Origin of the sequence: Dryocola clanedunensis, from assembly GCF_038405435.1 — a bacterium.
GTDB classification, from domain to species: Bacteria; Pseudomonadota; Gammaproteobacteria; order Enterobacterales; family Enterobacteriaceae; genus Dryocola; species Dryocola clanedunensis_A.
On record NZ_JBBYHZ010000006.1, the window covers coordinates 1 to 56,817 of the forward strand.

54 protein-coding genes, 1 tRNA gene and 2 pseudogenes (1 of these 57 only partly in view) are annotated in these 56,817 nt (G+C 56.5%); 33 read left to right on the top strand and 24 right to left on the bottom strand.

The window, feature by feature from the left end:
* Positions 1–200 precede the first annotated feature (200 nt).
* Together AAE045_RS14300 and AAE045_RS14305 are read right to left on the bottom strand one after the other, a co-directional pair.
* Positions 201–437, bottom strand: a complete 237-nt coding sequence (locus AAE045_RS14300; RefSeq protein ID WP_455548306.1) for a hypothetical protein — start codon at positions 435–437, stop codon at positions 201–203.
* Positions 438–935: 498 nt separating this feature from the next.
* Positions 936–1,418: a helix-turn-helix domain-containing protein gene (locus AAE045_RS14305; RefSeq protein WP_455548307.1), complete on the bottom strand. Its 483-nt coding sequence runs from the start codon at positions 1,416–1,418 to the stop codon at positions 936–938.
* A gap of 532 nt (positions 1,419–1,950) precedes the next feature.
* Between AAE045_RS14305 and AAE045_RS14310 the strand changes: the two genes are divergently transcribed.
* The 3 genes from AAE045_RS14310 to AAE045_RS14320 all read left to right on the top strand — a co-directional run bounded on the left by AAE045_RS14310 (position 1,951) and on the right by AAE045_RS14320 (position 4,271).
* Entirely contained in the window at positions 1,951–3,612 is a 1,662-nt protein-coding gene (locus AAE045_RS14310; RefSeq protein ID WP_455548308.1) for a fibronectin type III domain-containing protein, read from the top strand.
* Between the two features lie 99 nt (positions 3,613–3,711).
* Entirely contained in the window at positions 3,712–3,990 is a 279-nt protein-coding gene (locus AAE045_RS14315; protein ID WP_455548309.1) for a CopG family ribbon-helix-helix protein, read from the top strand.
* A 2-nt stretch (positions 3,991–3,992) separates the two neighbouring features.
* A complete protein-coding gene (locus AAE045_RS14320) occupies positions 3,993–4,271 on the top strand; it encodes a type II toxin-antitoxin system RelE/ParE family toxin (protein WP_455548310.1) in 279 nt (92 codons plus the stop codon).
* Positions 4,272–4,283: 12 nt separating this feature from the next.
* Here the strand turns inward: AAE045_RS14320 and AAE045_RS14325 are convergent, their stop codons facing one another.
* Positions 4,284–5,108 carry a helix-turn-helix domain-containing protein gene (locus tag AAE045_RS14325; protein WP_455548311.1) on the bottom strand — a complete coding sequence of 275 codons (825 nt, stop codon included), beginning with the start codon at positions 5,106–5,108 and terminating at the stop codon, positions 4,284–4,286.
* A gap of 241 nt (positions 5,109–5,349) precedes the next feature.
* Here AAE045_RS14325 and AAE045_RS14330 point away from each other — a divergent pair, with 241 nt between their 5' ends.
* The 4 genes from AAE045_RS14330 (at position 5,350) to ompA (ending at position 10,883) form a co-directional block, all read left to right on the top strand.
* Complete coding sequence (locus tag AAE045_RS14330; RefSeq protein WP_455548312.1) at positions 5,350–6,753, top strand: MFS transporter; 1,404 nt, start codon at positions 5,350–5,352, stop codon at positions 6,751–6,753.
* Between the two features lie 9 nt (positions 6,754–6,762).
* Entirely contained in the window at positions 6,763–8,730 is a 1,968-nt protein-coding gene (locus AAE045_RS14335) for a glycoside hydrolase family 127 protein (protein WP_455548313.1), read from the top strand.
* Positions 8,731–9,056: 326 nt separating this feature from the next.
* Positions 9,057–9,686, top strand: a complete 630-nt coding sequence (locus AAE045_RS14340) for a helix-turn-helix domain-containing protein (RefSeq protein ID WP_455548314.1) — start codon at positions 9,057–9,059, stop codon at positions 9,684–9,686.
* A gap of 159 nt (positions 9,687–9,845) precedes the next feature.
* On the top strand, positions 9,846–10,883 hold the full coding sequence (gene ompA / locus AAE045_RS14345; protein WP_455548315.1) for a porin OmpA: 1,038 nt from the start codon (positions 9,846–9,848) through the stop codon (positions 10,881–10,883).
* A 177-nt stretch (positions 10,884–11,060) separates the two neighbouring features.
* Here the strand turns inward: ompA and exaC are convergent, their stop codons facing one another.
* The gene (gene exaC / locus AAE045_RS14350) at positions 11,061–12,599 is read right to left on the bottom strand and encodes an acetaldehyde dehydrogenase ExaC (protein ID WP_455548316.1); all 1,539 of its coding nucleotides are present in this window, start codon (positions 12,597–12,599) and stop codon (positions 11,061–11,063) included.
* Between the two features lie 189 nt (positions 12,600–12,788).
* On the opposite strand from exaC, the gene AAE045_RS14355 reads away from it, so the two are divergent.
* On the top strand, positions 12,789–13,658 hold the full coding sequence (locus AAE045_RS14355) for an ROK family protein (RefSeq protein WP_202308316.1): 870 nt from the start codon (positions 12,789–12,791) through the stop codon (positions 13,656–13,658).
* 180 nt (positions 13,659–13,838) lie between these two features.
* Here AAE045_RS14355 and selB read toward each other — a convergent pair whose 3' ends face one another.
* The 3 genes from selB to AAE045_RS14370 form a co-directional block, all read right to left on the bottom strand.
* On the bottom strand, positions 13,839–15,665 hold the full coding sequence (gene selB, locus AAE045_RS14360) for a selenocysteine-specific translation elongation factor (RefSeq protein WP_455548317.1): 1,827 nt from the start codon (positions 15,663–15,665) through the stop codon (positions 13,839–13,841).
* Positions 15,662–17,053: an L-seryl-tRNA(Sec) selenium transferase gene (gene selA / locus AAE045_RS14365; RefSeq protein ID WP_455548318.1), complete on the bottom strand. Its 1,392-nt coding sequence runs from the start codon at positions 17,051–17,053 to the stop codon at positions 15,662–15,664. The genes selB and selA overlap by 4 nt, the downstream gene beginning before the upstream one ends.
* Positions 17,054–17,124: 71 nt before the next feature.
* On the bottom strand, positions 17,125–17,733 hold the full coding sequence (locus AAE045_RS14370; protein WP_202305183.1) for a glutathione S-transferase: 609 nt from the start codon (positions 17,731–17,733) through the stop codon (positions 17,125–17,127).
* Positions 17,734–18,304: 571 nt separating this feature from the next.
* Between AAE045_RS14370 and AAE045_RS14375 the strand changes: the two genes are divergently transcribed.
* The 6 genes from AAE045_RS14375 to AAE045_RS14400 all read left to right on the top strand — a co-directional run bounded on the left by AAE045_RS14375 (position 18,305) and on the right by AAE045_RS14400 (position 23,345).
* Positions 18,305–20,224: a PTS mannitol transporter subunit IICBA gene (locus AAE045_RS14375; RefSeq protein ID WP_455548319.1), complete on the top strand. Its 1,920-nt coding sequence runs from the start codon at positions 18,305–18,307 to the stop codon at positions 20,222–20,224.
* 164 nt (positions 20,225–20,388) lie between these two features.
* Complete coding sequence (gene mtlD, locus AAE045_RS14380) at positions 20,389–21,537, top strand: mannitol-1-phosphate 5-dehydrogenase (RefSeq protein ID WP_455548320.1); 1,149 nt, start codon at positions 20,389–20,391, stop codon at positions 21,535–21,537.
* Between the two features lie 45 nt (positions 21,538–21,582).
* A complete protein-coding gene (gene mtlR, locus AAE045_RS14385) occupies positions 21,583–22,125 on the top strand; it encodes a mannitol operon repressor MtlR (protein ID WP_202305173.1) in 543 nt (180 codons plus the stop codon).
* Positions 22,126–22,203: 78 nt separating this feature from the next.
* Positions 22,204–22,566 (top strand): YibL family ribosome-associated protein, encoded by a 363-nt coding sequence (locus AAE045_RS14390; protein WP_202305164.1) that lies wholly within the window; start codon positions 22,204–22,206, stop codon positions 22,564–22,566.
* Positions 22,567–22,782: 216 nt separating this feature from the next.
* A complete protein-coding gene (locus AAE045_RS14395) occupies positions 22,783–23,061 on the top strand; it encodes a type II toxin-antitoxin system RelE/ParE family toxin (RefSeq protein ID WP_455548321.1) in 279 nt (92 codons plus the stop codon).
* Positions 23,061–23,345: a HigA family addiction module antitoxin gene (locus AAE045_RS14400; protein ID WP_202305157.1), complete on the top strand. Its 285-nt coding sequence runs from the start codon at positions 23,061–23,063 to the stop codon at positions 23,343–23,345. The genes AAE045_RS14395 and AAE045_RS14400 overlap by 1 nt, the downstream gene beginning before the upstream one ends.
* Positions 23,346–23,358: 13 nt before the next feature.
* Here the strand turns inward: AAE045_RS14400 and AAE045_RS14405 are convergent.
* From AAE045_RS14405 to AAE045_RS14415, 3 genes and pseudogenes are all read right to left on the bottom strand, one after another.
* Positions 23,359–23,454 (bottom strand): annotated as a pseudogene (locus tag AAE045_RS14405) (hypothetical protein); the annotation flags it as partial.
* Between the two features lie 28 nt (positions 23,455–23,482).
* On the bottom strand, positions 23,483–24,403 hold the full coding sequence (locus AAE045_RS14410; RefSeq protein ID WP_455548322.1) for a DMT family transporter: 921 nt from the start codon (positions 24,401–24,403) through the stop codon (positions 23,483–23,485).
* 222 nt (positions 24,404–24,625) lie between these two features.
* Positions 24,626–24,760 (bottom strand): annotated as a pseudogene (locus AAE045_RS14415) (bifunctional glyoxylate/hydroxypyruvate reductase B); the annotation flags it as partial.
* A gap of 167 nt (positions 24,761–24,927) precedes the next feature.
* Between AAE045_RS14415 and AAE045_RS14420 the strand changes: the two are divergent.
* Positions 24,928–25,215, top strand: coding sequence for a type II toxin-antitoxin system RelE/ParE family toxin (locus AAE045_RS14420; protein WP_455548323.1), 288 nt, complete (start codon positions 24,928–24,930; stop codon positions 25,213–25,215).
* Positions 25,216–25,257: 42 nt separating this feature from the next.
* On the opposite strand, the gene ghrB is transcribed toward AAE045_RS14420, so the two are convergent.
* From ghrB to AAE045_RS14450, 6 genes are all read right to left on the bottom strand, one after another.
* On the bottom strand, positions 25,258–26,232 hold the full coding sequence (ghrB, locus tag AAE045_RS14425) for a glyoxylate/hydroxypyruvate reductase GhrB (protein ID WP_455548324.1): 975 nt from the start codon (positions 26,230–26,232) through the stop codon (positions 25,258–25,260).
* A 63-nt stretch (positions 26,233–26,295) separates the two neighbouring features.
* On the bottom strand, positions 26,296–27,579 hold the full coding sequence (locus tag AAE045_RS14430; RefSeq protein ID WP_455548325.1) for an MFS transporter: 1,284 nt from the start codon (positions 27,577–27,579) through the stop codon (positions 26,296–26,298).
* A 67-nt stretch (positions 27,580–27,646) separates the two neighbouring features.
* Positions 27,647–28,585 (bottom strand): sugar kinase, encoded by a 939-nt coding sequence (locus AAE045_RS14435; protein ID WP_455548326.1) that lies wholly within the window; start codon positions 28,583–28,585, stop codon positions 27,647–27,649.
* Between the two features lie 3 nt (positions 28,586–28,588).
* The gene (locus AAE045_RS14440; protein WP_455548327.1) at positions 28,589–29,338 is read right to left on the bottom strand and encodes a sugar phosphate isomerase/epimerase family protein; all 750 of its coding nucleotides are present in this window, start codon (positions 29,336–29,338) and stop codon (positions 28,589–28,591) included.
* A gap of 113 nt (positions 29,339–29,451) precedes the next feature.
* Entirely contained in the window at positions 29,452–30,471 is a 1,020-nt protein-coding gene (locus tag AAE045_RS14445) for a LacI family DNA-binding transcriptional regulator (protein ID WP_455548328.1), read from the bottom strand.
* A 136-nt stretch (positions 30,472–30,607) separates the two neighbouring features.
* Positions 30,608–31,267, bottom strand: a complete 660-nt coding sequence (locus AAE045_RS14450) for an OmpA family lipoprotein (protein WP_202305137.1) — start codon at positions 31,265–31,267, stop codon at positions 30,608–30,610.
* Positions 31,268–31,420: 153 nt separating this feature from the next.
* On the opposite strand from AAE045_RS14450, the gene AAE045_RS14455 reads away from it, so the two are divergent.
* Complete coding sequence (locus tag AAE045_RS14455; protein WP_455548329.1) at positions 31,421–33,751, top strand: molybdopterin guanine dinucleotide-containing S/N-oxide reductase; 2,331 nt, start codon at positions 31,421–31,423, stop codon at positions 33,749–33,751.
* Here AAE045_RS14455 and AAE045_RS14460 read toward each other — a convergent pair.
* Both AAE045_RS14460 and tag read right to left on the bottom strand, forming a co-directional pair.
* Positions 33,720–34,160, bottom strand: coding sequence for an N-acetyltransferase (locus AAE045_RS14460; protein ID WP_455548330.1), 441 nt, complete (start codon positions 34,158–34,160; stop codon positions 33,720–33,722). The genes AAE045_RS14455 and AAE045_RS14460 overlap by 32 nt on opposite strands.
* Positions 34,157–34,717 (bottom strand): DNA-3-methyladenine glycosylase I, encoded by a 561-nt coding sequence (tag, locus tag AAE045_RS14465; RefSeq protein ID WP_202305132.1) that lies wholly within the window; start codon positions 34,715–34,717, stop codon positions 34,157–34,159. The genes AAE045_RS14460 and tag overlap by 4 nt, the downstream gene beginning before the upstream one ends.
* A 140-nt stretch (positions 34,718–34,857) precedes the next feature.
* Here tag and AAE045_RS14470 point away from each other — a divergent pair, with 140 nt between their 5' ends.
* The gene (locus AAE045_RS14470; RefSeq protein WP_455548331.1) at positions 34,858–35,574 is read left to right on the top strand and encodes an autotransporter domain-containing protein; all 717 of its coding nucleotides are present in this window, start codon (positions 34,858–34,860) and stop codon (positions 35,572–35,574) included.
* 5 nt (positions 35,575–35,579) lie between these two features.
* On the opposite strand, the gene AAE045_RS14475 is transcribed toward AAE045_RS14470, so the two are convergent.
* Positions 35,580–35,861: a helix-turn-helix domain-containing protein gene (locus tag AAE045_RS14475; protein ID WP_455548493.1), complete on the bottom strand. Its 282-nt coding sequence runs from the start codon at positions 35,859–35,861 to the stop codon at positions 35,580–35,582.
* Position 35,862: 1 nt separating this feature from the next.
* The gene (locus AAE045_RS14480) at positions 35,863–36,180 is read right to left on the bottom strand and encodes a type II toxin-antitoxin system RelE/ParE family toxin (RefSeq protein WP_455548332.1); all 318 of its coding nucleotides are present in this window, start codon (positions 36,178–36,180) and stop codon (positions 35,863–35,865) included.
* 492 nt (positions 36,181–36,672) lie between these two features.
* Here AAE045_RS14480 and AAE045_RS14485 point away from each other — a divergent pair, with 492 nt between their 5' ends.
* Positions 36,673–37,887 carry an L-lactate MFS transporter gene (locus AAE045_RS14485; RefSeq protein WP_455548333.1) on the top strand — a complete coding sequence of 405 codons (1,215 nt, stop codon included), beginning with the start codon at positions 36,673–36,675 and terminating at the stop codon, positions 37,885–37,887.
* On the opposite strand, the gene AAE045_RS14490 is transcribed toward AAE045_RS14485, so the two are convergent.
* Entirely contained in the window at positions 37,878–38,462 is a 585-nt protein-coding gene (locus AAE045_RS14490) for an HD domain-containing protein (RefSeq protein ID WP_455548334.1), read from the bottom strand. The two genes, AAE045_RS14485 and AAE045_RS14490, sit on opposite strands and share 10 nt — an antisense overlap.
* Positions 38,463–38,734: 272 nt before the next feature.
* Between AAE045_RS14490 and eptB the strand changes: the two genes are divergently transcribed.
* The 12 genes from eptB to AAE045_RS14550 all read left to right on the top strand — a co-directional run bounded on the left by eptB (position 38,735) and on the right by AAE045_RS14550 (position 51,252).
* A complete protein-coding gene (gene eptB / locus AAE045_RS14495; RefSeq protein ID WP_455548335.1) occupies positions 38,735–40,417 on the top strand; it encodes a kdo(2)-lipid A phosphoethanolamine 7''-transferase in 1,683 nt (560 codons plus the stop codon).
* A gap of 100 nt (positions 40,418–40,517) precedes the next feature.
* Positions 40,518–40,594 (top strand) — tRNA-Pro (locus AAE045_RS14500).
* 650 nt (positions 40,595–41,244) lie between these two features.
* Positions 41,245–42,852 (top strand): dipeptide ABC transporter periplasmic-binding protein DppA, encoded by a 1,608-nt coding sequence (gene dppA / locus AAE045_RS14505; RefSeq protein WP_455548336.1) that lies wholly within the window; start codon positions 41,245–41,247, stop codon positions 42,850–42,852.
* Between the two features lie 168 nt (positions 42,853–43,020).
* On the top strand, positions 43,021–44,040 hold the full coding sequence (gene dppB / locus AAE045_RS14510; RefSeq protein ID WP_455426469.1) for a dipeptide ABC transporter permease DppB: 1,020 nt from the start codon (positions 43,021–43,023) through the stop codon (positions 44,038–44,040).
* Between the two features lie 8 nt (positions 44,041–44,048).
* Positions 44,049–44,951, top strand: coding sequence for a dipeptide ABC transporter permease DppC (dppC, locus tag AAE045_RS14515; RefSeq protein ID WP_455426470.1), 903 nt, complete (start codon positions 44,049–44,051; stop codon positions 44,949–44,951).
* Between the two features lie 10 nt (positions 44,952–44,961).
* Complete coding sequence (dppD, locus tag AAE045_RS14520) at positions 44,962–45,945, top strand: ABC transporter ATP-binding protein (protein WP_455426471.1); 984 nt, start codon at positions 44,962–44,964, stop codon at positions 45,943–45,945.
* A complete protein-coding gene (gene dppF / locus AAE045_RS14525) occupies positions 45,942–46,946 on the top strand; it encodes a dipeptide ABC transporter ATP-binding subunit DppF (protein ID WP_455548337.1) in 1,005 nt (334 codons plus the stop codon). Before dppD ends, dppF begins: the two co-directional genes overlap by 4 nt.
* A 370-nt stretch (positions 46,947–47,316) precedes the next feature.
* On the top strand, positions 47,317–48,501 hold the full coding sequence (locus AAE045_RS14530) for an MFS transporter (protein ID WP_455548338.1): 1,185 nt from the start codon (positions 47,317–47,319) through the stop codon (positions 48,499–48,501).
* Positions 48,502–48,558: 57 nt separating this feature from the next.
* A complete protein-coding gene (locus AAE045_RS14535; protein ID WP_455548339.1) occupies positions 48,559–49,455 on the top strand; it encodes a LysR family transcriptional regulator in 897 nt (298 codons plus the stop codon).
* A gap of 119 nt (positions 49,456–49,574) precedes the next feature.
* Positions 49,575–49,901, top strand: a complete 327-nt coding sequence (locus AAE045_RS14540) for a helix-turn-helix domain-containing protein (protein ID WP_455548340.1) — start codon at positions 49,575–49,577, stop codon at positions 49,899–49,901.
* A complete protein-coding gene (locus AAE045_RS14545) occupies positions 49,898–50,197 on the top strand; it encodes a HipA N-terminal domain-containing protein (RefSeq protein ID WP_455548341.1) in 300 nt (99 codons plus the stop codon). Before AAE045_RS14540 ends, AAE045_RS14545 begins: the two co-directional genes overlap by 4 nt.
* Complete coding sequence (locus tag AAE045_RS14550) at positions 50,197–51,252, top strand: type II toxin-antitoxin system HipA family toxin (protein WP_455548342.1); 1,056 nt, start codon at positions 50,197–50,199, stop codon at positions 51,250–51,252. Before AAE045_RS14545 ends, AAE045_RS14550 begins: the two co-directional genes overlap by 1 nt.
* A 61-nt stretch (positions 51,253–51,313) precedes the next feature.
* Here AAE045_RS14550 and bcsG read toward each other — a convergent pair whose 3' ends face one another.
* The 3 genes from bcsG to bcsE are packed head-to-tail and all read right to left on the bottom strand — an operon-like array spanning position 51,314 to position 54,742.
* Positions 51,314–52,993 carry a cellulose biosynthesis protein BcsG gene (bcsG, locus tag AAE045_RS14555; RefSeq protein ID WP_455548343.1) on the bottom strand — a complete coding sequence of 560 codons (1,680 nt, stop codon included), beginning with the start codon at positions 52,991–52,993 and terminating at the stop codon, positions 51,314–51,316.
* Positions 52,986–53,177 (bottom strand): cellulose biosynthesis protein BcsF, encoded by a 192-nt coding sequence (gene bcsF / locus AAE045_RS14560; protein ID WP_455548344.1) that lies wholly within the window; start codon positions 53,175–53,177, stop codon positions 52,986–52,988. The genes bcsG and bcsF overlap by 8 nt, the downstream gene beginning before the upstream one ends.
* 2 nt (positions 53,178–53,179) lie before the next feature.
* A complete protein-coding gene (bcsE, locus tag AAE045_RS14565; RefSeq protein ID WP_455548345.1) occupies positions 53,180–54,742 on the bottom strand; it encodes a cellulose biosynthesis protein BcsE in 1,563 nt (520 codons plus the stop codon).
* Positions 54,743–54,914: 172 nt separating this feature from the next.
* Between bcsE and bcsR the strand changes: the two genes are divergently transcribed.
* The 3 genes in view from bcsR to bcsA are tightly spaced (at most 12 nt apart) and all read left to right on the top strand, a layout consistent with a single transcriptional unit that may run on beyond the window.
* The gene (bcsR, locus tag AAE045_RS14570; protein WP_455426478.1) at positions 54,915–55,100 is read left to right on the top strand and encodes a cellulose biosynthesis BcsR family protein; all 186 of its coding nucleotides are present in this window, start codon (positions 54,915–54,917) and stop codon (positions 55,098–55,100) included.
* Between the two features lie 12 nt (positions 55,101–55,112).
* Positions 55,113–55,862, top strand: a complete 750-nt coding sequence (bcsQ, locus tag AAE045_RS14575) for a cellulose biosynthesis protein BcsQ (RefSeq protein WP_455548346.1) — start codon at positions 55,113–55,115, stop codon at positions 55,860–55,862.
* A protein-coding gene (bcsA, locus tag AAE045_RS14580; protein WP_455548347.1) for a UDP-forming cellulose synthase catalytic subunit crosses the window boundary here: on the top strand, positions 55,859–56,817 show its beginning. The gene runs 1,663 nt beyond the window's last position; the window shows 959 of its 2,622 coding nt (coding positions 1–959); it begins with the start codon at positions 55,859–55,861; its stop codon lies off the right edge, out of view. Before bcsQ ends, bcsA begins: the two co-directional genes overlap by 4 nt.

Here is a 56,817-nt window from a genome sequence, read left to right on the forward strand (position 1 = left end):
TCCGGTTACCTACTGCCATTTAACCGCCCGCAAGCCGTAATTCCCTCTGGGGCAACTCACAGCCAGAAGCGGATATTTTTAACAACACGTTGTGTTAATCAATGGGGAACAAGCCATGTGCTTACTTGGCTATTCAGGCGGGATACTAAAAAGCGGATAAACTGTGCACTTATCCGCCCTGCTACATTCAAAATATTCGCTTAGCCAACAATCTGATCGCCTTGCACTTCAATATTGTTCGCCAGATTCCAGCGGTTTGGCGAGGTTGCGATCACCACCTGGTGAATACGCTCAAACTGCTCAACAGTACCATCGCCTTTCACGTTAATCGTGTAGTTAATTTTGTCATAACCCGGTTTCACTTCGCTATCAAGCCCCATAAAACCGCGCAAATCTAAATTACCCGTGGTTCTAATTTCCAGTTTTTCCAGTGTCACGCCTTCTGCGGCGGCAGCGACGACATAACCAACTCCGCTTGTGCCGCCAACAACCAGAAGTTTTTACCTGCGAATACGTTGCTCATGGTTATCTTCAGAATAAATACTTTGTTAGTTAATACAGGGAAGAAGCTTGTCTCCCTGTCGACCCCTTTACCTTGTCTCTGATTTGCTGAGGGAAATAATCAAAAGATCCCAGATTAATATGTTCTGAGATTTATTAATTTATTCAACCGCAGTACCTGATGATTTACTTAGGTGGTAATGGAGAGTAAGCATGCGTATCCATACAGACACAGCGGCGAAACAGATATTGATGAATGATTTTTGAACTGTGCTTATCCGGCTTACAATAACATTCCAGAATATTTCTTTTCAGTGGCGGGAAGGTATTTGCAACGACCATATTCACCCCCGTGGGATCGGTGTTGTGTACGGGCGTACTCGTTCGCGTTGCAAAGGTTAAGCAGAACGCGGCCAGGACAAATACCAGAGCAGCTAGCTTGCCCCAGTGTTTATTGCTGATTTAAAGACGTTTATCGCGCTACTGAATACGGTCAAATCAGTTTGTTCGCTTTCTTCCCGCCGCGATTCCAGGGGCAAACCGTCTTCACTGTACCAGATCGCCGACGCCTCATCATTTGCTTGCTGAATATAATAAGAAGGACTAATGCTATAGCCGAGGCGTGGCTGCGTGGTCACAAAGGAGGTCAGCCCAATTTGATTGAGGTCTTTACGCAAAGAATAAACAGTTTGCAGCAGGCAACTATCGGTTGAAAAAAGCCCATGCTTTTCCCATATATCATAAAACAACGCTTTTTTTGTGGATATTTCATTATTATGGTGATGGCTTAGTAAGCACAGCATGCAGCGGCCCTTAGTGCCGGAGAGAGTGGCTATCTTTCCTTTATGTAACGCATAGAGGGTGAACTGCTCACTGTCAAAGAGCATATTATTATTAATTATAAACCCGTTAAGCATACGCTCCTCCTCAGAAAAGGGATTTTACGCGACCAGGAGTGCTAACCTTCGTAATCAATAAGATTTATTAAACTGAATTTTTATGTTGAATACCGTTGGGGCTGATAAAAGCTAATATATTGGCTTGCCCGGAATTTAGCTAATAAAATATGATCAAAAATCGTACAGCGCATTGAGTTTGAGCCAGCTGAACATCATACCGGTGGCCTGCTGATAGAAACTGATAGTTGTGTCATGAGAGCAGGATGGCGCTTTCCGCGAAAGATTCTGGCGCGGGTTAAGGTAAACCCGGCATAAACGCAACTTTTGTGGCAGTTACAATTATCATTTTTAAGATTTAATTCTTTTATTATCAGCCGGTTGTTAATAAAAAATCTCTTTTAGCTAACATCACTTCTTTTGATTATCCCCGCCTTTCTGAAGCCTGAATACTGCCTCTCCAGCGACGTACCTTTTAAAAAATACAAAGGGACGCGCTCAATCTACCCACTCGGGGAAGGCTCCCCGTAATGAAACGATAAGAGGCAATAAAATGGCGAACGCAGCTCAGAAATATATGGTGACCTGTAAATGGGGAAGCGAAGCGGACTGGTCCCGCACCTGCTACTTCGAAGTTTTCAACCTGACGGATGAAGACCTGGTGGGGGCGGAAATTGAGTTTTTAGCCGATGTAAACCAGACTTTCAGCGCGAATCAGGGCTTTAGAGTAGAAAAAAATACCACCCCGGTTAAGGGGAAAATGATCGATGGCGCAGCCGTCGTACCGGCGCAGGGCGTGATGCTCTTCGATATGAACGTCTCTGCCAATGGCTCAGGCAAATTCGTTAATCTGCCTCATAATTTCAAGGTTAACGGCGAGGCGGCAGATCTCATTCCTGATACCCAGCCACCTTCACAGCCCAAAAATCTCCACGCGGTGGCTAAAGGTTCCGTGACGCTTACCCTGGCCTGGGATGCCTCCACCGATGACGTTATGCTGAGCGGCTATGAGCTTGAGCTGTCACCGGCGAACGCTGAGGGCGAAACGACTTTCACCTCAATGACAACAAGCATCATTCTGCAACATCTGCAGGAGAGCACTGAATATCAGGTTAAGGTTCGTGCTTTTGACCTTTCCCAAAACTATTCCGCTTTCTCGCCTGCGCTGGTTGTTTCCACTACCGCAGCCCTGCCGGATGCCGGTGCATATAGCCTGATGCATGCGCCGTTTGTGGATTACACCGCATGGCCGACGCCACAGGTCAGCGTTTATGGTGCGGCTTCCGGTCTGAAAGGCTATACCCTTGGCTTCCTGGCCGCCGCTGATATGAATGAAGGGGTAGGTGAGCCTGACTACAAACCGTGCTGGGGCGGACAAACCAGTATCGCCGACGCCAATAATCCTGACGCCGGTTTTTATAATGCTGATGCAACCGTCAGCGATTATTGCAAAGGCGATATCGCCGCGTTCCGCGCTGCGGGCGGTGACGTTGCTATCTCCTTCGGCGGTGCCAACTCCAACTTCCTGGAGGAGTATATTACCGACATCAGCAAGCTTGCTGCCCTTTATCAGGGCGTTCTGGATAACTACCAGGTCAACCACATTGACTTCGATATTGAAGGTGGCGCAGTACCGAATACCGAAATGCTGCGCGTGCTGATTGCCGCCATGGTCGAAGTACAAAGAAACAATCCTGACCTGCAGATCTCCTTCACCTTGCCCGTTGATGGCCAGAAATCCGAGGGCACTCAGGGGCTGACCGGTGACGGCGTGGCTATTGTTCAGATGGTCCATGATGCTGGTCTGAATCCTTCCATGTTCAACGCCATGTCGATGGATTTCGGCGTGGAATATCCGGCAGATACCACGCTTGAAGCGGTGACCATCTCCGTTGAGGCCATGCATCAGCAAATTGCCGACATCTTTACCCACTGGACGAAAGAAATGGTCTGGCGCCGCCTGGGGATCACCCCAATGTTCGGCGTGAACGACACAGGCATCACCTTCTCGCTGGCCGATCAGCAGGCCGTTGTTGAGCTGGCTCGCAAATATAACGTGGGCATGCTGTCAGGCTGGGATGCTACTCGTGACTATAATCAGGGCACCGAGATGTGCTATCTGGATAAAGACCAGTCTAATCTGTTCCAGTGCACCTACGTGGGCGACGAGTCTTACCAGTACAGCAAGATCATTGCGACCTATGAGCGCAAATAAGTCGTAATGCTGAAGTACCTGCACCGGCGGCTCGCGCCGCCGTTGTTTTAATCATGTTGATTCACTATGATTAGATTCTAATCACTCAGGACGGACAATATGAAACCATCACCAACCCGTGTTATCACAGCCCACATTCCAGTTGAAATGGCTGAGAGAATTGACGAACTTGCTGCCAGCTACGATCGTTCACGCGGCTGGATTGTTAAACAAGCCCTGGCGGCCATTATTGAGCAGGAAGAAAGCCGTCACGCTATGACGCTGGAAGCTTTACAGGCCGTGGACGAAGGGCGGGTAGTCGATCATAACGACGTGCTGAAATGGGCGAACAGTCTTGGCAGCGATTCGCCTTTGCCGGTGCCAAAAGCTAAGGGGTAACGATGCGTTTTGTCTGGACGGAACCAGCCATTGAGGATTTAAACAGGGTTTATGAATTCCTGATTAGCGTTAACCAACCCGCAGCGGAGCGCGTGGTACAAACGTTAGTCAGTGCGCCTGTTAATCTGGTGACGAACCCGCAATCGGGAGCGTACTTATCTGAGTTCGAACCCCGGGAGGTTCGCCGGTTAATCCTTGGTAACTATGAACTTCGTTACGAACTTAAAGATGAAATCGTTCATATTCTGAGGGTATGGCACACCAGAGAAAACCGTGAATAACAATGCTCGCCGCTAATCCGAATTAATATGCTCCTTGCAGTATCTCCGCTTCCAGGCGGCGGGCGTCAGGCCCACTGCTTTGCGGAAGATTTGCCGGAAATAGCCCACGTCCTGAAATCCGCAGCGCTCCGCCACTTCACTTAGCGAACACGAATCCGTCAGCAGCAGCTTCTCCGCGCTTAATACCCGCTGGCGATGAATGGCTTCCGTAATCGTCAGGTGAAACGCCCGGCGGTAAACGCGGCCCAGGTAATCTGCGTTGCAGTGCAGCTGTGCGGCAAGCGCAGAGGTGGAGAGGCTCAAATGGTACTGGGTGCGAATAAGCTGCCGGGCTTTGTACGCCAGGGCAATTCCGCTGTTTTCCGTGATGGGCAGCTCGCCCGCGGCGACGGAAAGCTGCTGCATAATCAACAGTAAAATTAATTCCAGCGCCGCGCTTCGGCGCATCGCTTCCTGCTCGTTTAAAAACTGGCGAAATAACGAGATAACATATTGCGGGTCGCGTACTTTTCCATGCTGCGGTAAGGATAATAACGACGCGGGTAATTCGCCCGGCTGGCTGATTTGTGGATGCTTCTCGAAATGGAGCCAGTAAAATTTTAAATCTTCAGGAAAATTGCCCACCCCAACATGTTTACGGTAGGGCCAGAGTAATAAACTTTCCCCGGCACCGACGACGAACGTAGTTGTCTCCTCTTTGATCGTAAGCGTCCCTTTTTCCACGAATATCAGCTCCCACGAATCCAGCTCCCGTGCCGGATGGCTCCCCACGCCTCGCGATATAAACAGCCCGCCGTTTTGCACGCTTACCGGTAAAGAGATTTTTAAATCAAACATTTAGGTATTTTCTCATTACTTGTTTATCAGGCAGTGTAGATAAATTGTGCGGTGCTGGCAGGCCCTGGGGCCGGTTTGTCGATCTTCTTCACAGTTTTCCGCTCAGGTCGGAATCGTCACCTTTTTATACTTTTCCCTCGCCTTGTTGCCGGGGAAATAGCGTGCAGAATTAATCGCGTACTTTGCAAAAGACAAAATAACAATTCCAGGTTCTTTAATCCGATGATACGAGGCGTAAATCATGACCTCTACCCCTATTAATACTACTGATATTGCTCCATCGGCCGTAAACGACAAACTTTCGATTCGCGAGAAAATAGGCTACGGGCTGGGTGATGCGGGCGGCACGGTAATAACCTGCCTGATCATGAACTTCCTGACTTTTTTCTATACCGATGTGTTTGGTTTAACCCCGGCGATTGTCGGAACGTTATTTATCGCCCTGCGCGTTTTCGACGCGATTTCCGATCCGCTGATGGGGATTATTGCCGACCGTACCCAGAGCCGCTGGGGGCGTTTTCGCCCGTGGCAGCTGTGGGTGGCGGTGCCGATTGGCATCATTGGCGTGCTGACCTTCACCGTGCCCGATCTCAGCGCCAACATGAAAATCCTCTGGGCGTTCGGCACCTATCTTCTGCTCTCCGTGGGCTATACCGCGATTAACGTGCCGTACTGCGCGCTGATCAACACCATGACTACGCGTCACGATGAGGTCATCGCCTGTCAGTCCTGGCGCTTTGTGCTGTGCGGCGTGGCGGGCTTTTTAGTCTCCGTCGGCCTGCCGTGGCTGGTGGAGGTCATCGGCCAGGGCAACGCGGCGAAGGGCTACCAGGCGGGCGTTGGCATTCTTTGCGCCGTGGCGGTGGTGATGTTCCTCTGCTGCTTCTTCTGGGTCCGCGAGCGGGTGCCGCTGGCGCTGATGGGCAAGTTCACCCTGCGTGAGCACCTGGCGGGCCTGCGCAAAAACGACCAGCTGCTGCTGAGCCTGGTGATGTCGTTCCTGCTGATTAACGTCTTTAATCTCCGGGGCGGCGGCTACATGTACTTCATCACCTATGTCCTGCAGGGCAGCGCGACCTTTGCCTCGCTGTTTTTCACCATGGTGACCTTCGCCTCGATTCTGGGGGCCATTATCGTCAGCCCGCTCTCAAAGCGCTTTGATACGGTCAAACTCTATTACTACACCAACCTGGTGCTGGCGGCGCTGGCGGTCGGGATGTGGCTGCTGCCCGCCGGGCCTGCGCACCAGACCTTGTGGCTGGTGGTGATCCTTGGCAACGGCATTATTCTGGGCTTCACGCTGCCGCTGCACTTTTCCATCATGGCCTTTGCCGATGACTACGGCGAATGGAAAACCGGCGTGCGCTCGTCCGGCATGAACTTCGCCTTTAACCTGTTCTTCATCAAGCTCGCCTGGGCCGCCAGCGCGGGTATTCTCAGCCTGGTGTTTATTTTTGTCGCCTATAAGCCAGGGCTTGAGCACCAGACGGCCGCATCGCTTTCCGGCATTACCGCTCTGGAAAGCCTGCTACCGGCTGCCTTCCACCTGTCACTGGCGCTGGCGATTCGCCGCTGCCGACTGAATAACCCTATGATGGCGCGTATCAGCACCGATTTACGCCAGCGCCACGTCCAGAACGCCTGAGGAGTTGTTATGAACCAGCCAGATGTTTTACAGGAAGTTGACCTGCACCAGCTGAAAGTGACCGACGCATTTTTGGGAGAGTATCAGCGCCTGGTGCGCGACGTGGTGATCCCCTATCAGTGGGATGCGCTCAACGACCGGATAGAGGAGGCCGACCCGAGCCACGCCATCGAAAACTTCGAGATCGCGGCAGGGCGCAAAGACGGCGAGTTCTACGGCATGGTGTTCCAGGACAGCGACGTGGCCAAGTGGCTGGAAGCGGTGGCCTGGTCGCTGTGCCAGAAGCCGGATGCGGAGCTTGAGAAAACCGCCGACGAGGTCATCGAACTGGTGGAGGCCGCGCAGTGTGAGGATGGCTATCTCAACACATATTTCACCGTCAAAGAGCCGGAGCTGCGCTGGACGAACCTGGCCGAATGCCACGAGCTGTACTGCGCCGGGCATATGATTGAGGCGGGCGTGGCGTTCTTCCAGGCGACCGGCAAGCGCCGCCTGCTGGACGTAGTGTGCCGCTTTGCCGACCACATCGACAGTGTGTTTGGGCCTGGCGAAAACCAGATCCACGGCTATCCGGGCCACCCGGAAATCGAGCTGGCGCTGATGCGTCTGTACGAGGTGACGGAGAATCCGCGCTACCTGAATCTGGCGAACTACTTTGTTGAAGAGCGTGGCGCTGCGCCGCATTTCTACGACAGCGAATATGAAAAACGGGGGCGCACCTCGTACTGGAATATTCACGGCCCGGCGTGGATGGTGAAAGATAAGGCCTACAGCCAGGCGCACGAGCCGCTGGCGCTTCAGCAAACGGCCATCGGCCACGCGGTGCGCTTTGTCTACCTGATGGCGGGCGTGGCGCACCTGGCGCGGCTGCATAAGGATGAGGAGAAGCGTCAAACCTGTCTGCGCCTGTGGGACAACATGGTGCAGAAGCAGATGTACATCACCGGCGGCATTGGCTCCCAGAGCAGCGGCGAGGCGTTCAGCGCCGATTACGACCTGCCTAACGACACCGTGTACGCCGAAAGCTGCGCCTCCATTGGCCTGATGATGTTCGCTCGCCGCATGCTGCAAATGGAAGCGGACAGCCGCTTTGCCGACGTCATGGAACGGGCCTTATACAACACTGTGCTGGGAGGCATGGCGCTGGATGGCAAACACTTCTTCTACGTGAATCCCCTTGAAGTGCATCCTAAAACGCTGGCGTTTAACCATATCTACGATCACGTGAAGCCGGTGCGCCAGCGCTGGTTTGGCTGCGCCTGCTGCCCGCCGAACATCGCCCGCGTGCTGACCTCGCTGGGCCACTATATCTACACCCCGCAGCCGGATGCCCTGTATGTGCATCTCTACGTTGGCAACGAAATGGCTGTGCCGGTGGGCGACAAGACGCTGGGCCTGAAAATCAGCGGCAACTATCCGTGGCATGAGCAGGTGGACATAACCGTCACCTCACCGGAAAGCGTGCAGCATACTCTGGCGCTGCGTCTGCCGGACTGGTGCGCCAGCCCTCGCGTGATGCTTAACGGGGAGCCGTGCGAAGGCGAGATCCGTAAAGGCTACTTGCACATCAAACGTAGCTGGCAGGAAGGGGACCGCATTGCGCTGACGCTGCCAATGCCGGTGCGCCGGGTGTACGGCAATCCTCTGCTGCGCCACGTGGCTGGTAAAGTAGCCGTGCAGCGCGGGCCGCTGGTTTACTGCCTGGAAGAGGCGGATAACGGCACGGAACTGCACAACCTGGTGCTGCCGGACGACAACGAATTTACCCTTATTCAGGGGAAAGGGATCTTTGCCCATAAAGTATTAATTCAGGCCGAAGGGCTGCGGATGATGGCTGACGAGGCCGAAGAGCAGCCGCTTTATTATTACGACAAACCGCCGGTCAGCGCTGCGCCGCAGAAACTAATCTTTATTCCGTGGTTTAGCTGGGCGAACCGTGGGGAAGGGGAGATGCGGATCTGGGTCGACGCTCGTTAAAAAATTTTCTGCCGGGTTCCTTTATCGGGGGCCTGGCGGTAAAATCCCCCGCAGGCAATATAACTCCGCAGCCATGATAATTATTACCACTGTAGGTTATCCATCTTTTTTAATATTGTGCGTCGAATGTGGCGTCACCGGAATAGTCAAGTCCATTATGGTACTATCCGGTATGATAATTAATCTGCTAAATTCAAAATCCTCCTGATTCGTTTAGAAATAAACTTTTCTCCGCTGGTTTGCTTTGCAATAATAAGTAACCGATCGCTTTTTACATAGTCGGCTATAATTACCAGAAAATGTAACTAAATTTTTGAGGATTGCCTGTGACTGTTTCTGTACCTGTTCGACCGGATGATTCTATCGCTCGCCTGATCAACGTCCTGCTGCCGATTAGCACCGAGCTCAACGTGCCACCCCGTAAGCGCCTGCACTGGGATTACAAAGGGCAGCCGCAGTTTTATCTCTTCCTGGAAGGGGAGCTTTCCGTCCTGCGTCTGGAAGATGGCCTGGTCATTGGCACCGCCTACGACCCCCATATTTTTGGCATTGGCGAAGGCCTGCAACCGCTGCAATGGCAGCATCTGCGTGTCGAAACCGAGTCTAAAATATTCAGGGTGGACGCGCAGGAGGCGATGAAAATCATCACCGAGAAAAATCTGTGGCAGGATGTTGCCATCATGATGGCCTATTTCACCACCTATCTGCTTTATCGTGATGCGCTGGTGGTTCAGCAGCGAACCTATTCGGTCATTCGTAACCATCTCATGGAGATGATTCAGCTTCCTGAAGAGACCAGAATGCGCACGTCTATTCTCGAATACATTCAGGACCGAACTCACCTGTCTCGCAGCAGCGTATTAAATATGGTGTTCGCTCTTAAAGAAGCTAAATATATTGAAACAAAAAGAGGCGGCTATTTAATTAGCGTTAACGATCTGCCTGAAACATTTTAGTCATTCAATGCGATGTCTGATATGTCAAAAGCTTGTTGTTTAAAAATAAATTGATTAACGTTTCTTTTCCTGAGGTATTCACAATATTATTTACCGACAATACTTTGGCAAATAAGTTCTGAAGCGCCGCTTCAAAATGTGAAAAATTCAGGGAATAACATGAAAAAGACTCTTGTAGCATTACTGGTGGTAAACGCCTTCGCGGCTTCTAACGCTTTTGCAGCAGCAGACGCTAACACCTGGTACGGCGGTGCGAAAGTGGGCTGGTCCCATTACTTCGACGTGAGCGGTGACAACTTCAACGATCAGACTGGCAGCGCAACCGACTTTGATTTTGATAAAGACAACGTTAGCGGCGGCGTGTTCGGTGGCTATCAGATCACCGACTGGTTAGCGATTGAAGGTGGCTACGACTACCTGGGCAACATGGACATTCACGGCAACAACGACGTGCTGGGCTCCAAGCTTGAAACCCAGGGCCTGCAGCTTTCCCTGAAAGGCAGCTACGCGCTGACCGACGCATGGGATCTCTACCTGCGTGGCGGTGCAATGGGCTACCGTGCTGAAACCAACACCGCTGGTCACAGCAAAATGGAAGTTGGCGTTCGTCCGCTGGCAGCAGTGGGTACTGAATACGCGTTCACCAAAGCGTGGGCTGGCCGTCTGGAATACCAGTGGGTTGCTAACGTAGGTAACTCCAACCAGATCGGCGCAAGCGCAGACGTTAGCTCCGTATCCGCAGGTCTGGTCTACCGTTTCGGTCAGCACGATGACGTAGCACCAGTTGTTGCAGCGGCGCCTGCGGCACCAGAAGTGCAGACGTTCAACCTGAAGTCTGACGTGCTGTTCGGCTACAACTCAGCCACCCTGTCTCCGGAAGGCCAGGCTGCAATTACCCAGCTGTACAACAGCCCGGAAATGCAGGCTGCTAAGAACAACAACACCACCGTTGTGGGTTACACCGACCGTATCGGTTCCGAAAACTACAACCAGCAGCTGTCCGCAGACCGCGCTCAGTCCGTAGCGGATGCGCTGATTGCAGCAGGTATGCCAGCTCAGAACGTTTCTGTTGATGGCCGTGGTGAAAGTGAATCCGTCACCGGCAACAACTGTGACGACAACATGCCACACTCCCAGCTCGTCACCTGCCTGGCACCAGATCGCCGCGTAGTGGTAGAGATCTCCGGCCAGAAGTAAGAGCGAATACTGCCTCATTTGCTTGTACTAAAGTTCGTTGATGTAGCATTAAAAAAATAGCTTTATTATTGTCCGTTGCCCGATGTGCCTACATCGGGCTTTTTTGTTTTTGCGGTTCAGGAACAGAAGCGCCTGGGTTGTAGGTGGATAAGCGCCAGCGCCATCCACCCTGATTAATCAAAACAGCCCAAGCGGCTTATCGGAGTAGCTCACCAGCAGGCATTTTGTTTGCTGATAGTGCTCGAGCATCATTTTGTGGGTTTCACGGCCGATGCCCGACTGCTTGTAACCGCCGAACGCGGCGTGGGCCGGGTAGGCGTGGTAGCAGTTGGTCCAGACGCGTCCCGCCTGAATGCCGCGTCCCATTTTGTAGGCCACGTTGCCGTTGCGGCTCCAGACGCCCGCGCCCAGGCCATATTCCGTGTCGTTCGCCAGCTCCAGCGCCTCTTCCATGGTTTTGAAGGTGGTGACGGCGAGCACCGGCCCGAAAATCTCCTCCTGGAATACCCGCATGTTGTTTTTCCCAAACAGGATGGTCGGCTCCAGGTAATAGCCCGCTTGCAGATCGCCTTCCAGCGCTTTTCGGCGTCCGCCCGTCAGAACGTCCGCCCCCTCTTTCTTACCGATATCGATATAGTTGAGGATGGTTTCCATCTGGCCCTGGGAAACCTGCGCGCCCATCTGCGTGCGGGCATCCAGCGGGTTACCGCTGCGGATGGACTCCACGCGGCGGATCGCGCGCTCCATAAAGCGTTCGTAAATGGACTCCTGCACCAGCGCACGGCTCGGGCAGGTGCAGACTTCGCCCTGGTTGAAGGCAAACAGCGCGAAGCCCTCCAGCGCCTTGTCGAAGAAGGCATCCTCTTCATCCATCACGTCTTCAAAGAAGATGTTCGGGGATTTGCCGCCCAGCTCCAGCGTCACCGGAATAATATTCTGGGTCGCGTACTGCATGATTTGCTGGCCGACTTCGGTAGAGCCGGTGAACGCCACTTTGGCGATGCGTTTGGAGGTAGCCAGATATTCGCCGATTTCACCCCCCGCGCCGTTGACCACGTTGATGACGCCCGGCGGCAGCAGATCGCCCACCAGCTCCATCAGCAGCAGCACGGAAAGCGGGGTAAGGCGTGCCGGTTTGAGCACGATGCAGTTGCCCGCCGCCAGCGCCGGGGCCATCTTCCAGCTCGCCATCAGCAGCGGGAAGTTCCACGGGATGATCTGCGCGACGACGCCCAGCGGCTCGTGGAAGTGGTACGCCACGGTATCGCCGTCAACTTCGCTGATCCCGCCCTCTTGTGCGCGAATACAGGAGGCAAAATAGCGGAAATGGTCCACGGCGAGCGGCACGTCAGCGGCCGTCGTTTCGCGGATTGGCTTGCCGTTATCCCAGGTTTCGGCGGCGGCAAGCAGATCGATATTCTGCTCCATGCGGTCGGCGATTTTCAGCAGGATGTTGGCGCGCTCCTGAACCGACATAGCGCCCCAGCCCGCTTTCGCCTCGTGGGCAGCGTCGAGCGCGAGGTCGATATCGCCTTTGCCGGAGCTGGCGATTTCGCACAGCGGCTGGCCGGTGACCGGAGTGAGGTTTTCATAATATTCGCCCCCCACCGGAGCGACCCACTGGCCGCCGATAAAGTTGTCGTAACGCGGTTTTAACTTAAGCGGAAAGCCATACTCGCCGGGGATGATTCGGGTATCGGGAGGATTGTTGGTCATGGTGGTCTCCTGTGGTGGTTACTCCTTCAAGGGTAGACGGCGGTGGTGGTTTCTTCGCCACTGTTTGAAGGCTTTACGACACGGCTCACGGATAAAAATTTCCGTGATTCGGAGGATTCGACCAGCAACCTGAATGATTTGATACATACTTTAAGATTACCTTTTTACCGTTTCGCAAAAGGATTGTTCATGCGCCTGTTTATCAGTTTCGACGTAGGCGGTACCCATGTAAAACATGGTTTATTTACCGAAGAGGGGGAGGCGCTGATCACCGAGTCATACGATACCCACAACGAGCTCCAGCCGTTTCTGGAGGCCTGGCAGAGCGTGGTGGCGGGGTATCGGCAGCATAATGAAATCGCCGGTATCGCCATCAGTTTTCCCGGCTACATCAATCCCCATACCGGCAGCGTCCCCAAGGCCGGGGCGTTAACCTTCCTCGACGGCTGCAACCTGCTGGAGATTTTCGGCGAGCTGACCGATTTGCCGCTGACGATAGAGAATGACGCCAACTGCGCGGCGCTCGGCGAGATGTGGCTCGGGTCGGGGAATGAATATGATTCGATGGTGTGCATCACCATCGGCACCGGCATCGGCGGCGGGATTATCGTCAACCGCGAGCTGATGCGCGGCTCGCACTACCGGGCCGGGGAGTTTGGCGTGCTGCCGGTGGGGCAGTACGGTGAGGATATGCACCAGCTGGCCTCGGCCAAAGGGCTGATGGACGCCTGCCGCAGAGAGATGAATATTCCGGCAGACGAGAAAATCCACGGCCAGGATATTTTTGCCCGCGCCGAGACGGATTTACACATTCAGGGCGTGATTGATAACTGGGTGAAGTACCTGGCGCGCGGGATTTACAGCGTGGTGTCGCTCTTCGATCCGCAGGCAATTTTGCTCGGCGGCGGCGTGAGCACCCAGCAGATGCTCTATCCGATGCTGGAGCGCCACCTGGAAGGCTTTAAGTTCTGGGATGTGCTGAAGGTGCCGATTCGCCCGTGCAAGCTCGGCAACAAGGCGGGGATGCTGGGCGCGGTGTGGCTGGCGCGGCAGAAATAACGAGCTTTTGTCTGATGGCGCTTCGCTTATCCGACCTACGGAGCCGGATGGTTTTGCCGGATGGCGCTGCGCTTATCCTACCTACGGAACTGGGTGATTTTGCCGGATGGCGCTTCGCTTATCCGACCTACGTTTCTACGGATCGTGTAGGGTGGATAAGCGTTAGCGCCATCCACCGGTTCATTCCTCAAATAATGCACGATCCCGCAGCAGATGGTCGTTCCCGCGGCGGCGCGTAAACCCAATCCGGTCGAAATACTCGAGGATTTGCACCGCCAGCTTGCGGCCGATGCCCAGCTGGTCGCGGAAATCGGCGGCGCTGGTTGTGCCCTGGGTTTGATCCATTTCGCGGATCAGCCTGGCAAACGCCTGGATCCGATCGTTGCGGTAATACCGATCTTTTAAGATCGCCGTCACCAGGCCGAGCTGCGCCGCAAAGCGCATGAGCTGGCGGATCGTCTGCTCATCCTGCTTCGTCTGCGCGGCCAGGTCGCGAACCCACCACGGCTCATCGCCAAACAGGGCGTCGATTTGCTCCCACAGCGCCTGCTGCTCCGCTGAAAAGCCCGGATTGTGGTCCGGCAGATGCAGCCAGCCCTGACGGCTGACTACCGCCCCTTCACGACGCATTTTCTCGATAATCGCCAGCACCAGCGGCTCGTCTTCGCCGGGTAAGGCCATGCGGCGCAGGCGTTCGCGGCCCGGGCCCGGCTGGTCGTCGTGCTGCTGGTGGTAGCGCGCAAGCGTAGCGAGGAGCTTCTGCTGCCAGCGGGCGGCGACCTCGTTGCTGAGCAGGCTGTCTGCGGCCTGAATATAATTTTTGCCGTCCAGCAGCGCCTTAATGCCGCTGGCGGTGAGCTGGCGCGCCCAGGCGAAGGTGCTCACAGAGACGGCTCCGCGCTGCAATGCTATTTCCAGCGCCTGCTGGTCATCTTCCGCCTGCTCAAGCTGGTGCAGCCATTCAAGATACGCAGGCTGGCGCTTACCCCGGCGTGGCGCATGTAGCAGAAGGGTGCGCGCCCCGGCAAGCGTAGTGCGGGCGCTGATATCTCGCAGGACGAGCCGGTCGTTGTCCGCCAGCCACAGCGGCACGTCCAGCACGATTTCCGCCAGATCCCCTTCCAGCAGCGACACGCGGCCGGTAACGTGGCTTGCGGCGTGGTGGATATGCAGCGGCTGCCACTGGGTGAGCGGGGCAAGGGTTTGCAGCTTGACGATGACTCGCTCAGCAGGCTGCAACGGCTTTTCCGCCAGCAGCCAGTCGCCACGGCTGATATCAGCTTTTTCCGCATCGCCCGCAATGTTCAGTGCGATGCGCTGCCCGGCGAAGGCGTGTTCTGTTGCCTGATTCTGCGCATGCAGGCCACGAACGCGCATGGGTTTCTCCGCGCCGGTCAGCCACAGCGAATCACCAATTTTAACTTCGCCGCTCAGCGCCGTTCCCGTCACGACCAGGCCTGCGCCCTTCACCGTAAAGGCACGGTCTATCGCCAGGCGGAAGCGATGGGCTGTCGGGTGCGGGCGTTCGGCAAGCTGCTGAATATGCTCGCGCAGCGCTTCTATGCCCTGGCCGCTGGCTGCCGCCGTCACAAATACGGCTACCTCGCCAAGCAGGGTTTTGATCTCTTCCCGCACCTCTTCAACGCGCGATTCGCTCACGCGGTCGGCTTTGGTCAACGCAACCGTCATTGTCGGCCTGCCGGTCAGCTGAAGAATGGCCAGATGCTCGCGAGTTTGCGCCATTACCCCGTCGTCGCAGGCGACAACCAGCAGCGCATGGTCGATGCCGCCGACGCCCGCCAGCATATTCGCGAGGAATTTTTCGTGTCCCGGCACGTCGATAAAGCCGATTATCCGGCCGTCCGGCTGCGGCCAGTAGGCATAGCCGAGGTCGATGGTCATGCCGCGCTTTTTCTCTTCCGGCAGGCGGTCGGCGTTAACCCCGGTCAGGGCCTGTAAGAGGGTGGTTTTGCCGTGGTCGACGTGTCCGGCGGTGGCGATAATCATTGGCTCAGCATCTCCATAAGGCTGGCTTCGTCTTCCAGGCAGCGTAAATCCAGCCACAGGCGACCGTCGCTGATGCGGCCAATTACCGGCTTCGGCAGGGTGCGCAGATGCTGCGTCAGTTCTCCAAGCGTGGTGCCGCGGCCGTCTTTCGGCGTGAAGGTTATTGCCGCGCTGGGCAGCCTGTCGACGGGGAGCGAGCCGCTGCCAATCTGGGATAAACACGGTTCGACGCGCACGTCGAATCGCTCGCTAAAGCGTGTTTGCAGCGCCGGGGCCAGGCGCTGAGCCTGTTCGCTGATGTCTGCGGCGCTGCGGGTTAGCAGGCGCAGGGTTGGCAACCGCTCAACCAGCGTTTCCGGGTGCTGGTACAGACGCAGCGTGGCTTCGAGCGCCGCCAGCGTCATTTTGTCCGCGCGCAGGGCGCGTTTGAGCGGATGCTGCTGAATGCGGGCTATCATCTCTTTTTTGCCGACGATAATCCCCGCCTGCGGGCCGCCGAGCAGCTTATCCCCGGAGAAGCTCACCAGGCTGACGCCCGCCTCGATGAGCTGTTTTGGCATCGGCTCCGGCGGCAGCCCCCACTGGCTGAGATCCACCAGCGAGCCGCTGCCCAGATCCGTCACCACCGGAATATCCAGCTCGTGCCCAAGCTCCGCCAGCTCGGCCTCGCTCACCGCTTTGGTGAAGCCTTCAATCTGGTAATTGCTGGTATGGACCTTCATCAATAGCGCCACGCTGCCGCTGGCTGCGGCCTGGCGATAGTCTTTCAGATGGGTGCGGTTAGTGGTGCCGACTTCCACCAGCCGGCAGCCCGCCTGGCGCATCACGTCGGGAATGCGGAACGCGCCGCCAATTTCGACCAGTTCCCCGCGCGAGACAACCACTTCGCCGCCGTCCGCGCAGGCCGCCAGCATCAGCAGCACCGCCGCCGCGTTGTTATTGACGATGCAGGCATCTTCCGCGCCAGTCAGTTCGCAGAGCAAATCCGCCAGCGCCCGGTCGCGGTGGCCGCGGGACGCGCCGTCCAGATCGTATTCAAGCGTAATGGGGGAGCGCATAACCTGGGTGACGGCCTCTACGGCGGCTTCGGCCTGCAGGGCGCGGCCCAGGTTGGTGTGCAGCACGGTGCCCGTCAGGTTAAACACCGGCAGCAGGGCGCTGCGCTGGCTCGCCTCAAGCTTCGCCTTCGCCGCCGTTGCCCAGTCAGCGTTCCAGCCGGGCAGCGTCTCCTGCGACCGGATGTGCTCGCGGGCATCATCAAGCATGTCGCGCAGCGTGCTGACCACGCGGGTATGGCCGAACTCTTCAAGCAGCGTGCTGAAAGAGGCGTCGCGCAGCAGGCGGTCTGTTGCCGGAAGCTGGCTGTACAGGGAGCGTTGGGAAGTCATGGGCAAGCCGTTGCGTTGAGAAAAGAGGCGTTAGTTTACAGGGGGAGTTAACCCCCTGTCATAGAGGGAGATCATGCCGTTGGCGGTTCGGTGCGGGCAAAACTTTCGCGGCTGAACAGCTCTTCGACCAGCTTCACCAGATGCGGGCGGTTTACGCACCAGCCGGGCGAAACGCGGCGGAAATTCAGGTAGCCCACCGCGCAGGCGACGGCGATGCTGGCAACGGTGAGGGGTTCAGCCGTCAGGGTTTTGTCACCGGCGTAAGCCTCCAGCATGTCCAGCCCACGGCTGATTTTTTCCCGCTGGCGCAGCAGTTCGGTTTCGGACTGCTGGGCGGGAGGGCGCTGCTGTTCGCGCACGGAAACCAGGGCCGCGTCCATAATGCCGTCGGCAAGCGCTTCCAGCTGGCGCATTTTCAGGGCCTCTACGGGTTCGCGAGGGATCAGCGCCGGAGCGATATCCAGAAGCTCGAGGTACTCCGCAATCACCGGTGAGTCGAACCAGTATTCGCCGTCGGCGGTCACCAGCGCGGGGACTTTCCCCAGCGGGTTGTACTGCGGCGTGTGGCTGTCCGCAACCCACGGATTATCATTCACGAACTCGAAGGTAATGCCTTTTTCCAGCAGGATCACGGAGATTTTGCGCACGTACGGGCTGGTGTAATTGCCGATCAGTTTCATTACATCGTCCATTTTTTATAAGCGTTGGGTAAGTATGGATCAGATTACGGGCAACGGCGATTTGATGTAGTCCACAAAGGCCCGCAGTCCGCAGGTCATGTACTGGCGGTTAGTATTTGTAGGTTGGATAAGCGCCAGCGCCATCCGACATGCCAGCCCACGGCTTCGCTGTAATAAAGTTACAACCCGCAACTATCTCCCCCATGCAACCTGCACTGGATCACACTAAGAAAAATCCGGTTAAAATACTTTGTGATATGCATCACAAAGAAATAACAAACACGCAAAGATGAAATGTGATTTAAGTCACAAATATACCCCGGAAGCGGTTAAAAGATTATCACTGTATTATTTTTACACTGCCAATATGTGACGAATATCACTAACCTATGCCCACCTCACCCCGATTATTGGTGATCTGCATCACACTAATTCCCGTCCTCTGGACAGCTTAACGATTCAGTGCCAGATTCGCCTCACTAAGAGCATCTGGCTGGCTTGCGCCGCCACGTTAACTAAACAATAAACCTCGGGCTGTTCCCAGCGCGTAAACACAACAAGGGGTGTGCGTATGTCATCCGATATCAAGATCAAGGTGCAAAGCTTTGGTCGTTTCCTCAGCAACATGGTAATGCCGAACATCGGCGCGTTTATTGCCTGGGGTATTATCACAGCGTTATTTATTCCTACCGGCTGGCTGCCAAGCGAGACGCTGGCGAAGCTGGTAGGCCCAATGATCACCTATCTGCTGCCGCTGCTGATCGGCTATACCGGTGGCCGCTTAATCGGCGGTGACCGCGGTGGCGTGGTCGGTGCTATCACAACCATGGGCGTTATCGTCGGTGCGGACATGCCGATGTTCCTCGGCGCGATGATTGCCGGTCCTCTGGGCGGCTGGGCGATTAAACACTTCGACGCCTGGGTCGACGGCAAGATCAAATCCGGCTTTGAAATGCTGGTGAACAACTTCTCCGCCGGCATCATCGGGATGATCCTGGCGATTCTGGCGTTCATGGGTATCGGCCCTGCGGTTGAAGTGCTTTCCAAAGTGCTGGCAGCGGGCGTTAACTTCATGGTTGTCCATGACATGCTGCCGCTGGCCTCTATCTTCGTAGAACCGGCGAAAATCCTCTTCCTGAACAACGCGATTAACCACGGTATCTTCTCGCCGCTGGGCATTCAGCAGTCCCACGAGCTGGGCAAATCAATCTTCTTCCTGATTGAAGCCAACCCGGGTCCGGGTATGGGCGTGCTGCTGGCGTACATGTTCTTCGGTCGCGGTAACGCTAAGCAGTCTGCGGGCGGCGCGGCAATCATCCACTTCCTGGGCGGTATCCACGAAATTTACTTCCCATACGTGCTGATGAATCCACGTCTGATCCTGGCCGTTATCCTCGGCGGTATGACCGGCGTGTTCACCCTGACCCTGCTGAACGGCGGTCTGGTTTCTCCGGCCTCTCCGGGCTCTATCCTGGCGATTCTGGCGATGACGCCAAAAGGTGCGTACTTCGCTAACATCGCAGCGATCGTTGCGGCAACTGTCGTTTCCTTCATCGTCTCTGCCATCCTGCTGAAAACCAGCAAGGTGAAAGAAGAAGACGACATCGAAGCCGCGGCTCGCCGTATGGCTGAAATGAAAGCAGAATCCAAAGGTGGCGCAGCGCCGCTGGCGGTAGGCGCTGGCCTGTCCAACGACCTGAGCCACGTCCGTAAAATCATCGTTGCCTGCGACGCCGGTATGGGTTCAAGCGCAATGGGTGCAGGCGTGCTGCGTAAGAAAGTGAACGACGCGGGCCTGAAAAATATCTCCGTGACCAACTGTGCCATCAACAGCCTGCCGGACGACGTGGACCTGGTGATTACGCACCGCGACCTGACCGAGCGCGCTATGCGCCAGGTGCCGCAGGCGCAGCACATCTCCCTGACCAACTTCCTGGACAGCAGCCTGTACGCCAACCTGACCGAACGTCTGGTGGCTTCCCATAACCTGAGCGAGAAAGAAGTGAAGGTGATGAGCAGCCTGGAAGACAGCTTCGTGCCAAGCGAAGAAGGGCTGTTCCGCCTGGGCGCCGGCAACGTGTTCCTCGGCCTGACCGCCTCCAGCAAAGAAGAAGCCATTCGCTTTGCCGGTGAGCAGCTGGTGAACGGCGGCTACGTCCAGCCAGAGTATGTGGATGCGATGTTCGAGCGTGAAAAACTGACCCCGACTTATCTGGGCGAAGGCATCGCGGTTCCGCACGGCACCGTTGAAGCGAAGGACCGCGTGCTGAAAACCGGCGTCGTGTTCTGCCAGTACCCTGCGGGCGTTCACTTCGGCGAAGAGCCTGACGACATTGCCCGTCTGGTTATCGGTATCGCCGCGCGCAACAACGAACACATCCAGGTGATCACCAGCCTGACCAACGCGCTGGATGATGAGTCGGTGATTGAGCGTCTGGCGCACACCACCAGCGTGCAGGAAGTCCTCGACCTGCTGGCCGGTAAGAAGTAAGGGCTTGCCCCTCACCCCGACCCTCTCCCCGGAGGGGCGAGGGGGAAAAGCAAACTCGGTAATATTCCCTCTCCCGTACGGGAGAGGGTTAGGGTGAGGGTCGTTAAACAATGGCCTTTCACCCCAGCCCTCTCGGGTGATGCAAATTTAAGAAGGTGAAGCACATGAAAGCATTACATTTTGGCGCAGGTAACATCGGACGCGGCTTTATCGGCAAACTGCTGGCGGACGCGGGCATTCAGCTGACTTTCGCTGACGTAAACCAGGTTGTGCTGGACGCGCTGAACGCGCGCAACGGCTACCAGGTCCACGTGGTGGGTGAAAACGAGCAGGTCGATACCGTCTCCAACGTGAATGCCGTCAGCAGCATCGGTGACGACGTCGTCAACCTGATCGCTGAAGTTGACCTGGTGACAACAGCCGTGGGTCCCGTGGTGCTGGAGCGCATCGCGCCAGCCGTGGCGAAAGGGCTGGTGCTGCGCCGTACCAACGGCAACGCCAAGCCGCTGAATATCATCGCCTGTGAAAACATGGTGCGCGGCACCTCCCAGCTAAAAGCCCACGTCATGAAAGCCCTGTCCGCGGACGACCAGGCCTGGGTTGAGCAGCACGTCGGCTTCGTGGATTCCGCCGTTGACCGCATCGTGCCGCCGTCCGCTTCCGCCACCAACGATCCGCTGGAAGTCACGGTAGAAACCTTCAGCGAGTGGATTGTCGATAAAACCCAGTTTAAAGGTGAGCTACCAGACATTCCTGGCATGGAACTTACTGATAATCTTATGGCGTTTGTGGAGCGTAAGCTCTTCACGCTGAATACCGGGCATGCTATAACCGCCTACCTCGGCCAGCTGGCCGGTCACCAGACCATTCGCGATGCGATTCTGGATGAGAAAATCCGCGCCGTCGTGAAAGGGGCAATGGATGAAAGCGGTGCGGTGCTGATTAAGCGCTACGGCTTCGACGCCGACAAGCACGCAGCCTACATCCAGAAAATCCTTGGCCGTTTCGAAAACCCGTATCTGAAAGATGATGTGGAGCGCGTGGGCCGTCAGCCGCTGCGTAAATTAAGCGCGGGCGACCGTCTGATCAAACCGCTGCTGGGCACGCTTGAATACGGCCTGCCGCACGCGAACCTGATTGAAGGGATTGCGGCAGCCATGCACTACCGCAGCGAAGAAGATCCGCAGGCCCAGGAGCTGGTGGCGCTGCTGGCAGAAAATGGCCCGCAGGCGACCCTTGCGCAGGTATCCGGTCTGGATGCAGGCAGCGACGTCGTGGCGCAGGCGGTGAAGGCTTATAACGCTAAGGCGTAATGGAGAACGGGCGCGGCCAGCCGCGCCCAATACTAAAATTCAGTGATGCAGGCAAAGATGGAAGAAACACAGGCCTTTGAAAACCGAGTGCTTGAGCGTCTGAATGCCGGCAAAACCGTCAGAAGCCTGCTGATTGCCGCCGTCGAGCTTCTCACCGAGGCGGTCAATATCCTGGTGCTTCAGGTATTTCGTAAAGACGACTATGCGGTGAAGTACGCCGTGGAGCCGCTGCTGGACGGCGATGGCCCGCTGGGCGATCTCTCCGTGCGCATGAAGCTTATCTACGGGCTGGGGGTGATGAACCGCGCCGAGTACGAAGACTGCGAGCTGCTGATGGCGCTGCGCGAAGAGCTGAACCACGACGGCAACGACTACAATTTCACCGACGACGAAATTCTCGGCCCGTTTGGCGAACTGCACTGCGTTGCGGCGCTTCCCCCTGCACCGACGTTCATCGACGGCGACGATCCCGAGCTGCAGGCCATGCAGCGCCAGCGCTACCAGCAGATCGTCCGCTCGACCATGGTGCTCTCCCTGACCGAGCTGATCTCCCGGATCAGCTTGAAAAAAGCCTTCCAGAAGAAATAATCCTCCCAGTCCCTTTTCGCCCTCAAAGCGCTAATGGTGTATCCTTGCCAGCAAGCAACTTATTCACGGTTAATTAAAATGAAAGAAATCGAAAAAGCAGAAATTAAACGCCTTAGCGACCGTCTGGACCTGATCCGCCACGAGATGCCGGAGCTGCATCTGATCAACGATGCGGAAAAGTACGCCGAGATGGAAAAAGAGAAGGCGAAGCTGGAAATTGAAATCGTGCGTCTGCAGGCGGTGCGTAACCAGAAGCTGAGCAAAGAAGCCCAGAAGCTGATGGCGATGCCGTACAAGCGCCCGATTACCAAAAAAGAGCAGGCGGACATGGGCAAGCTGAAAAAAGCCGTGCGCGGACTGGTTATCGTTCACCCGATGACGGCGCTGGGCCGCGAAATGGATCTTGAAGAGATGACCGGTTTTTCAAAGACCGACTTCTGATCCAGCCCCAGCAAATACCGAAGGGATGAACCGCACGGGTTCATCCCTTTATTTTTTCTATAAATTTTCTTTTTGCGAGCCCACTCGAGTACTTCTTTTCCTCTCGTTTTCAAACGCTTCACCTCACCCTATCTTCTGTGAACTTTTCAACGAATCGATGTTGCGTGTGACGAAACATTGATGCTATTGTTCCTCTTGAGGGAACGGGATTACGGGATGATCAGAAGTTTTAAGCATAAGGGACTAAGAAAGCTGTTTCTTGAGCATCAGTCGCAGGGGTTACCCTGGGAGCATGTGCCTCGCCTGCATACTCGACTTGCCGTGATTGATGCAGCTGAAAAGATAGCTGATATCGATATGCCTGGGTATCGGCTGCATGCTCTGAAGGGAGATCGAGAAAATCTCTGGTCCGTCACCGTTTCCGGGAACTGGCGTATCACCTTTGAGTTTTACGAAGGAGATGCCTGGATCTTAAATTACGAGGACTATCACTAATGAAAATGAAAAATCCCCCGCATCCCGGAGTCATTATTCAGGAAGCGCTTGATGAACTTAACGTCAGCCTGCGTGAGTTTGCCCGAGCGATGGATATTGCCCCTTCGACAGCCAGCCGTTTATTAACGCAGAAAGCCGCTTTAACGCCTGAAATGGCGGTGAAGCTGGCCGTCGTCATCGGCAGTTCCGCTGAGGTATGGATGAAGCTGCAAAATGCGTTCAGTCTTGCAGAGGCACAGAAATCAGTTGATGTGTCAAAGCTGCATAAACTTGTTATGGCTTAAGGTTGTAGGGTAGGGCGGATAAGCGCTCTTCCGCCTCTTTGTGATGACGGCGGGCATTGTACAGATTCGGCATGCTGAAGCCGAAGTGCGCGCGCTGGGCCAGCGCCAGGAATACCGAAGGGATGAACTGCTCGGGTTCATCCTTTTTTATCGGCTATCGCAATCGCTGTTTTAACCTGGCGTACCGAACAGCATGCGATCCCGGCTATGATAAGCACCAGCGAAACGATGTGGTAGAAATGTAATTTGTCTCCAAGTAAAAGAATACTCAGTAGCCCCCCTGACAGCGGAATCAAATGTGTGAAGATCTCACTGCGTGTCGTGCCGATCATCGAAACACCTTTGTTCCAGAAGACGTAGGACAGCCATGAGGGAAAGATAACCAGATAGAGCGCACCCAGTGCCGGTAGCAGTGACGGCGTTGACACGAAGACTGAGTGATTGCCCGATAAGGTCACGTACAGGAGATAAATCGGGATCAGAATTATTGTGCCAAGCAATGAGCTGAATCCGACAAAAGCAGTGTTTGTAATCCGTCGGTCCTTCAGGCGTAGCAGCGCACAGTAAAAGGCCCAGCTAAGCGCCGAGATAATGGTCAGGATATCGCCAATCCCGAAGCGTGAAAAACCGCCACCCTCCCCGACATTAGAAATAGCCAGATAAATTACCCCTGCCGTGCTGATGAATACGCCAGCCATGTTTCTCGCAGAGATTTTTTCCCGGAAGAACAGTGCGTTTATCAGCAGTACAATACAAGGCGTGCTTGAGATATAAATAGCGGCATTGAGGGCGCTGGTGTATTGCAACCCGACATACAGACTCAATGGAAAAGAAACCTGTCCAAGAAATGCATACAGCGCGTTCATTCCAGTATGCTCAACCAGAAACCCCCACTCTTTTTTAACTGATTTCCAGTACAGACAAAACATCAGCAACGTCGTGAGGCCCCAGCGGATAAGGCTCAGCGCATAAGGATTGATGTATTGAACCAGAATATGACCGGCAACATAGTTACCTCCCCAGAAAATAGCTGCCAGCGCTAACAATAAATAAGCCATAATCTTCCCTCTTTTCGACCTGGCCTCATTTATCAGTGAACCTGTAGCTGTCCTGCACAAAAGGGGACTGCACATATTGGTTATTAAACATAATTTAATCCTCCACTTGTCAGTGAAAGTTTTATTTATCCTACAAATTGTGTGGGCTTTATGCATCGTATGCTAATTCTCTTACAGAATGTCCATTCTGTGAGCTGCCCCTATTTTTCTGAACGGCTCTGATTAGAGCAACTGTGGGTTCACGAAGTTCTCTTTCACTTCGCCCGTCAGCGCCGTAATCAGGTTATCCACCGCGCAGGCCGCCATGGTGTAGCGCGTTTCGTGCGTTGCGGAGCCGATGTGCGGCAGGGCGAGGATTCTCTCTTTCTCTTTTTCGTACCTCCCGCCTTGCTTTACTCTTCCCTGATAAGTTCGCTCACGCGCTTTGATTAGTTTAAAGAGGTACAAATCGTTCGATTTATACCTTTTCAACCGATATGAGGGCTCAGCCATGATCACTTTTACCGCCAACCAGGCGAAAACCCATGACGGAAGATGCGCTACAGGATTTGCGCGAGCTAAAAGGATTTTCTCTGAAGCAGTTTGGGGGGCTGGTGACGCGGGAATATCTGGCGGCCATGCGTATTACAATGCAGCATCTGGCGAACATGCCTGACATTGGCGCTGACGAGTCGGAGCTTCTGCTTACTGGCTTGAAGAGCTTTCCCTATATGAGCCACATGCTTTACTACCAAAAAATCGAATCGGGGATCGTGATTATTGGCATCCTTCACCAGAGCCGGTTACCTGTAGCGCTTACGAAGCGTCGATAAATTCGTAGGGCGGATAAGCGCAGGCGCCATCCGCCGCAACTATTACTTCAGTACCTGCGGGTTCACGCAGTTCTCTTTCACTTCCCCCGTCAGCGCCGTAATCAGGTTATCCACCGCGCAGGCCGCCATGTTGTAGCGCGTTTCGTGCGTTGCGGAGCCGATGTGCGGCAGGGCGACGACGTTTGCCATCTTCAGCAGTTCAGAATCAGCCGGCAGCGGCTCCTGCTCGAACACGTCCAGGCCAGCGGCATGAATCGTGCCGTCTTTCAGCGCCTGAATCAGGGCCTGCTCGTCGACGACCGGGCCGCGTCCTGCGTTAATCAGAATTGCCGATGGCTTCATTTTTGCCAGCTGCGCCGCGCCAATCATGTGGTGCGTTTCTTCGGTCAGCGGCAGGGAGATGCAGACAAAATCGGACTCCGCCAGCAGGGTGTCCAGGTCGCAGTAGCGGGCGTCGAATCGCTCTTCCGCCTCTTTGTGATGACGGCGGGCGTTGTACAGAATCGGCATGCTGAAGCCGAAGTGCGCGCGCTGGGCCAGCGCCAGGCCGATGCGGCCCATGCCCAGAATCCCCAGCGTTTTATGGTGTACGTCGATGCCAAACCAGTCCGGGCCGATGCTCCCCTGCCATTCTCCAGCTTTCACCCGTTCCGCTACTTCCACCGCGCGACGGGCCGTGGACAGCACCAGGGTCATCATCGTATCCGCTACCGTTTCGGTCAGCACGGTCGGGGTGTGCATCAGCACGATGCCGCGGCTGGTCAGGGCGTCCACGTCAAAATTGTCATAGCCGACGGAAATAGTTGAGGAGGCGCGCAGCTTCGGCGTGTGCTCGAGAAAGGCTTTGTCGACCTTCTCGCTGGAGCCAAGAATGCCCACGGCATTCGCGAAGGCATCGGCGTTTTGCTCTACCGTTTCCGGGCTTAAATCACTGACTCTGGTGACGGAAAAATGGCTTTCGAGGCGGGCAAGCAGGTCGTCAGGGAGCTTTTTGTAGAGGATGACGGGCGGCTTCATGGTGTTCTCCGTAAATAAATTAAACACAAACCGGGCGGCTTTGGCTCGCCGCCCGTTGGGTAGCTATGCGTGGCGAGCGCCGACCGGAAGCTGTTGGTTCGTTGCCGGTTTCACTATCAGAGTTAGCCACACGGAGGCGAGTAGCGCCACCCCCATAAAAATGTAGGACGCGGACGGGCTGCCGGTAGCGCCGTTCAGATAGCCCACAAGCCAGGAGCCGACGAACGAGCCGAGCGCGCCCATGCTGTTGATCAATGCCATCGCGCCGCCCGCCACGTTTCTTGGCAGCATCTCCGGGATGATGGCGAAGAACGGGCCATACGGGGCGTACATCGCCGCCCCGGCAATCACCAGCAGGGTATAGGAAACCCAGAAATGGTTAGCGCCAACCAGCCACGATCCCAGGAACGCCAGCGCGCCAATCAGCAGCAGCGGCCAGACGAAGAGCTTGCGGTTCTGCATTTTGTCCGACGCCCAGGAGACGGCAATCATCGCGATAGTCGCCGCCAGGTAAGGGACGGAAGAGAGCCAGCCCACTTCCACCATGCCCATCCCCGCCGTACCAGCCCCGCGGATAATGGACGGCAGCCACAGCACGAAGCCGTACACGCCGATGCTCCAGCAGAAATACTGCATGCAGAGCAGCACCACGTTGCGCGAGCGGAACGCTTCGCCGTAGTTGCGCACGGCCTTGATCCCCTCCTGCTCTTTTTGCAGCTGGGCCTGCAATGCGGATTTTTCAGCGTCGGACAGCCAGCCAACCTGCGCAGGCTTGTCTTTGACCAGCACCCACCAGGCAAAGGCCCAGATCACCGCCGGAATGCCCTCGAAGATAAACATTTCGCGCCAGCCAAATGCCTGAATCAGGTAGCCGGACACCACGGACATCCACAGTACCGTGACGGGGTTGCCGAGGATCAGGAAGGTGTTGGCGCGCGAACGTTCGGATTTAGTGAACCAGTTGCTGATATAGATAAGCATCGCGGGCATCACCGCCGCTTCCACTACGCCCAGCACGAAGCGGATCGCCGCCAGCATCGGAATGTTGCTTACCATGCCGGTCAGCGACGCGCAGCCGCCCCATAAAATCAGGCAGACGAAGATAAGTTTACGCACGCTGCGGCGTTCCGCGTACATCGCGCCGGGGATCTGGAAGAAGAAGTAGCCGAGGAAGAACAGCGCCCCCAGCAGGGAGGAGATCCCCTTGGTGATGCCCAGATCGTCGTTGATCCCGGCGGCGGAGGCAAAGCTGAAGTTGGCGCGGTCGAGGTAGGCCAGGCTGTACGTGATAAACACGATCGGCATGATATACCACCAGCGTTTTGCTGCGATTGTCTTGGTTTTCATAGGCTAGCCTCTATGTTGAGGAGAAGCGCATCGTGCCGCATGTAGGGTACAGCCGATGCGCTCTTGTTTATTCGCCCAGCGCGCTACGGGTGGGTAACCCTTCGCTGTCGCCGATGACCTGAATAGCCAGGGAGCCGATTTTGTTTCCGCGGCTGACGGCCTGAGATAACGTTTTTCCTTCCAGCAGGGCGCTGATGACGCCGACGGCAAAACCATCGCCCGCGCCCACCGTATCGACGACGTTATCGACTTTTACCGCCGCGACAGCCCCTTTTTCGCCGGAAGCAGTTTTGAACCAGGCTCCGTCAGCGCCGGTTTTCAGCACCACGGTTTTTACGCCCTTATCGAGATAGAAATCCGCAATGCCCTCCGGGGTTTTCTGCCCGGTAAGAATGACGCCCTCTTTTACGCCGGGCAGCACCCAGTCCGCCTGTAACGCCAGCTGGTTAAGCTGCTTCACCATCTCCGCTTCGCTTTTCCACAGCACCGGGCGCAGGTTCGGGTCGAAAGAGATGGTTTTGCCCTTAGCCTTCATCGCCCTGGCCGTGTGGTTCAGCAGCTCCAGTGACGAATCCGACAGGGCTGCCGCCACGCCGCTCAGGTGCAGATGGCGGGCGCTGAAGAAATATGCTTCGTTAAAATCCTCTACCGACAGATGGCTGGCGGCGGAGCCTTTGCGGAAGTATTCCACGATGGGATCGGTTCCATCATCGACCTTAGATTTAAGCTGAAAGCCCGTGGCGTAGCGCTCGTCGGTGGTCACGCCACGGCTGTCGATCTGCTCTTTGGCGAGCTGCTGGAGCACGTATCGTCCGAACGAGTCGTTGCCCACGCGGCTTACCCAGCCGACCTTCAGCCCCAGACGGGCCAGCCCGGTGGCAACATTGAGTTCGGCCCCGGCGGCGCGCTTAACAAACTTTTCAGCGGCGGCTAAATCACCGGTTTCGGCGGCGACAAACATCGCCATCGCCTCGCCAATGGTGATGACATCCAGTTCGTTCTGCATCCTTTACTCCTCGCGTAACAGGTTGACGTAGTGGCGGGTCACGGCGACCAGGTCGCGGCCTTCCAGCGGGAATTCAATGCCTCGCGGCACGTCCGTCGGCAGCTGCTTGAGCAGCGCCAGCCAGCGCGGATCGGCATCATCCAGCGCAATGGCGCGGTAGTGGTAATGGTGCGGGACCGCCGCCTTGACGTGAACGTAGCTGACGGAGGAGGCCAGCTCGCGGGCAGCCGCTTCCGGTGAGTCATCCACCCACAGCCAGTTAGCCATATCAAAGGTTAGCGTCACCGGCAGATTCAGCACGTTGCAGGCCGCTTTAAAGCGCTGCATCGGGGCCAGCCTGCCGCAGGCGGTCTGATCGTTTTCAACGACCAGCGCGACGTCGCTTTGGGCGAGCCACTGCTGCAGCAAAGAAAACTGCTGGCTGCCGCGAAACTCCCCCAGCGAGAGCTTCAGCCAGCGGGCGTTGAGCTGGCGGGCTTCGAGCAGCAGGGAAGGAATGAGGGGATTAAGTTTACCGTCCTCGGCAAACAGCGGCTCCGGCGCGGAGTAGCAGGCTTCCAGATTGTGCCCGGCTACCTGTTTCGCCAGATCCGGCAGGGCATCGAGCTGGAGATTGCTTAACAGTTCGCGGCGGATTTCGACGCCGTCCGCACCGGCGCTGGCGATGATGGGCAGCAGCGCCTGCTGGCCGCCGAGGGAGGCAACGCGGTCATGGCCATAGGCGGCGGTAACAACAATAATTTTGCGCGGCATCGACTTCTCCGGAATGGTTACACCTTGCTAACATACCTATTACGCTAGATGGAACCGGTTCCAAAGAAAAGCCGCTCGTGGCGAATTTATGATCGCTATCACGAAGAAGAGGGTTAGCGGGCGGTGGAGCCGCGGACGATCAGTTCACCGGAAAAGAGCTGCTCGCGCACGCTGTCCGCCGCGCCGTCGATGCGGTTGACGACCTGCTCGAGTGCGGCATAGCCAATCTGCCAGGTGGGTTGTTTGAGGGTGGTGATGCCCACGCCCGCCAGCTCCGCCCACTCGAGTTCGTCGAAGCCCAGCAGGCCGATATCGCTGCCCCAGTGCAGGCCAATACGGCGCATGGAGCGGGCGACCTGCAGGGTAAGCGCGCCGTTGGCAGAGATCACCGCTTTGCGCATGCCGCGATGCTGCGTGTGGAACTGTCGCAGGGTGTTGTCCATCAGGTCGGCTTCGTGCAGGGGAATTTCGGCGTTTTCCGCCACGATGCCGGGATAGCGGGCGACGGTGTTGCGAAATGCGCGCAGCCGTTCACGGCGGGTATTCACCATGCCCAGCGGCTCGCTTAAAAACAGAATCGCTTCAAAGCCCTGCTCCACAAGATGCTCGGTGGCGGTGGTGGCGGCCTGAATATTGTCCAGCCCGACCACGTCGCAGGCGAAATCGGGAATTTTACGGTCTATCAGCACCATCGGCAGGGCCGACTGCTGCAGGCGGTTCAGCCCCTCTTCGCGCATCCCTACGGCGTTCACCACGATACCTTCAACCTGATAGCTGCGCAGTAAATCCAGGTAATGCAGCTCCTGGTCCACTTCGTTGTTGGTATTGCAGACCAGCGGAGTAAAGCCCTTTTCGCGGCAGGCGGCCTCGATGCCGCTAAGCACGTCAACGGAGTAGGGGTTGGTAATATCGGCGATGATCAGGCCAATCAGGCGCGTGCGTCCGCGCTTCAGCCCGCGGGCCATCTGGCTTGGACGATAGTCGAGTTCGGCGATGGCGGTTTCAATGCGGGTGCGGAGATCGTCGGACAGGGCGCTCTGTTCGCCGTTCAGATAGCGGGAAACGCTGGTTTTACCGGTTTTTGCCGCTTTCGCGACGTCGCTAATCGTGGGGCGCGCGGCCTTGCCGTTCATGTCCATCTCCGGGAGGGGTAACTTTCTGGAGAGTAACACAAAATTGATTGGCTGTTGGTGGATGACGCTGGCGCTTATCCACCCTACTAAATTCAGTGCGTAGGGCGGATAAGTGCAGCGTCATCCGCCGTCTTCTTTAAGCCAGAGGGCTCAGCGTAATTTCTACGCGGCGGTTCTGTGCTTTGCCTTCGGCGGTGCTGTTGCTGGCGATTGGGTTAGATGGGCCAGCGCCGGTGGTGCGCACGCGGCTTGCTTCAACGCCCTGGGTGATCAGCGCGCTGCCCACGCCGTCCGCACGCTGCTGGGACAGCTTCATGTTCAGCTCGTTGCTGCCGGTGCTGTCGGTGTAGCCCACCACGTTAACCGCAGTTTTTGGGTACTCTTTCAGGACCATCGCCACGCCGGTCAGGGTATTGGCACCCGCCGGTTTCAGGGTGGCGCTGCTGCTGTCGAAGGTGACGTTGTTCGGCATGTTCAGCACGATGTTGTCGCCATTACGCGTCACGCTCACGCCCGTTCCCTGCATTTTCTGGCGAAGTTTCGCTTCCTGTACGTCCATGTAGTAACCCACGCCGCCGCCAAGCGCTGCGCCCGCTGCGGCACCAATCAGCGCGCCTTTGCCGCGATCTTTCTTGGAAGAAGAGAGTGCGCCCACGCCTGCGCCTACCAGCGAGCCGATACCTGCGCCGATGCCGGATTTACCCGCTTCTCGCTCACCGGTATAGGGGTTAGTGGTACAGCCTGAAACTGCTAACGTGCCGCAAACCAGGGCGGCAATCATGACGCTTTTGTTCATCTCATTTCCTTTGCGAATTATATTTCTGCGCCGCGAAGCAAGGCGGCGATTGATTATGACGTGTGATTGTGTAGAAAATTCCCCAGAGACATCTGAATTTTGTAAACAATATTGAGTGGCCTCAGGCCGCCACCTGCAAACCCGGAGCCCGAATTGGCTAAGACATCCGCGACAACAAAACACATTCTGACCGCTGCCCACTGGGGGCCAATGCAGGTTGAGACCGACGGTGAACGAGTGCTGGCCTCTCGTGGCGCGCTCGACACCGGGCATGAAAACTCCCTGGCGCAAGCCGTGCCGGATCAGGTCCACAGCAAAGCCCGGGTGCAGTTTCCGATGGCGCGCAAAGGTTTTCTGGCCTCGCCGGATGCGCCTCAGGGCGTGCGCGGCGAAGATGAGTACGTGCGTATCAGCTGGGACGAAGCGCTGAAGCTTATCCATCAGCAGCACCAGCGTATTCGCGACGCTTATGGCCCCGCCTCGATTTTTGCCGGCTCTTACGGCTGGCGCTCCAACGGCGTGCTGCATAAGGCGGCGACCCTGCTTCAGCGTTATATGAGCCTGGCAGGCGGCTATACCGGCCATCTGGGGGATTACTCCACCGGCGCGGCGCAGGTGATCATGCCTTACGTTGTCGGCTCGAATGAGGTTTACCAGCAGCAGACCAGCTGGCCTTTAGTGCTGGAGCACAGCGATGTGGTAGTGTTCTGGAGCGCCAACCCGCTGAATACGCTGAAGATTGCGTGGAACGCCAGCGACGAGCAGGGTGTGAAGTACCTCGAGCAGCTGAAAAACAGCGGGAAAACGGTGATCGCCATCGATCCGATGCGATCGGAAACCGTTGATTTCTTCGCTGATAAAGCCCAGTGGATTGCCCCGCATATGGGCACCGACGTGGCGCTGATGCTGGGCATCGCCCATACGCTGGCGCGCCACGGCTGGCATGACGCCGATTTCCTGGCGCGCTGCACCTCCGGCTACGACAAGTTCGCCGACTACCTGACGGGCAAAACCGACGGCCAGCCGAAAAATGCCGAGTGGGCGTCGCAGATCTGCGGCGTGCCCGTGCAGGTCATCGAGTATCTGGCCCAGGTGTTCAGCGCCAACCGCACTATGCTGATGTCCGGCTGGGGGATGCAGCGCCAGCAGTACGGCGAACAAAAGCACTGGATGCTGGTGACGCTGGCGGCCATGCTGGGCCAGATCGGCACGCCCGGCGGCGGATTTGGCCTCTCTTACCACTTTGCCAACGGCGGTAACCCAACGCGGCGGGCGGCGGTGCCCGGTTCGCTACAGGGGCTGGTGGCGGGCGGCACGGACGCGGTGGAAAAAATCCCCGTGGCGCGCATTGTTGAGGCGCTGGAAAACCCCGGCGGCGGCTATCAGCATAACGGCATGGAAAGACGCTTCCCGGACATCCGCATGCTGTGGTGGGCGGGCGGCGGCAACTTTACCCATCATCAGGATACCAACCGGCTGATAAAGGCCTGGCAAAAGCCGGAGCTGGTGGTGATTTCCGAGTGCTTCTGGACGGCGGCGGCAAAGCACGCGGACATCGTGCTGCCGATTACCACCTCGTTCGAACGCAACGATATGACGATGACCGGCGACTACAGCAACCAGCACCTGGTGCCGATGAAGCAGGTTGTTGCCCCGCAGGCCGAGGCGCGCAACGATTTCGATGTGTTTGCGGAGTTGAGCGAGCTGTGGGAGCAGGGTGGCAAAGCGCGGTTTACCGAGGAGAAAACCGAGCTGCAGTGGCTGGAAAGCCTTTATGAAATGGCGAAACAGCGCGGAGCCTCGCAGCAGATAACTCTGCCGGAATTTAAAGATTTCTGGGAGGCTAACGAACTGATTGAAATGCCGGTTAACGAGAAATCAGCCGAATTCATCCGCTTCGCTGATTTCCGCCGCGATCCGCAGGAATATCCCCTTAAAACCCCGAGCGGAAAAATTGAAATATACTCCGAGCGCATCGCAAGCTTTGGCTATGCAGACTGCCCCCCGCATCCTACCTGGCTTGCACCCGATGAGTGGCAGGGCAACGCCGAAAAGGGCCAGCTTCAGCTGCTTTCATCCCACCCTGCGCACCGCCTGCACAGCCAGCTTAACTATTCCGCCCTGCGGGAAAAGTATGCCATTGCCGGGCGCGAGCCGCTGACGCTGCATCCCCAGGATGCGGCGGAGCGGGGCATCGCAGACGGCGATTTGGTGCGGGTCTGGAATCATCGTGGGCAGGTGCTGGTCGGCGCGCTGGTGACGGACGGCATCAGGCCGGGCGTGGTTTGCATTCACGAAGGGGCGTGGCCGGATCTGGATAGCGACCGCCTGTGTAAAAACGGCGCGGTGAACGTCCTGACGCTGGATATTCCGACGTCCAGGCTGGCAAACGGCTGCGCGGCAAACTCATCGCTGGTCTGGGCCGAGAAGTATCAGGGTACGGCGCCGGAGGTTACGGCTTTCGATCCGCCTGCCAGCTCATAATCCACGTCGGGTGGCGCGTTTCTGACTGCCAGGCGCTTTCTTCAATGCGAAAGCCCCGGCGGTGATAGAAATGCACCGCCCGCTGGTTTTTCTGATAAACCTCGAGGCTTAGCGCTGGAAAGCTCGCTTTTGCATGTTCAATCAGCGCCCTGCCGATGCCCTGGCCGTAAAACGTCTCGTCCACGAACAGCGCGCCCAGGAAGCGCGAGTCGATCACGCTCGCAAAGCCGACAATTTTGCCGTGTTGTTCATCTACCCAGGTCAGCGACTGCGGGATATAAACGTTGCGGACAATCGACTCACTTTCCCGCCAGTAGCTTTCGGCGATAAACGGGTGGGCGTGAATGGTACTGGCAAGCCATAGCGCAATCAGCTCGTCCATTTCCCCCTCACGCAGTCGACGGATCATTTATTATCAGGGTGGCAGAAGCAGGAGGTTATATGGTCGTTCACCAGCCCGCACGCCTGCATAAACGAGTAGCAAATCGTGGAGCCAACGAATTTGAAGCCGCGTTTTTTCAGGGCCTTAGACAGGGCGTCTGACGCGGGAGTGGTGGTGGGCCTGTCCGTGTGCACGGCAGCGTGGCTGACCTGCGGCTCGTTATCCACAAACGCCCAGACAAACTCAGGGAATTTTTCACCGTTGGCTTCCATCGCCAGAAACGCTTTAGCGTTATTGATGATCGCCTCGATTTTCCCCCGGTGGCGAATAATGCCCGCGTCCAGCACCAGCCTGTCGACGTCCTCCTGGGTGAACAGCGCCACGGCGAGGGGATCGAAATCTTTAAAGCAGCGGCGGTAGTTCTCACGCTTTTTCAGCACTGTTATCCAGGACAGCCCCGCCTGCTGGCCTTCCAGGCAGATCATTTCGAATAATTTTTGCCCGTCGGTGACCGGCACGCCCCACTCTTTATCGTGATATTCAAGGTAAAGCGGGTCCTGAGTGACCCATCCGCAACGCTGCATATTCTGTTCCCTCTGATGAAATAAATGCCCGGTAACTTGACGTGCCTGATAAAGAGACAATAGTTAATTCAGGGTTATCCGCAAGCCCGACAAAAAGACAATAAAATCGCCGGATTTGGCTCTCTTCTGGAGTCGCTTTGATGCTTAAAAAAACTTCATGCAGTGGTCGCCGTGTCACGCTTCTCACGGCGCTGGTTTCGTGGTGCCTGTTCTGCGCCTCTGATGCTTTTGCGTGGCAGCAGGAGTATGTTTCTGATGATGCCGTGGGTGACGCTCAGGATCGTTATACGTGGGATAGCGACCGGGCGCCAAACTATAACGACATTCTTGCCGAACGCATTCACTCTTCCATGCCCCCGGAGGTGCAGGAAGGGCTGTCGTTTACTGCCGGAAACGATACCGCACATACCGACGCTACGCGAATAGACATGGGCTGGAATATCCCTGTTATGGGTAATGTTACCACCGGGCCGACCGCTGGCTACAGCTGGGACGGCAGCTCAACGAACATTTATAACGAATACGGGGATAGCGTGGTGCCGTCTCGCTACAGCGATCGGCTGTGGCACGCCAGCGTCTCCACCGTTGGCTGGCGGCTCGACTCTGCCGTGGGCTATGTTCGTCCCTGGGCGCAGGTAAGCTATAACCACCAGTACGGCGATAACGTCTGGAAAGCGCAGTCCGGTATGCGCACCAACGCCGCCAGCGCGCAGGACACCAGCTGGATGGACGTCACCGTCGGCGCAGATATGCCGATCGGGAAAAACGTTGCCGCCTTTGCCTCTATGTCCCAGGCCGAAGGGTTATCCACCGGCGAGGCCTACCTCTATAACCTTGGCGTGAGCGCGAAGTTTTGAGGGCATCAGGCTTTTGCTGAGATGGCCAATTTTATGCCGCATGCTGCGGCATAACGGCTAAGCGTATGCCAGGTCGCTTTCGTGATGTTGCGTTCAAGGCGGCTAATCGCAGGAGGGGTGATGCCCATACGCTCTGCAACTTCGCTGCGTGTTAATCCTGCTTGTTCGCGCCACTGGGTAAGCTGCTCAAGCAGCGCGATTTCTTCACTCATTTCCTCATAGGCTGCCTGTGCTTCTGGGGTATCCAGCAGGCGCTTAACAACGGCCTCATGCGAAACAGGTTTGATTTTAGGCATTAACCATCTCCTCCAGGCGTTTAATAGCAAGTCTGATTTCACCGGCGGGTGTTTTTTCGCTTTTCTTAATAAACGTTCTTAAGACCCAAATCGTTTTACCGCTCTGATAAATGAAAATCGTCCGGGCAATGTCTGAACCTGACGCTCTCAGCTCAAATAACCCGTGGCGTAATGGGCTGGTATGGGGAAAACGAAGCGCATTCCCTTTCTCAGATAGCATTGTCAGCAGCCTTAGCATTTTCCCCTTTAGCGCGGGTGATAAAGCTGCCAGCTCCTCAACGACCTCCGGGTGATAAGCCAGCGTAAACATATCTCACTTTCCTTGTGCTGTTAATATTAACTTATAAGTTAATAATTGCGTTGGGTCTGAAGATCGCTATATGAAGCGATCTTCGAATCTATAGAGTGCACCGCCTGCAGTTGTCCTGCCAGCGCGGGGGCAGAGGATTGGAAAGCAGCTCGAAAAACTGGCTCAGAAAGAGGAAAAAATCGCCGGAATGGCGATAAGAATAGATTTAGCGATGGAATGGTGGTTATGTCACTTTTGGGCTGCAATTCACCCACAGAGTGATAACCTGGATATATCGTTATTTAACATTCAATACACAGTTGTGAAGCATCTCTCAATGATAGTAATCACTCACAAACATTAATGCCCACAGGCGTTCCAGGTCATTCATTCCCGCTCAGATGCATTTCATTCCGTCTCTCGTGCAGTTCATGCCTTTTTCTCCTGGAATAAAATGCGCTTCGCTATGGTAGGCGGCAGATAACTTCCTTTAAGAATTGCAGGATAGCCGCCATGAATACTGCTCAGTACAACCGCACGCGTTGGTTAACCCTTATCGGGACCATCATTACCCAGTTCGCGCTGGGTTCCGTTTATACCTGGAGCCTGTTTAACAGCGCGCTGTCCCAGAAGCTTGATGAGCCCATCAGCCAGGTCGCTTTCTCTTTCGGTTTGTTAAGCCTCGGGCTTGCCATCTCTTCTTCGGTGGCCGGTAAGCTTCAGGAGCGTTTCGGCGTTCGTAAAGTGACAATGGCGGCGGGCGTGCTGCTGGCGGTTGGGTTCTTCCTCACCGCGCATTCCAGCAACCTGATGATGCTCTGGCTGAGCGCGGGCGTGCTGGTTGGGCTTGCCGACGGCGCAGGCTACCTGCTGACGCTGTCCAACTGCGTGAAGTGGTTCCCGGAGCGTAAGGGCCTGATTTCCGCCTTTGCCATCGGTTCATACGGCCTTGGCAGCCTTGGTTTCAAATATATCGATACCCATCTGCTGGCGACCTACGGTCTGGAAAACACCTTTATGATCTGGGGTGCGATTGTGATGGTGATGATTCTGTTCGGCGCGACGCTGATGAAAGATGCGCCGGCTCACGAAGCCCAGTCCGTCAACGGCGTGACCGAAAACGACTTTACCCTGGCAGAATCCATGCGCAAGCCGCAGTACTGGATGCTGGCGGTGATGTTCCTGACCGCCTGCATGAGCGGCCTGTATGTGATTGGCGTGGCGAAAGATATCGCCCAGGGCATGGTGCATTTAAACGCCGTTTCTGCTGCCAATGCGGTAACAGTGATAGCGATTGCTAACCTGAGCGGCCGCCTGGTGCTGGGCATTCTCTCCGATAAGATTGCACGTATCCGCGTTATCACCATCGGCCAGGTTATTTCGCTGGTGGGGATGGCGGCGCTGCTGTTTGCTCCGCTGAACGAAGCAACATTCTTTGCGGCTATCGCCTGCGTTGCCTTTAACTTCGGCGGCACCATCACCGTTTACCCATCGCTGGTGAGCGAGTTCTTTGGCCTGAATAACCTGACCAAAAACTACGGCGTGATTTACCTGGGCTTCGGTATCGGCAGCCTCGGTGGTTCCATCATCGCTTCGCTGTTCGGCGGCTTCTACATCACCTTCTGCGTGATCTTCGCCCTGCTGATTCTGTCGCTGGCCCTTTCCACCACCATCCGCCAGCCGGCCCGCGAAGAAGCGCAGACAGAGCACGAACACGCTCACGCCTGATAGCGCGCCATAAGCTGTGAAAACCATGCCGCCGGGACGTTATACGGCGGCATCATTAATTGTGAAATCCCCTGTTCGACTATCCCTTCCGCCTGTGCTTTAAGCTTTTCATTTCCCTGCGTCATTCCCGCGAGCTGCAGCCTTTTCTCAATGAGGTAAACGCGGGCAAAATGCGGGTCATACTTCAGAATCTCTCGCGTGTTATCAATGATATCGGCAAGCTTAATAGTCTGCGCATCAGGGCTGGCCTGTGCGGTATGCAGAAAATGGGCGCGTTTACGGCTGGCGCGATTGGTGCCGGGAAGCTGTTCGGGATTGGTGAGCATGGCGACCAGGGCGGCAACCTGCGGGCCGAAACGCTCTTCGATATCGATAAGCGTCGTGTCCGTATCTTCCACCGTGTCGTGCAGCCACGCGGCAGCCAGCACCTCTTCGTCGCTGGTCACGCTGCGCACCAGCTCCACCACCGCGGCAGGGTGGACGATGTAAGGTTCGAAAGTATATTTTCGCCGCTGCTCGCTGGCAGCGTGCGCTTTGCTGGCGAAACGACGGGCGCGCTCTTCTAAGGTCTGCATGGTGATCCCTGCGGTTGCCGTAACTATTCAGCTCAATGTTGTAAACGCATCGTGATATTTGTACCAGTAATATGTAAAGAACACATTTGATCGCTATTTTTGGCGATACATTTCCCGGCCTCTGTGCTCTACTACGCGGCGCGGGTCCTTTGACCTATGCCTAAGAATCGTCCCGATTCGTTAGCTATTTTCTACCGTTCAGAACTCTGCTTCATCCAGGGGGTCTGAATAGTCTTTGAGAAGCTGTATTCGCTTTATTTCGGACAACCTGAATGAATTATATTAAATCGATGACCCAGCAGAAATTATGCTTTCTGTTAGCGGTATACATCGGCCTGTTTCTGAACATCTCGGTTTTTTATCACCGTTTTGATGGCTTACTGCACGGCTTTAACGGCTGGAAGCTGTTCGCTGCCGGGGCAGAGATTTGCGCCACGGTACTGGTGACTTTCTTCCTGCTGCGCGTGCTGTCCTTATTTGGTCGCCTCGGCTGGCGCATCCTGACCTCGCTGATACTCGTCATTTCCGTTGCCGCCAGCTATTACATGACTTTCCTGAACGTGGTGATCGGCTACGGGATCATCGCCTCGGTCATGACCACGGATATCGACCTCTCTAAAGAGGTGGTGGGGTATCACTTTATTCTGTGGATGGTGCTGGTCAGCATCGTGCCGCTGGTGCTCATCTGGAGCAACACCTGCCGCTATACCTTGTTAAAACAGCTGCGCACGCGCGGGCACCGCGTGAAAAGCGTGGCTATCGTCCTGCTCGCGGGGCTGATGGTGTGGGCGCCGCTGCGCTTCCTCGATAAGCAGCAAAACCGGATCGAAAAGCGTTCTACCGTCGATATGCCAAGCTACGGCGGCGTGGTGGCTAACTCCTATCTGCCGTCTAACTGGGTCTCCGCGCTGGGCCTGTTTGCCTGGGCGCAGATGGACGAGTCTACCGACAACGGCTCGCTGATGAACCCGGCGAAAAAATTCACCTATGTTGCGCCGAAGGACATTGATGATACCTATATGGTGTTCATTATTGGTGAAACGACGCGCTGGGACCACATGGGTATTCTGGGCTACGACCGTGATACCACGCCTAAACTGTCTAAGGAAAAGAACCTGGTCGCGTTCCGCGGCGAGTCCTGCGACACCGCCACTAAACTCTCCCTGCGCTGTATGTTCGTGCGTGAGGGCGGGGCGGAAGAGAATCCTCAGCGTACCTTAAAAGAGCAGAACGTCTTTGCGGTGCTTAAGCAGCTCGGCTTCTCGTCCAGCCTCTACGCGATGCAGAGCGAGATGTGGTTCTACGGCAACACCATGGCGGACAACATCGCCTACCGCGAGCAGATCGCCGCCGAGCCGCGCAACAGCGGCAAGCAGGTTGATGACATGCTGCTGGTAGAAGAGATGAAACGCTCTCTTGCCGATCACCCCAACGGTAAGCACCTGATTATTCTGCATACCAAAGGCTCGCACTTCTCTTACGTCCAGCGCTATCCGCGCAGCTTCGCGAAGTGGACCCCGGAGTGCGTGAGCATCGATAAAGAGTGCAGCAAAGAGCAGCTGATTAACGCCTTCGATAACTCGGTGCTGTATACCGATACGGTTATCTCCGACGTGATCAACCAGCTGCGCGACAAGCGTGCGATTATCTTCTACGCCTCGGACCACGGTGAATCCATCAACGAGCATCAGCACCTGCACGGTACGCCGCGTAAAATGGCGCCGCCAGAGCAGTTCCGCGTGCCGCTGATGGTCTGGGCATCCGATAAGTATCTGCAGGATCCTGACCGCGCGCGCTCCTTCGAACATATGAAAGAGCAGGCGGCCATGAAGGTTCCGCATCGTCACGTTGAGCTGTATGACACCATTATGGGCTGTCTGGGCTACACCTCGCCGGACGGCGGGATTAACGAGAACAACGACTGGTGCCACGTGCCCCAGAAGGCCGCCCGGTAACATTGGGGACACAATCGCTGGCTTTTAAAGCAGTTGGTCGGGATTTTTAAGTTAAGGGATTGACGGCTAAAACGGTGCGCAGTAAGATGCGCTCCGCATTCGGCGAGTAGCGCAGCTTGGTAGCGCAACTGGTTTGGGACCAGTGGGTCGGAGGTTCGAATCCTCTCTCGCCGACCACATTTAAGAAACCCCGCTTTTTAGCGGGGTTTTTTGCATCTGTATCCCGGGCAAAGCGGCGGAGGCAATACGTTTTTCTGCCCTGCAAGATCCCCTTTCTGCTGAAAATAACCCTTCCATCGCTCATTCCCCGTCTTTATATGATTTTGTGACATATTCCATTGTTTTTTGTTATGAAAGACGGCGGGTTTTTGCGTCGTTGCTTATGTTTGTCGCCAGCATGATTCGCTGTCCCGGACGCAGATCACAAAATAAATCGGTCATATATTCAGCATCCGGCAAGAATTTTTTTAAAATGTGCGCAACCGATTACCGCTATCGGTTGCAAATTAGGCAGTGTAATATTCTGGTAACAAGCCGGTAGCATAAATTTCCCTGCTGGAAATAGCCCGGCGCGCTTTTTTTAAACTTTGTTTGCCGTTTCGCACCCCTGTTGTAAATCCCCGCTACCTGTATTGACGTTTTACCGATCTGTTGACAGATTGTAGGGCGTGAGGGGCACTTTATGGACAGCCCGCACTACCACACAGCTCTCCAGAAGCATGGAACCCCTGGCCTCACCACTCGCCTCCGGGCACACCGTACGGACCGCAAACAAATAACAAAGGTCTCACGGATAAAAACAACACATCTCACATTGGAGCGGAAGAATGAGTATTTCCTTGAAGAAGTCAGGGATGCTGAAATTTGGTCTGAGCCTCGTCGCTTTGACCGTAGCAGCCAGCGTTCAGGCTAAAACCCTCGTCTATTGTTCAGAAGGCTCGCCTGAAGGTTTTAACCCACAGCTGTTCACCTCTGGTACCACTTACGATGCCAGCTCGGTGCCAATCTATAACCGTCTGGTAGAGTTCAAAATCGGCACCACCGAAATCATCCCTGGTCTTGCTGAAAAGTGGGAAGTGAGCGAAGACGGTAAAACCTATACCTTCCACCTGCGCAAAGGCGTGAAGTGGCAGGACAATAAAGAATTCAAACCAACGCGTGACTTTAACGCCGACGACGTTGTGTTCTCCTTCGACCGTCAGAAAAACGCTCAGAACCCGTACCATAAAGTTTCTGGCGGCAGCTATGAATACTTCGAAGGCATGGGCCTGCCGGATCTGATCAGCGAAATCAAGAAAGTGGACGACAACACCGTTCAGTTCGTGCTGACCCGTCCTGAAGCGCCGTTCCTCGCGGACATGGCGATGGACTTCGCGTCTATCCTGTCCAAAGAGTACGCGGACAACATGATGAAAGCCGGCACGCCGGAAAAAACTGACCTGAACCCAATCGGTACCGGTCCGTTCCAGCTGCTGCAGTATCAGAAAGACTCCCGCATTCTGTATAAAGCGTTCCCGGGCTTCTGGGGCACCAAGCCGCAGATCGACCGCCTGGTCTTCTCCATCACGCCTGACGCCTCCGTGCGTTACGCCAAGCTGCAGAAAAACGAGTGCCAGGTTATGCCGTTCCCGAACCCGGCCGACATCGCCCGCATGAAGCAGGACAAAAACATCAACCTGATGGAGCAGGCTGGCCTGAACGTGGGCTACCTCTCTTTCAACACCGAGAAAAAGCCGTTTGACGACGTGAAAGTGCGTCAGGCGCTGACCTACGCGGTGAACAAAGAAGCGATCATCAAGGCGGTTTATCAGGGCGCGGGCACCGCGGCTAAAAACCTGATCCCACCAACTATGTGGGGCTACAACAATGACGTGAAGGATTACACCTACGATCCTGAAAAAGCGAAGGCGCTGCTGAAAGAGTCCGGCCACGCTGATGGCTTCACCGTTGACCTGTGGGCAATGCCCGTTCAGCGTCCGTACAACCCGAACGCTCGCCGCATGGCAGAGATGATTCAGGCTGACTGGGCGAAAGTGGGCGTGACCGCCAAAATCGTCACCTACGAGTGGGGCGAGTACCTGAAGCGCGCCAAAGCGGGTGAGCACCAGGCGGTAATGATGGGCTGGACCGGGGACAATGGGGATCCGGACAACTTCTTCGCGACCCTGTTCAGCTGCGCGGCGGCGAAAGACGGCTCCAACTACTCCCGCTGGTGCTACAAGCCGTTTGAAGACCTGATCCAGCCTGCTCGCGCAGCCGAAGATCACAACAAGCGTATCGAGCTGTACAAGCAGGCTCAGGTAGTGATGCATGACCAGGCTCCGGCGCTGATCGTTGCCCACTCCACCGTCTATGAGCCGGTGCGCAAAGAAGTGAAAGGCTACGTGGTTGACCCGTTGGGCAAACACCACTTTGAGAACGTGTCCGTAGAATAATAAGCACAATAGCCCCTCTTATTATCCACCCTGTGAAGTTGTAGGGTGGATAAGCGCCAGCGCCATCCACCGCTGAGGCCGTGGCAAAGAGGGGCGTATTATTTGTAATTTGTGAGCAATACAGACGGCGCGTGACCAGGCGCACCGTCACTACAGAGAATCCGGGTTATGTTGCAGTTCATCCTCCGACGTCTGGGATTAGTTATCCCCACGTTTATCGGTATTACCCTACTGACCTTCGCCTTCGTGCATATGATCCCCGGTGACCCGGTGCTGATCATGGCCGGTGAGCGAGGCATTTCTCCTGCTCGTCATGCACAGCTGCTGGCAGAACTTGGCCTTGATAAGCCGATGTGGCAGCAGTACCTCCATTACGTCTGGGGCGTGATGCATGGCGATCTGGGCATCTCCTTAAAAAGCCGCCTCCCGGTCTGGGATGAGTTCGTGCCGCGCTTTAAAGCGACGATGGAACTCGGCGTATGCGCCATGATCTTCGCCGTTGCCGTGGGTATCCCGGTTGGCGTGCTGGCCGCCGTTAAGCGTGGCTCCGTATTTGACCATACCGCGGTGGGCCTGGCCCTGACCGGCTACTCGATGCCGATTTTCTGGTGGGGGATGATGCTGATCATGCTGGTTTCGGTGTACTGGAACCTGACCCCGGTTTCCGGGCGAATAAGCGACACCGTGTTCCTCGACGACACCATGCCGCTCACCGGATTTATGCTGATAGACACGGCGATATGGGGGGAGCAGGGCGACTTTATCGACGCGCTGGCCCACATGGTGCTGCCTGCCGTCGTGCTCGGCACCATTCCGCTGGCGGTTATCGTGCGTATGACTCGTTCGGCGATGCTGGAAGTGCTGGGCGAGGATTACATCCGCACCGCTCGCGCCAAAGGTTTGACGCGCATGCGCGTTATCGTGGTTCACGCTCTGCGTAACGCCATGCTGCCTGTCGTCACCGTTATCGGCCTGCAGGTCGGTACGATGCTGGCCGGTGCGATCCTGACGGAAACTATCTTCTCCTGGCCCGGCCTTGGCCGCTGGCTGATTGACGCGTTGCAGCGTCGTGACTACCCGGTAGTGCAGGGCGGTGTCTTACTGGTGGCGACGATGATTATTCTCGTCAACCTGATAGTCGACCTGCTGTACGGCGTGGTGAACCCGCGTATCCGCCACAAGAAATAAGGGCCATCATGACGCAAATAACTCAACAAAAAGTGGTGGCGGCGCCTAAGCCAATGACGCCGTTCCAGGAATTCTGGCACTACTTCAAACGTAATAAAGGCGCGGTTGTCGGCCTGGTATACGTCACGGTGATGATTCTGATCGCCATCTTCGCCAACTTCATCTCGCCGCACGGCCCGGCTGAACAGTTCCGCGACGCGCTGCTGCACCCGCCGGTCTGGCAGGAAGGCGGCAGCTGGCAGTTTATCCTCGGCACCGATGACGTCGGCCGCGACATCATGGCCCGCCTGATGTACGGCGCGCGCCTGTCGCTGCTGGTCGGCTGCCTGGTGGTTGTGCTCTCGCTGGTGATGGGCGTGGTGCTGGGCCTGATTGCCGGCTACTTCGGCGGCCTCATCGACAACATCATCATGCGCGTGGTCGACATCATGCTGGCCCTGCCAAGCCTGCTGCTGGCGCTGGTGCTGGTGGCTATTTTTGGCCCGTCGATTGTCAACGCCTCGCTGGCCCTGACCTTCGTTGCCCTACCGCACTATGTGCGACTGACGCGCGGCGCGGTGCTGGTGGAAGTAAACCGTGACTACGTGACGGCATCCCGCGTGGCGGGCGCAAGCCCGATGCGCCAGATGTTCATCAACATTCTGCCGAACTGCCTCGCACCGCTTATCGTGCAGGCCTCGCTTGGCTTCTCTAACGCCATTCTCGACATGGCCGCCCTTGGCTTCCTTGGCATGGGTGCGCAGCCGCCGACGCCGGAGTGGGGCACCATGCTCTCCGACGTGCTGCAGTTCGCGCAAAGCGCCTGGTGGGTTGTGACCTTCCCGGGTCTGGCAATCCTGCTGACGGTGCTGGCATTTAACCTGATGGGTGACGGGCTGCGTGACGCGCTCGATCCTAAACTGAAGCAGTAAGAGGCTCGAGATGGCGTTATTGAATGTAGATAAATTATCGGTGCACTTCGGCGACGAAGGCACCCCGTTCCGTGCCGTAGACCGCATCAGCTATAACGTTAGCCAGGGTGAAGTCGTGGGTATCGTGGGCGAGTCCGGCTCCGGCAAGTCCGTCAGCTCGCTGGCGATTATGGGGCTGATTGACTATCCCGGCCGCGTCATGGCCGAGAAGCTGGAGTTCAACGGTCGGGACCTGCAAAAAATCTCCGAGAAAGAGCGTCGTAACCTGGTCGGCGCCGAAGTGGCGATGATCTTCCAGGACCCGATGACCAGCCTGAACCCGTGCTACACCGTTGGTTTTCAGATAATGGAAGCCATCAAGGTGCACCAGGGCGGCAACAAAAAAACGCGCGTTCAGCGCGCAATCGACCTGCTGAACCTGGTGGGCATTCCGGATGCGGCATCGCGCCTGGACGTCTATCCGCACCAGCTTTCCGGCGGCATGAGCCAGCGCGTGATGATCGCCATGGCGATTGCCTGTCGGCCAAAGCTGCTGATTGCCGATGAGCCAACCACCGCGCTGGACGTGACCATCCAGGCGCAGATCATCGAGCTGCTGCTGGAGCTGCAGCAAAAAGAGAACATGGCGCTGATTTTAATCACCCATGACCTCGCGCTGGTGGCGGAAGCGGCGCACAAAATCATCGTGATGTACGCAGGCCAGGTGGTGGAAACGGGCGAAGCGAAGGATATCTTCCGCGCGCCGCGCCATCCGTATACCCAGGCCCTGCTGCGCGCGCTGCCGGAGTTTGCGCAGGATAAAGCCCGTCTGGCCTCGCTGCCGGGCGTGGTGCCGGGCAAGTACGACCGCCCGAACGGCTGCCTGCTCAACCCGCGCTGCCCGTATGCCACGGACCGCTGCCGCGCGGAAGAGCCAGAACTGAACCTTGTGGACAATGGGCGCCAGTCCAAGTGCCACTATCCCCTCGATGATGCCGGGAGGCCAACGCTATGAGTACCGAACAGGCCACCGCGCAACCGCTGCTGCGGGCCATCGATTTAAAGAAACACTATCCGGTCAAGAAGGGCATCTTCGGACAGGAACGCCTGGTGAAGGCGCTGGACGGCGTGTCGTTTGAGCTGGAGCGTGGTAAAACGCTGGCGGTGGTGGGCGAGTCCGGCTGTGGGAAATCCACCCTGGGCCGCCTGCTGACGATGATCGAAATCCCGACCGGCGGCGAGCTGTACTACCAGGGCCAGGATCTGCTGGTGCCGGACGTCACGGCTGAAAAGCTCAGGCGTCAGAAAATCCAGATCGTCTTCCAGAACCCGTACGGCTCTCTGAACCCGCGCAAGAAAGTAGGGCAGATTCTGGAAGAGCCGCTGCAAATCAACTCGAACCTGAGCAAAGCCGAGCGCCGTGAAAAAGCGCTGGCGATGATGGCGAAGGTGGGGCTGAAAACCGAGCATTACGATCGCTACCCGCACATGTTCTCCGGCGGCCAGCGCCAGCGTATCGCTATCGCCCGTGGTCTGATGTTAGATCCGGACGTGGTGATTGCCGATGAGCCAGTTTCCGCGCTGGACGTGTCGGTGCGCGCGCAGGTGCTGAACCTGATGATGGATTTGCAGCAGGATATGGGGCTGTCGTACGTGTTTATCTCCCACGACCTGTCCGTGGTAGAACACATTGCCGACGAAGTGATGGTGATGTACCTGGGCCGCTGCGTGGAGAAGGGCACGAAAGACCAGATCTTCTCCAACCCGCGCCACCCGTACACCCAGGCGCTGCTGTCTGCGACCCCGCGTCTGAACCCGGACGACCGTCGTGAACGCATCAAGCTAACCGGCGAGCTGCCAAGCCCGCTGAACCCACCGCCGGGCTGCGCCTTCAACGCCCGCTGCCGCCGCCGTTTCGGCCCCTGCACCCAGCTGCAGCCGCAGCTCAGGGAGTACGGCGGCCAGCTGGTCGCCTGCTTCGCCGTTGACCAGGATGAGAACGGGGAAATCCGTTAAATAAAAAGCCGGGAATTTTCCCGGCTTTTTTATTTGTCGGGCAGATAAGCCTGCGTCATCCGCCTTCTGAAAGGCCTAGCGGTGGATGGTGCTGGCGCTTATCCACCCTACGAATCCTGGTTTTCCCTCTTTGTCGTAGGTCGGATAAGCGTAGCGTCATCCGACAATATAATTTTCTCCTATCTATATCCAGATTCCAGCAATGCGGTGATACCGCACCTCTCCGCCGCAAAACGTTATTGTTCACCCACGGAAACAGTGAAATCGTGTTTGATGGATTTATCGCTTTTCCAGGTCTGCGTAGATTGTGATCCCTGTCACTTCCGCGCCCGATGCGCGGATCGCGCTTCTACCTGAGATGAGCGTTACTATGCTGAATAATAAAGATAAACCTGCACTGACATCGTGGATGGCCGTTTTCTCCCTGACCGTTGCCTGCTTCGTGATGGTTACCACCGAATTCCTGCCTATCGGCCTGCTGACCAATATCGCGCCTTCGCTGGGCGTGAGTACGGGTACGGCGGGGCTGATGGTCACCACGCCGGGGATTGTTGCCGCCGTCGCTGCTCCCGTGCTTAGCCTGATTTCAGGGCGTCTCGACAGGCGCTGGCTGATGATTGGGCTGTCCGCACTGCTGGTGGTCTCCAATCTTATCTCCGCCGTGGCCGTGAATTTCCCGATGATGCTGCTGGGCCGCGTGCTGCTCGGCGTCTGCGTGGGGGGGTTCTGGTCCTTCTCAATGAACTACGGGCGTCATCTTGTGCCCGAAGCCAGCCAGGGGCGTGCCGTGGCGCTGATTATTAGCGGTGTTTCCGTTGGCGCGGTTTGTGGCGTGCCTGCCGGAGCGCTGATTGGCGATCTGTTCGGCTGGCGCGCGGCGTTCTTCGGCAGCGCGGCCCTTGCGGTTGGCGTGTTCATTGCCCAGCTGCGCCTGTTAACCCCCGTGCCGCCATCCCGCCCCGTCACGCCGCAGGATCTGCTGCTGCCGTTCCGCCTGCCGATGGCACGTATTGGCCTGATCGCTATCGTGCTGCTGTTTGTCGGGCATTTCGCTGCCTACACCTACCTGCGGCCCCTGTTGCAGCAGGTGTTCGTGCTGAGTCCGTCGGCGATATCCGTGCAGCTGCTGGCCTACGGTGCCGTGGGGCTGCTGGGTACGTTTGCCGGGGAGCGCCTGGCGGCGCATAGCCTGCGCGCTACCTTTATCCTGGTCGCCGCCATGCTGGCGAGCATTTTGATTGTTTCCCCGTTCCTGAGCGGCCTGCCGGGCGCCACGCTGATGGTGCTGGTCTGGGGCCTGGCGTTTGGCGCGGTGCCAGTCTGTGCGACAAACTGGATGTTCGAGCACGTGCCGCAGGCTCCCGAAGCCGGGCAGGCGCTGCTGGTGTGCGTTATCCAGATTGCGCTGGCCTCCGGCGCGCTGCTGGGCGGCGAAGTGGTGGACTGGCAGGGCGTGAGCAGCGCGATGCTCTTCGGCGGGGCGCTGATTCTTTCCGCCGCGCTGGTATTTGGCCTCTCCTTGCGCACCAGCCTGATTAGCGCTAAACAGTCATAACGATTATTCCTTCCGATAAACAGTCCCGGCGGCGCCGGGACTGTCACTGAGAGCGCTATGGATCATCATTTACTGGCAATTCGCGTTTTTAACCGCGTGGTGGAGACGGGCGGCTTTACCCGTGCGGCGGACTCTCTGCGCATGCCGAAAGCCACCGTCACCAAGCTGATACAGAATCTGGAAGACCATCTGCAAACCAAGCTGTTTCAGCGCACCACGCGGAGCGTATCGGTGACGCCGGAAGGGGAGTGCTATTACCGCCGGACGGTGAAGTGGCTCGCCGACCTGGAGCAGATGGAAGGGTGCATGACCGAATCCCAGAGCGCGCCGCAGGGCGTACTGCGGATAGACGTGGGCGGGGGAACGGCAAAGCACGTTCTGCTGCCAGCGCTGAGGGAGTTTCTTGAGCGCTATCCGCAGATTCAGATAGACCTCGGCGTCGGCGACCGCAATATCGACCTGATTAACGACAGCGCGGACTGCGTGATCCGCAGCGGCCCGCTGGCCGACTCCACGCTGATTGCCCGCCGCTTGTTCGACCTGGAATGGGTGACCTGCGCCTCCCCTGACTATCTCGCCCGCTACGGCACCCCAAAACATCCCGCTGAACTGGAGCAGGGTTACCCGCTGACCCACTATCGCCATGCGGTAAACGACCGGGTGCTGCCGCTGCGCTTTGTCGACCGGGGAAAAACGATGGAGCTGCTTTATCGCTATCAGGTCAGCGTCAACGAGGGCAACGCGCTGCTGGCCTCGGCGCTGGCGGGGCTGGGGATAATTCAGACGCTCAGGTTTATGGCCGAGCCCCATCTGCAAAGCGGCGAGCTGGTAAGCGTACTAAGCGACTGGCAGCCGCCGGGGGAAAATATGTTCCTGGTTTATCCTTCCAACCGCCACCTGAGCGCAAAGCTGCGGGTGTTTATCGAGTGGGCGGTGGAGCGTTTTAATAGCTGAAGTGCCATTTTTGAGCTAAACTTCTCTATCATTTATTAATGGGTCATTTGTGAGCTTAATCGATTTTTTAGGCTTTTTATTGAACCTTATATTGGCTAATGAGAGAAAATAGGTCACATATGGCCCATATCGATAAAAACCAGTTTGCCGAACGGCTGCTAACGCTAAGTGCTGAACTAAGGACGCTGAGTGATGAAGTCACGCAAGATACGTCTGCCCTGATGCAACAAAGTGAGGGGCAAATGATAGATGACCTGGCTCAGTTTGGCCTGCAGCTAAACGCCCGACGAAAAGCGCTGGGAATCGATCTGGCGATGCTGGAGCTGCAAACGGGTATCTCCGTGTCGACGCTTAAACGTTTATTCAAAGACCCGGCGCAGGTGAAATTCGGCACCGTGATGGCCGTTGCACAAGCGCTGGGAGTGAAACTATGCAGCGGCGTGTGAACGTTTTTCTCTATGGGGAAAACGTCGGTGAGCTGCAGCAAAATGACGATGGTTTTTTGTTTACCTATCGGCAGGGTTACTCGGGCCCGGCGCTGTCAGTCAGCCTGCCCGTTGCCAATGGATCTTTCCACCACGGCACGCTACACCCCTATTTCGCTTCGCTTGCGCCGGAAGGATGGCTCAATAAGCGCTACAGCCAGCTTCAGCATCGCGACGAGGCGGACCTGCTGGGCATGCTTATCGACAATGGCGAAAACCTGATCGGCGCCGTGCGGTTTAGCAACAAGGAGGATTAATGGATCGTTGCCGCATATTACTTACTCCACTGGATAAACCTGCGGAAATAGCGGCGGGCTATTCCGCAAAAGGGCTAAAAATGCTGGCTGGCAGTTCGCGAGTCAATCCTCAGCTGGGTTTTACCCGCCGTCAGTTTGTCTACGAGTTGCCGAAGGTGCAAAAAGGGATGAGCATCTCCGGTTTCCAGCCCAAACTTCAGATTGTGCTTGCCGGTGACCGTTTTGCCGTTGTGGATCATCAGGGTGAATTTATCCTCAAACCCTCCCCGGATGAGTTTCCTTCTCTCGCCCAGAATGAACACGCGACGATGGTGCTGATGTCACGGCTTGGCTTTCAGGTTCCGGCCAACGGGCTGCTGTGTTTTGCGCCGGAGCAAGAGCATGACCAACCAGAATATGCTTTTGCAGTGCGCAGATTCGATCGCGACAGGGCAGGACTTCCGTTGCATCAGGAGCAGCTGGATGGGGCAATGAACATCGCGGAGAAATATGGCAAAACAGGCAGTGATGACAGGCAATATGTCAGCTACCAGCAAATTGCCGAGTTTCTGATTAAGCATGTTAATGACAACCTGATGTTTAAGGTCGACCTGTTCAGGCGCGTTGTTTATGCGTGGCTGCTGGGTAACAACGACATGCATCTGCGAAACTTCGGTCTTATCCACCCTCGCGTCGGCAGGCCGTACTTATCCCCGGTTTATGATTTTGTCTCAGTTGCTCCCTATCGCGATGCGTTCGCCTCAGGCTACCTGGCGCTGCCGCTGTTACGCTGTGAAGAAGGCGACGAAGACCTTGCTCCTGGTTTTAAGACCCAGTATGGCGAATATATCGGTAAAGATTTCATGGAGTTTGGCAAGCTGATTGGCCTGCACGAGCGGCTTGTTAAAAAGCTATTTTCGGATTTACGGGAAGAGGCAGCCATCGTTGAGGCAACCTATAAAGCATCCTTTATGTCGGAGAGGGATATTGAGCAGGTCCTTGATTGCTACCAGCATCGCCTGGGCCTGCTGAAGCATATTTTGGAGCCAGAACTTGAAGCCCGATCGGAAGGATGACGCTTGCGCTTTTCCACCCTACAACGACAAGTCAGCAGGATGAAAAAGCGCATCGTTAGCTTTACTGCGGGTAAGGCACCCAGTCGCCGCCGTTGAGGCGCACGTACGGTTTGTTCTGATACTGAATCACTATCGCGTTCGAGTTTTCAGAGACCGGCGCGGTCTGCGGCAGGTTGTTCGTCAGGGCGTCCCAGTCAACCTGGTCGGCCACGAAGTTCTTACCGTCGACGGAGCGGGCGACCAGCTCGGATACCGCCAGCATGCTGCTTGGCTGGGTGATTTCAATGGCGTCCCCTTCGTGCGGCGCCTTCATGCCGACGAACTTAATGCCGACCGGCACGTGGGTGATGTCCGGGCTTGGGATATCGCGCAGGCCGGAGACCTGCATTTTATCGCCTTTCAGCGCCGCGCCATGCTCCGGCACAATCACCACCATCACTTTACGGCCCGATTTCTCCAGATTCGTCAGGAACGCATCCAGTTCGTCAAACAGCTTCTGGGCGCGGACTTTGTAATCTGCGGTTTTGCTGTTGCCCGGGAAGTGGTTGCCGTCATGCAGCGGCAGCAGGTTATAGAAGGTTGCGCTACGGGTATTCGGCTCGCGCTCTTCGCCTTCCATCCAGCGGTTCAGCACGGCTGTATCGTCGTAGACCGGGGAGTTATCAAACGACAGCAGGCCGGTCGGCAACCCTTTCTGGTCCATCAGCGGCGACTGCATGCCGCCGTATTCGCGCACTTCTTTCAGGAAGTCACCGAACACGCCGTTGTGGTCCATCATCAGGTGCTGGCTGAAGCCAAGCTTGGCCAGATTTTCAAACAGGTAGCACTGGCTGCCTTCCGGCGAGTAGAGATTTTTATGCGACGGCTGGCCGCAGCTGGCGCGCAGCAGGCGAATCGCCGCCGGGCCGCTGTAGGAGGTTGCCGAGTTAAAGTTTTTGAACAGAATATCGAAGTGCTTCCACAGCGGGTGATTGCTCAGGCCCGCGGCGTCAATGTCTGACCAGGAGAGCGAGCAGATGTTGATCACCAGCAGCTCAAACGGCTGCGAATCCGCAGGCAGGGAGGTCGGGAATGTCGTCACGCGCTTTGCTTCGGCGGCGTAGAAGCTGTTCAGCCAGGCGGTCAGGTTCTGAGTGGTTGGCGGTGCGGTCTGGGCCGGGATATCACCGGGCACCGGGGCGATTGCAGCACCAGTTTCTGTCGCGGCGGCGGTTGCGCCCGCCGTAGCCGCTGCTGGTGCCTGCGCCGCGCTCGGAAACAGCGAAATGGCAGGGCCGGCAATGGTCAGCACGTTCAGCCAGATAAGCGCGGCCACCACAAATACGGTCACGCGGATCCACTGGGACAGGAACAGCCAGGCAACCAGCAGCACGAAGGCGGCGCCGACCATCTCCCAGTTGATAAAGCGTGTCACCAGGTCAATCAGGTAATCCATGCTGAAGCCCGCCAGCTGCGAGCCCTGGCTCATGATGCTTTCCGGGCCGGGCAGCCAGGTATCGTGCCAGAACAGGCCAATCCCCACGGGCAGCGCAATCCAGTTGCGCAGGCGGTGGAGCTTCAGGCTCGGCAGCGGGAAGAGCAGAAAAGCGACGAACACCAGGTTAGCCAGCGGGTGGAAATTCAGGTAGCCCGTCCACAGCAGGCCGAACTTCAGCAGATAGTAGAAGTTCCAGCCTCCGAGGCCGCGCCAGGATTGCCATAAAGGGGCTAGCGGAGATCCCGCCGGTACTTTTTTAGTCATGTCGATGGTCTGCCTTGACAGAAGTGCGGCGCAGCGTGCCGGCCGGCTTCACGTAGCGTGGTTTCAGGAATAAAAGTCGAATCGTTGCCGTCAGGCGCGGCAGCCAGCGGTGGGCCACATAGCCAAACGGGATAAAGATAATCGCGCACAGGGCGATGAGCTGCAGGATATCGGTCAGGTTCATGGCTATTCCGCTTGCTCCTTTTCCGTCGCTTTAAGGAGCGTGGTCGGCACGGCGATGCGTCGCGCGGCCTGGCTGCTGCGGTTTACCCGGCGCGCCTCGCTAATCTCCAGCGAGACGTCCAGCGGTTTGGTCCATTTTTCCGGGTTCATGGCCTGCATCTGCACGATTTCGGCGGAAATCTGGTTATCTTCATACCACACCATGCGGTTGGAAAAGATATCGCCCGCAGGCAGGGGGAAGATGTGGCTCAGGGCGATATCCAGGTCGTTGATTCGGCAGAACGGTAAAAACAGCGTGATGCGGTTTTCGCTGATGGTCATGATGTCACCCAGGCGGTTAGGGCGGCACAGCGTCAGCGCCTGTTCGGCCCGCAGGCCAGGGACCGGACGCAGGGCGACCATCACCCCTTTGCCGTCCTGCGGCAGCAGAGTGTTGTTCATCAGTGCGGCGACCGCATTGCAGAAGACGTCCCACGGCTGATAGCCGCGCAGCTTAAGCGGCTGCATCTGGTCAATAAGCAGGTTGATATCTTCCGGCACGTGGCGGCTGAACTGCTGGCCCTGAATGCTTTCAATCATCGTCAGGCTGCGGGAGAGCGGTGCGTTCCAGGGGATAATCAGCGTTGCGCCACACCCCAGCAGCAGCCGTTCGTCCGTGGCGCGCAGGCTGGCGTTATTCTCCCTGACGACAATTTTCATCGCGCTGCCGCGCTGGCGGCGCAGGGTGTGGATCTGGTGGGCCAGATCGTCAATTTGGTTATTTTTAGCCAGCGAGAAGATGACCGTGGAAGCCTGCGCGCTGCGGGCAGCCTCAAACAGGGCATCGTTAGTGCTGAACAGCTGCCAGTATTCGGAGAGCGGCGGTGCCCCTTCGAGGATGGCGCTGTGGCTGAGGATCTGCTTTTCATCGCTGCGCGGCTGCAGGTCGGCGTCGGCTGTTTCCACGAGCCGCCACTCCTCGTTCTGCCACTGCAGATCGAGCTGCTGCTGGGCGCTGACGCCCTTCTCGTTGCACCAGAAGGAGACGTCGTAGCGGCAAATGTCTCCCTGATAGCGCATCGTCGCAAGGCCGTTGAGGATCCTGTGCTCGCTAACCAATAAAGAGCGTTGTTTATCGCTTTTATTTCCGGTATTAAGCAATAAGATGCTGCATTTATAGCGCTGGGTCCATTTTGCAAGGCCCTGCAACCATAGGCGCAGTTCTTCCGTGGATATATTTTCCCAAGATTGTTCCGAAAGTAACAAAATAAAGAAATAATGCTCCGGGTTGAGGCTGCACATCAAATCGCGGCGCATATATTTTAGACCATCTTTTGATGCCGGCATGCTAAAGAGGCGAATTTTCTCTGGACCGTGATTATCATCCAGTTTTACTATTTTGTGGGGTTTTATTTCCTGGGTGACTACCGCCACTTTAGTCCGGCTGTCCTGCGCTGCAACTGTTTGATTTATAAGTTTTACAGCGTCATCCTGACGATCAACGTTGAGCCACCAAACCCCACCGGCTGGCATGTGTCGCAATTCGTCCCACAAAGAACGGATGCCGACCGAAAATATGGGTTCCATGGCGTCCCCTTGATGAAAAATTAGTATGTATGTCAGTTTACTAGCGAAAGCCTGGAAATAAACCTAACATTGAAAATAAACAGCATCGGTTTTAGCATTGTAAATCAATTTTCGTTTTCCGAACATTTACCAGTATCCTTGTCGCGGGTACGGTTAAGGAACATTAGTCATAATGCGTGAAAAAGAAGCTGAAGATGTTCAGGAGACGCCGCTTGCCTATGCTTTCCAGAATGATTTTTTAGCGCTCAGCAAAGCTTTCTCCTTGCCGGAAATAGATTATACCGATATATCAGCGCGGGAACAGCTGGCGACGGCGCTCAAACGATGGCCTTTGCTGGCAGAACTAACGCAACAATAGGGAGTGAGCCTGATGGCGATCATTGGGTTACAGGGGTTGCGTGGTGGCGTGGGAACCACCTCTATCACCGCAGCGCTTGGCTGGTCTTTACAACAATTAGGTGAATCAGTTCTGGTGGTGGATGCCTCACCGGACAATTTGTTGCGTCTGTACTTTAATATTGAGTTCGCCGAAACGGGCGGCTGGGCGCGTGCCCTGCTGGATAACCGCGACTGGCACGCTGCGGCGTGGAGCTATACCACGCACCTGGACGTTTTGCCTTTCGGGCAGCTGACCGGCGGCGAGCGTGAAACCTTTACCTCCCTTGAAAAGGCCCTCGGCTATTTCAGCCACGCACTGGAAGAGTTAAAGGCCAGCGGCCGCTATCAGTGGATTCTGGTGGATCTGCCGCACGGCTACGATCCGCTGACGCGCCAGCTATTAAGCCAGATTGATCGCGTCATCACGGTGGCGAAGCCCGATACGAACTGCCATACCCGGCTGCATCAGCAGACGCTGCCGGCCGGTTCGCTGCTGCTGGTTAACTATCTTCTGGTGGCAAGCCAGCTGCAGGATGATATTTACCAGATCTGGCTGCAAAGCCAGCGCAGCATGATCCCGATTGTGCTCCACCGGGACGAGGCGATGGCGGAATCGGCGGCCAGCAAACAGCCGGTGGGCGAGTACAGCCCGGACTCGCTGGTTGCCAACGAGATAATGACGCTTGCCAACTGGTGCCTGCTGCGCTTCCCGGCTAAAAGCCATGCCGGAGTGAATGCATGACCAGCCTGACCCAGTGGCTGCTGCTGCCTGCCGCGAGCGAGCGGCTTAGCACACGCTATACGACATACCGCCGTAACGGCGCACCGCCGTTCAGCGCGGCGATTGGCTGTATCTGGCTGGCGCTGGCGTGGATGTTCTTCCCGCTGGAAAACGACCGCTGGTCGCGCATCCGCACCCAGCACGCGAAGTTTTATCCCCACCTCAATCCGAACCGCCCTCGTCCGCTGGACGCGCTTCGTTATCTCGTGCAAAGCGCCTGGCTGATGGTTGCTACCCGGCCCCACAGGCTCAGCATGTGGGATCGCTTCACCACGCTGAACAGAATCAGGGCCGTTCGCGCGCGCTGGCACGCCTGGCTCGATAAAATGCCCGAGCGCTTTTCGCAGCAGACCAGCCACCTGAGCAAACAGAAAGAGCTGCGCCACCTGAGCAAAGGGCTGCGCCGCGTGCTGATCGGCGTGATCGTGGTGTTCTCGTTTATTCTGGCGATCATGTGCGTTACCCAGCCGTTCAACCCGCTCTCCCAGTTCATCTTCCTGATGCTGCTGTGGGGCGTGGCGCTGCTGGTGCGCCGCATTCCAGGGCGCTTCGCCGCGCTGATGCTCATCGTGCTGTCGCTGACCGTGTCGTGCCGCTATATCTGGTGGCGCTATACCTCGACGCTGAATTGGAACGACCCGGTCAGCCTGGTATGCGGGCTGATTCTGCTGTTCGCGGAAACCTACGCCTGGCTGGTGCTGATCATGGGCTACTTCCAGATTGTCTGGCCGCTGAACCGCCAGCCGGTGCCGATGCCGAAAGACACCAGCACCTGGCCGATGGTCGACATCTTTGTCCCAACCTATAACGAAGATTTAAGCGTGGTGAAGGGCACGATTTACGCCTCGCTGGGTATCGACTGGCCGAAAGACAAGCTGAACATCTGGATTCTGGATGACGGCGGCCGCGAGGTATT

Coding starts and splice junctions, on each gene's coding strand:
- AAE045_RS14390 (WP_202305164.1), top strand. CDS start 22,204: ATGAAAGAAATCGAAAAAGCAGAAATTAAACGCCTTAGCGACCGTCTG.
- dppC (WP_455426470.1), top strand. CDS start 44,049: ATGACGCAAATAACTCAACAAAAAGTGGTGGCGGCGCCTAAGCCAATG.
- bcsG (WP_455548343.1), bottom strand. CDS start 52,993: ATGACTAAAAAAGTACCGGCGGGATCTCCGCTAGCCCCTTTATGGCAA.
- AAE045_RS14400 (WP_202305157.1), top strand. CDS start 23,061: ATGAAAATGAAAAATCCCCCGCATCCCGGAGTCATTATTCAGGAAGCG.
- AAE045_RS14315 (WP_455548309.1), top strand. CDS start 3,712: ATGAAACCATCACCAACCCGTGTTATCACAGCCCACATTCCAGTTGAA.
- ghrB (WP_455548324.1), bottom strand. CDS start 26,232: ATGAAGCCGCCCGTCATCCTCTACAAAAAGCTCCCTGACGACCTGCTT.
- AAE045_RS14395 (WP_455548321.1), top strand. CDS start 22,783: ATGATCAGAAGTTTTAAGCATAAGGGACTAAGAAAGCTGTTTCTTGAG.
- AAE045_RS14330 (WP_455548312.1), top strand. CDS start 5,350: ATGACCTCTACCCCTATTAATACTACTGATATTGCTCCATCGGCCGTA.
- tag (WP_202305132.1), bottom strand. CDS start 34,717: ATGCAGCGTTGCGGATGGGTCACTCAGGACCCGCTTTACCTTGAATAT.
- AAE045_RS14450 (WP_202305137.1), bottom strand. CDS start 31,267: ATGAACAAAAGCGTCATGATTGCCGCCCTGGTTTGCGGCACGTTAGCA.
- AAE045_RS14375 (WP_455548319.1), top strand. CDS start 18,305: ATGTCATCCGATATCAAGATCAAGGTGCAAAGCTTTGGTCGTTTCCTC.
- mtlR (WP_202305173.1), top strand. CDS start 21,583: ATGCAGGCAAAGATGGAAGAAACACAGGCCTTTGAAAACCGAGTGCTT.
- AAE045_RS14410 (WP_455548322.1), bottom strand. CDS start 24,403: ATGGCTTATTTATTGTTAGCGCTGGCAGCTATTTTCTGGGGAGGTAAC.
- AAE045_RS14355 (WP_202308316.1), top strand. CDS start 12,789: ATGCGCCTGTTTATCAGTTTCGACGTAGGCGGTACCCATGTAAAACAT.
- AAE045_RS14540 (WP_455548340.1), top strand. CDS start 49,575: ATGGCCCATATCGATAAAAACCAGTTTGCCGAACGGCTGCTAACGCTA.
- AAE045_RS14435 (WP_455548326.1), bottom strand. CDS start 28,585: ATGCAGAACGAACTGGATGTCATCACCATTGGCGAGGCGATGGCGATG.
- AAE045_RS14490 (WP_455548334.1), bottom strand. CDS start 38,462: ATGCAGACCTTAGAAGAGCGCGCCCGTCGTTTCGCCAGCAAAGCGCAC.
- bcsQ (WP_455548346.1), top strand. CDS start 55,113: ATGGCGATCATTGGGTTACAGGGGTTGCGTGGTGGCGTGGGAACCACC.
- eptB (WP_455548335.1), top strand. CDS start 38,735: ATGAATTATATTAAATCGATGACCCAGCAGAAATTATGCTTTCTGTTA.
- AAE045_RS14445 (WP_455548328.1), bottom strand. CDS start 30,471: ATGAACGGCAAGGCCGCGCGCCCCACGATTAGCGACGTCGCGAAAGCG.
- dppF (WP_455548337.1), top strand. CDS start 45,942: ATGAGTACCGAACAGGCCACCGCGCAACCGCTGCTGCGGGCCATCGAT.
- ompA (WP_455548315.1), top strand. CDS start 9,846: ATGAAAAAGACTCTTGTAGCATTACTGGTGGTAAACGCCTTCGCGGCT.
- AAE045_RS14335 (WP_455548313.1), top strand. CDS start 6,763: ATGAACCAGCCAGATGTTTTACAGGAAGTTGACCTGCACCAGCTGAAA.
- AAE045_RS14370 (WP_202305183.1), bottom strand. CDS start 17,733: ATGAAACTGATCGGCAATTACACCAGCCCGTACGTGCGCAAAATCTCC.
- dppD (WP_455426471.1), top strand. CDS start 44,962: ATGGCGTTATTGAATGTAGATAAATTATCGGTGCACTTCGGCGACGAA.
- AAE045_RS14320 (WP_455548310.1), top strand. CDS start 3,993: ATGCGTTTTGTCTGGACGGAACCAGCCATTGAGGATTTAAACAGGGTT.
- AAE045_RS14420 (WP_455548323.1), top strand. CDS start 24,928: ATGACGGAAGATGCGCTACAGGATTTGCGCGAGCTAAAAGGATTTTCT.
- AAE045_RS14485 (WP_455548333.1), top strand. CDS start 36,673: ATGAATACTGCTCAGTACAACCGCACGCGTTGGTTAACCCTTATCGGG.
- bcsF (WP_455548344.1), bottom strand. CDS start 53,177: ATGAACCTGACCGATATCCTGCAGCTCATCGCCCTGTGCGCGATTATC.
- AAE045_RS14550 (WP_455548342.1), top strand. CDS start 50,197: ATGGATCGTTGCCGCATATTACTTACTCCACTGGATAAACCTGCGGAA.
- AAE045_RS14325 (WP_455548311.1), bottom strand. CDS start 5,108: ATGTTTGATTTAAAAATCTCTTTACCGGTAAGCGTGCAAAACGGCGGG.
- AAE045_RS14470 (WP_455548331.1), top strand. CDS start 34,858: ATGCTTAAAAAAACTTCATGCAGTGGTCGCCGTGTCACGCTTCTCACG.
- AAE045_RS14305 (WP_455548307.1), bottom strand. CDS start 1,418: ATGCTTAACGGGTTTATAATTAATAATAATATGCTCTTTGACAGTGAG.
- exaC (WP_455548316.1), bottom strand. CDS start 12,599: ATGACCAACAATCCTCCCGATACCCGAATCATCCCCGGCGAGTATGGC.
- AAE045_RS14480 (WP_455548332.1), bottom strand. CDS start 36,180: ATGTTTACGCTGGCTTATCACCCGGAGGTCGTTGAGGAGCTGGCAGCT.
- dppA (WP_455548336.1), top strand. CDS start 41,245: ATGAGTATTTCCTTGAAGAAGTCAGGGATGCTGAAATTTGGTCTGAGC.
- bcsE (WP_455548345.1), bottom strand. CDS start 54,742: ATGGAACCCATATTTTCGGTCGGCATCCGTTCTTTGTGGGACGAATTG.
- AAE045_RS14535 (WP_455548339.1), top strand. CDS start 48,559: ATGGATCATCATTTACTGGCAATTCGCGTTTTTAACCGCGTGGTGGAG.
- AAE045_RS14310 (WP_455548308.1), top strand. CDS start 1,951: ATGGCGAACGCAGCTCAGAAATATATGGTGACCTGTAAATGGGGAAGC.
- dppB (WP_455426469.1), top strand. CDS start 43,021: ATGTTGCAGTTCATCCTCCGACGTCTGGGATTAGTTATCCCCACGTTT.
- AAE045_RS14430 (WP_455548325.1), bottom strand. CDS start 27,579: ATGAAAACCAAGACAATCGCAGCAAAACGCTGGTGGTATATCATGCCG.
- AAE045_RS14460 (WP_455548330.1), bottom strand. CDS start 34,160: ATGATCCGTCGACTGCGTGAGGGGGAAATGGACGAGCTGATTGCGCTA.
- mtlD (WP_455548320.1), top strand. CDS start 20,389: ATGAAAGCATTACATTTTGGCGCAGGTAACATCGGACGCGGCTTTATC.
- selA (WP_455548318.1), bottom strand. CDS start 17,053: ATGACTTCCCAACGCTCCCTGTACAGCCAGCTTCCGGCAACAGACCGC.
- selB (WP_455548317.1), bottom strand. CDS start 15,665: ATGATTATCGCCACCGCCGGACACGTCGACCACGGCAAAACCACCCTC.
- AAE045_RS14530 (WP_455548338.1), top strand. CDS start 47,317: ATGCTGAATAATAAAGATAAACCTGCACTGACATCGTGGATGGCCGTT.
- AAE045_RS14440 (WP_455548327.1), bottom strand. CDS start 29,338: ATGCCGCGCAAAATTATTGTTGTTACCGCCGCCTATGGCCATGACCGC.
- bcsR (WP_455426478.1), top strand. CDS start 54,915: ATGCGTGAAAAAGAAGCTGAAGATGTTCAGGAGACGCCGCTTGCCTAT.